The 56,328-nt window shown below is 68.3% G+C and carries 55 protein-coding genes and 1 tRNA gene (1 of these 56 only partly in view); 28 read left to right on the forward strand and 28 right to left on the reverse strand.

Annotation, left to right across the window (positions count from 1 at the left end; all coding sequences use genetic code 11):
- Positions 1-170: 170 nt before the first annotated feature.
- The 3 genes from CHB84_RS14265 to CHB84_RS14275 are packed head-to-tail and all read right to left on the reverse strand — an operon-like array spanning position 171 to position 2,808.
- Positions 171-1,436, reverse strand: a complete 1,266-nt coding sequence (locus tag CHB84_RS14265; protein WP_089302107.1) for an RNA polymerase sigma factor — start codon at positions 1,434-1,436, stop codon at positions 171-173.
- On the reverse strand, positions 1,427-1,756 hold the full coding sequence (locus CHB84_RS14270) for a YciI family protein (RefSeq protein ID WP_342743969.1): 330 nt from the start codon (positions 1,754-1,756) through the stop codon (positions 1,427-1,429). The genes CHB84_RS14265 and CHB84_RS14270 overlap by 10 nt, the downstream gene beginning before the upstream one ends.
- Positions 1,757-1,800: 44 nt before the next feature.
- Positions 1,801-2,808, reverse strand: a complete 1,008-nt coding sequence (locus CHB84_RS14275) for a glycosyltransferase family 2 protein (protein ID WP_089302108.1) — start codon at positions 2,806-2,808, stop codon at positions 1,801-1,803.
- A gap of 304 nt (positions 2,809-3,112) precedes the next feature.
- On the opposite strand from CHB84_RS14275, the gene CHB84_RS14280 reads away from it, so the two are divergent.
- From CHB84_RS14280 to CHB84_RS14290, 3 genes are read left to right on the forward strand one after another with little or no spacing between them, the layout of a single operon-like run.
- Positions 3,113-4,441, forward strand: coding sequence for a UDP-glucose dehydrogenase family protein (locus CHB84_RS14280; protein WP_089302109.1), 1,329 nt, complete (start codon positions 3,113-3,115; stop codon positions 4,439-4,441).
- Between the two features lie 51 nt (positions 4,442-4,492).
- A complete protein-coding gene (locus CHB84_RS14285) occupies positions 4,493-4,846 on the forward strand; it encodes a GroES family chaperonin (protein ID WP_089302110.1) in 354 nt (117 codons plus the stop codon).
- A gap of 16 nt (positions 4,847-4,862) precedes the next feature.
- The gene (locus tag CHB84_RS14290) at positions 4,863-7,598 is read left to right on the forward strand and encodes a VanW family protein (protein ID WP_245818746.1); all 2,736 of its coding nucleotides are present in this window, start codon (positions 4,863-4,865) and stop codon (positions 7,596-7,598) included.
- Between the two features lie 62 nt (positions 7,599-7,660).
- Here the strand turns inward: CHB84_RS14290 and CHB84_RS14295 are convergent, their stop codons facing one another.
- From CHB84_RS14295 to CHB84_RS14310, 4 genes are all read right to left on the reverse strand, one after another.
- Positions 7,661-9,514: an acyl-CoA dehydrogenase gene (locus tag CHB84_RS14295; protein ID WP_089302111.1), complete on the reverse strand. Its 1,854-nt coding sequence runs from the start codon at positions 9,512-9,514 to the stop codon at positions 7,661-7,663.
- Positions 9,515-9,796: 282 nt separating this feature from the next.
- Complete coding sequence (locus CHB84_RS14300; protein ID WP_089302112.1) at positions 9,797-10,678, reverse strand: LuxR C-terminal-related transcriptional regulator; 882 nt, start codon at positions 10,676-10,678, stop codon at positions 9,797-9,799.
- Positions 10,679-11,129: 451 nt separating this feature from the next.
- Positions 11,130-11,873, reverse strand: coding sequence for an arginase family protein (locus CHB84_RS14305; protein ID WP_089302113.1), 744 nt, complete (start codon positions 11,871-11,873; stop codon positions 11,130-11,132).
- 63 nt (positions 11,874-11,936) lie between these two features.
- Positions 11,937-12,485 carry a macro domain-containing protein gene (locus CHB84_RS14310; protein WP_217898564.1) on the reverse strand — a complete coding sequence of 183 codons (549 nt, stop codon included), beginning with the start codon at positions 12,483-12,485 and terminating at the stop codon, positions 11,937-11,939.
- Positions 12,486-13,291: 806 nt separating this feature from the next.
- On the opposite strand from CHB84_RS14310, the gene CHB84_RS14315 reads away from it, so the two are divergent.
- The 3 genes from CHB84_RS14315 (at position 13,292) to CHB84_RS14330 (ending at position 16,625) form a co-directional block, all read left to right on the forward strand.
- Positions 13,292-14,173, forward strand: coding sequence for a phosphatase PAP2 family protein (locus CHB84_RS14315; protein ID WP_217898565.1), 882 nt, complete (start codon positions 13,292-13,294; stop codon positions 14,171-14,173).
- A gap of 826 nt (positions 14,174-14,999) precedes the next feature.
- The gene (locus tag CHB84_RS14325; RefSeq protein WP_089302116.1) at positions 15,000-15,593 is read left to right on the forward strand and encodes a dihydrofolate reductase family protein; all 594 of its coding nucleotides are present in this window, start codon (positions 15,000-15,002) and stop codon (positions 15,591-15,593) included.
- A gap of 441 nt (positions 15,594-16,034) precedes the next feature.
- Positions 16,035-16,625 carry a TIGR03086 family metal-binding protein gene (locus tag CHB84_RS14330; protein WP_089302117.1) on the forward strand — a complete coding sequence of 197 codons (591 nt, stop codon included), beginning with the start codon at positions 16,035-16,037 and terminating at the stop codon, positions 16,623-16,625.
- Positions 16,626-17,023: 398 nt separating this feature from the next.
- On the opposite strand, the gene CHB84_RS14335 is transcribed toward CHB84_RS14330, so the two are convergent.
- The 4 genes from CHB84_RS14335 to CHB84_RS14355 all read right to left on the reverse strand — a co-directional run bounded on the left by CHB84_RS14335 (position 17,024) and on the right by CHB84_RS14355 (position 19,799).
- A complete protein-coding gene (locus CHB84_RS14335; protein WP_089302118.1) occupies positions 17,024-17,587 on the reverse strand; it encodes a dihydrofolate reductase family protein in 564 nt (187 codons plus the stop codon).
- Positions 17,588-18,517: 930 nt separating this feature from the next.
- A complete protein-coding gene (locus CHB84_RS14345; protein ID WP_089302120.1) occupies positions 18,518-19,237 on the reverse strand; it encodes a DUF4352 domain-containing protein in 720 nt (239 codons plus the stop codon).
- A gap of 74 nt (positions 19,238-19,311) precedes the next feature.
- A complete protein-coding gene (locus CHB84_RS22955) occupies positions 19,312-19,644 on the reverse strand; it encodes a hypothetical protein (protein WP_176439967.1) in 333 nt (110 codons plus the stop codon).
- Positions 19,645-19,725: 81 nt separating this feature from the next.
- Positions 19,726-19,799, reverse strand: a tRNA-Gly gene (locus CHB84_RS14355).
- A gap of 142 nt (positions 19,800-19,941) precedes the next feature.
- Here CHB84_RS14355 and CHB84_RS14360 point away from each other — a divergent pair.
- Both CHB84_RS14360 and dcd read left to right on the forward strand, forming a co-directional pair.
- On the forward strand, positions 19,942-21,219 hold the full coding sequence (locus CHB84_RS14360) for an oxygenase MpaB family protein (RefSeq protein ID WP_245818747.1): 1,278 nt from the start codon (positions 19,942-19,944) through the stop codon (positions 21,217-21,219).
- A gap of 76 nt (positions 21,220-21,295) precedes the next feature.
- Positions 21,296-21,880, forward strand: a complete 585-nt coding sequence (gene dcd, locus CHB84_RS14365; protein WP_089302121.1) for a dCTP deaminase — start codon at positions 21,296-21,298, stop codon at positions 21,878-21,880.
- Positions 21,881-21,928: 48 nt separating this feature from the next.
- Here dcd and CHB84_RS14370 read toward each other — a convergent pair whose 3' ends face one another.
- Positions 21,929-24,256: a 4Fe-4S dicluster domain-containing protein gene (locus tag CHB84_RS14370; protein ID WP_089302122.1), complete on the reverse strand. Its 2,328-nt coding sequence runs from the start codon at positions 24,254-24,256 to the stop codon at positions 21,929-21,931.
- Positions 24,257-24,438: 182 nt separating this feature from the next.
- Between CHB84_RS14370 and CHB84_RS14375 the strand changes: the two genes are divergently transcribed.
- Together CHB84_RS14375 and CHB84_RS14380 are read left to right on the forward strand one after the other, a co-directional pair.
- Complete coding sequence (locus CHB84_RS14375) at positions 24,439-24,765, forward strand: DMT family transporter (RefSeq protein ID WP_089302123.1); 327 nt, start codon at positions 24,439-24,441, stop codon at positions 24,763-24,765.
- Positions 24,766-25,368, forward strand: a complete 603-nt coding sequence (locus tag CHB84_RS14380; RefSeq protein WP_089302124.1) for a TetR/AcrR family transcriptional regulator — start codon at positions 24,766-24,768, stop codon at positions 25,366-25,368.
- 35 nt (positions 25,369-25,403) lie between these two features.
- On the opposite strand, the gene CHB84_RS14385 is transcribed toward CHB84_RS14380, so the two are convergent.
- On the reverse strand, positions 25,404-26,369 hold the full coding sequence (locus CHB84_RS14385; protein ID WP_089302125.1) for an alpha/beta hydrolase: 966 nt from the start codon (positions 26,367-26,369) through the stop codon (positions 25,404-25,406).
- 182 nt (positions 26,370-26,551) lie between these two features.
- Positions 26,552-27,082, reverse strand: coding sequence for a YbhB/YbcL family Raf kinase inhibitor-like protein (locus tag CHB84_RS14390; protein ID WP_089302126.1), 531 nt, complete (start codon positions 27,080-27,082; stop codon positions 26,552-26,554).
- A 221-nt stretch (positions 27,083-27,303) separates the two neighbouring features.
- Here CHB84_RS14390 and CHB84_RS14395 point away from each other — a divergent pair, with 221 nt between their 5' ends.
- The 5 genes from CHB84_RS14395 (at position 27,304) to CHB84_RS14415 (ending at position 32,448) form a co-directional block, all read left to right on the forward strand.
- On the forward strand, positions 27,304-27,975 hold the full coding sequence (locus CHB84_RS14395; protein ID WP_176439968.1) for a DUF4097 family beta strand repeat-containing protein: 672 nt from the start codon (positions 27,304-27,306) through the stop codon (positions 27,973-27,975).
- Between the two features lie 230 nt (positions 27,976-28,205).
- Positions 28,206-30,077, forward strand: a complete 1,872-nt coding sequence (dnaK, locus tag CHB84_RS14400) for a molecular chaperone DnaK (protein WP_089302128.1) — start codon at positions 28,206-28,208, stop codon at positions 30,075-30,077.
- Positions 30,074-30,793, forward strand: a complete 720-nt coding sequence (grpE, locus tag CHB84_RS14405; RefSeq protein WP_089302129.1) for a nucleotide exchange factor GrpE — start codon at positions 30,074-30,076, stop codon at positions 30,791-30,793. The genes dnaK and grpE overlap by 4 nt, the downstream gene beginning before the upstream one ends.
- A gap of 21 nt (positions 30,794-30,814) precedes the next feature.
- Positions 30,815-32,011 carry a molecular chaperone DnaJ gene (gene dnaJ / locus CHB84_RS14410; protein ID WP_089302130.1) on the forward strand — a complete coding sequence of 399 codons (1,197 nt, stop codon included), beginning with the start codon at positions 30,815-30,817 and terminating at the stop codon, positions 32,009-32,011.
- 5 nt (positions 32,012-32,016) lie between these two features.
- Positions 32,017-32,448 (forward strand): heat shock protein transcriptional repressor HspR, encoded by a 432-nt coding sequence (locus tag CHB84_RS14415; protein ID WP_089302131.1) that lies wholly within the window; start codon positions 32,017-32,019, stop codon positions 32,446-32,448.
- Between the two features lie 36 nt (positions 32,449-32,484).
- Here the strand turns inward: CHB84_RS14415 and CHB84_RS14420 are convergent, their stop codons facing one another.
- From CHB84_RS14420 to CHB84_RS14445, 6 genes are all read right to left on the reverse strand, one after another.
- The gene (locus CHB84_RS14420) at positions 32,485-33,228 is read right to left on the reverse strand and encodes an ESX secretion-associated protein EspG (protein WP_089302132.1); all 744 of its coding nucleotides are present in this window, start codon (positions 33,226-33,228) and stop codon (positions 32,485-32,487) included.
- A gap of 27 nt (positions 33,229-33,255) precedes the next feature.
- Entirely contained in the window at positions 33,256-34,638 is a 1,383-nt protein-coding gene (locus CHB84_RS22960; RefSeq protein WP_089302133.1) for a WXG100 family type VII secretion target, read from the reverse strand.
- Positions 34,638-35,264 (reverse strand): DUF3558 domain-containing protein, encoded by a 627-nt coding sequence (locus tag CHB84_RS14430; RefSeq protein WP_176439969.1) that lies wholly within the window; start codon positions 35,262-35,264, stop codon positions 34,638-34,640. The genes CHB84_RS22960 and CHB84_RS14430 overlap by 1 nt, the downstream gene beginning before the upstream one ends.
- A 17-nt stretch (positions 35,265-35,281) precedes the next feature.
- Entirely contained in the window at positions 35,282-35,791 is a 510-nt protein-coding gene (locus tag CHB84_RS14435) for a hypothetical protein (protein WP_089302135.1), read from the reverse strand.
- A 488-nt stretch (positions 35,792-36,279) separates the two neighbouring features.
- Positions 36,280-36,906 (reverse strand): DUF3558 domain-containing protein, encoded by a 627-nt coding sequence (locus tag CHB84_RS14440; RefSeq protein ID WP_176439970.1) that lies wholly within the window; start codon positions 36,904-36,906, stop codon positions 36,280-36,282.
- Between the two features lie 164 nt (positions 36,907-37,070).
- Positions 37,071-38,171 (reverse strand): globin domain-containing protein, encoded by a 1,101-nt coding sequence (locus tag CHB84_RS14445; protein ID WP_245818764.1) that lies wholly within the window; start codon positions 38,169-38,171, stop codon positions 37,071-37,073.
- Between the two features lie 412 nt (positions 38,172-38,583).
- Between CHB84_RS14445 and CHB84_RS14450 the strand changes: the two genes are divergently transcribed.
- Positions 38,584-39,522 carry a pyridoxamine 5'-phosphate oxidase family protein gene (locus CHB84_RS14450; protein ID WP_245818748.1) on the forward strand — a complete coding sequence of 313 codons (939 nt, stop codon included), beginning with the start codon at positions 38,584-38,586 and terminating at the stop codon, positions 39,520-39,522.
- On the opposite strand, the gene CHB84_RS14455 is transcribed toward CHB84_RS14450, so the two are convergent.
- Both CHB84_RS14455 and CHB84_RS23930 read right to left on the reverse strand, forming a co-directional pair.
- On the reverse strand, positions 39,498-40,598 hold the full coding sequence (locus tag CHB84_RS14455) for a globin domain-containing protein (RefSeq protein WP_089302238.1): 1,101 nt from the start codon (positions 40,596-40,598) through the stop codon (positions 39,498-39,500). The two genes, CHB84_RS14450 and CHB84_RS14455, sit on opposite strands and share 25 nt — an antisense overlap.
- 340 nt (positions 40,599-40,938) lie before the next feature.
- On the reverse strand, positions 40,939-41,472 hold the full coding sequence (locus CHB84_RS23930; RefSeq protein WP_342743970.1) for an alanine:cation symporter family protein: 534 nt from the start codon (positions 41,470-41,472) through the stop codon (positions 40,939-40,941).
- Between the two features lie 323 nt (positions 41,473-41,795).
- Here CHB84_RS23930 and clpB point away from each other — a divergent pair, with 323 nt between their 5' ends.
- The 5 genes from clpB to CHB84_RS14485 all read left to right on the forward strand — a co-directional run bounded on the left by clpB (position 41,796) and on the right by CHB84_RS14485 (position 47,578).
- On the forward strand, positions 41,796-44,393 hold the full coding sequence (gene clpB, locus CHB84_RS14465; protein WP_089302139.1) for an ATP-dependent chaperone ClpB: 2,598 nt from the start codon (positions 41,796-41,798) through the stop codon (positions 44,391-44,393).
- A gap of 137 nt (positions 44,394-44,530) precedes the next feature.
- A complete protein-coding gene (locus tag CHB84_RS14470; RefSeq protein ID WP_245818750.1) occupies positions 44,531-45,262 on the forward strand; it encodes a type III secretion system chaperone family protein in 732 nt (243 codons plus the stop codon).
- Positions 45,263-45,307: 45 nt separating this feature from the next.
- Positions 45,308-46,078 carry an SDR family NAD(P)-dependent oxidoreductase gene (locus CHB84_RS14475; RefSeq protein WP_089302140.1) on the forward strand — a complete coding sequence of 257 codons (771 nt, stop codon included), beginning with the start codon at positions 45,308-45,310 and terminating at the stop codon, positions 46,076-46,078.
- A 232-nt stretch (positions 46,079-46,310) separates the two neighbouring features.
- Positions 46,311-46,886: an orotate phosphoribosyltransferase gene (gene pyrE / locus CHB84_RS14480; protein WP_089302141.1), complete on the forward strand. Its 576-nt coding sequence runs from the start codon at positions 46,311-46,313 to the stop codon at positions 46,884-46,886.
- A 23-nt stretch (positions 46,887-46,909) separates the two neighbouring features.
- Positions 46,910-47,578, forward strand: a complete 669-nt coding sequence (locus CHB84_RS14485; RefSeq protein ID WP_089302142.1) for a TrmH family RNA methyltransferase — start codon at positions 46,910-46,912, stop codon at positions 47,576-47,578.
- 9 nt (positions 47,579-47,587) lie between these two features.
- Here the strand turns inward: CHB84_RS14485 and CHB84_RS23575 are convergent, their stop codons facing one another.
- Entirely contained in the window at positions 47,588-47,770 is a 183-nt protein-coding gene (locus CHB84_RS23575; RefSeq protein ID WP_245818752.1) for a hypothetical protein, read from the reverse strand.
- Here CHB84_RS23575 and CHB84_RS24040 point away from each other — a divergent pair.
- From CHB84_RS24040 to CHB84_RS14500, 3 genes are read left to right on the forward strand one after another with little or no spacing between them, the layout of a single operon-like run.
- Entirely contained in the window at positions 47,747-47,890 is a 144-nt protein-coding gene (locus tag CHB84_RS24040; RefSeq protein WP_425432306.1) for a hypothetical protein, read from the forward strand. The genes CHB84_RS23575 and CHB84_RS24040 overlap by 24 nt on opposite strands.
- Positions 47,857-48,054, forward strand: coding sequence for an ATP-binding protein (locus CHB84_RS14495; RefSeq protein ID WP_141134698.1), 198 nt, complete (start codon positions 47,857-47,859; stop codon positions 48,052-48,054). Before CHB84_RS24040 ends, CHB84_RS14495 begins: the two co-directional genes overlap by 34 nt.
- A gap of 14 nt (positions 48,055-48,068) precedes the next feature.
- Positions 48,069-48,755, forward strand: a complete 687-nt coding sequence (locus CHB84_RS14500; protein WP_245818753.1) for a response regulator — start codon at positions 48,069-48,071, stop codon at positions 48,753-48,755.
- Between the two features lie 16 nt (positions 48,756-48,771).
- Here the strand turns inward: CHB84_RS14500 and CHB84_RS14505 are convergent, their stop codons facing one another.
- Positions 48,772-48,972 (reverse strand): hypothetical protein, encoded by a 201-nt coding sequence (locus CHB84_RS14505; RefSeq protein ID WP_089302146.1) that lies wholly within the window; start codon positions 48,970-48,972, stop codon positions 48,772-48,774.
- Between the two features lie 123 nt (positions 48,973-49,095).
- On the opposite strand from CHB84_RS14505, the gene CHB84_RS14510 reads away from it, so the two are divergent.
- Together CHB84_RS14510 and CHB84_RS14515 are read left to right on the forward strand one after the other, a co-directional pair.
- Positions 49,096-49,944 carry a helix-turn-helix domain-containing protein gene (locus CHB84_RS14510; RefSeq protein WP_089302147.1) on the forward strand — a complete coding sequence of 283 codons (849 nt, stop codon included), beginning with the start codon at positions 49,096-49,098 and terminating at the stop codon, positions 49,942-49,944.
- A 15-nt stretch (positions 49,945-49,959) separates the two neighbouring features.
- Positions 49,960-50,208, forward strand: a complete 249-nt coding sequence (locus tag CHB84_RS14515; protein WP_089302148.1) for a DUF397 domain-containing protein — start codon at positions 49,960-49,962, stop codon at positions 50,206-50,208.
- A gap of 23 nt (positions 50,209-50,231) precedes the next feature.
- On the opposite strand, the gene CHB84_RS14520 is transcribed toward CHB84_RS14515, so the two are convergent.
- Both CHB84_RS14520 and CHB84_RS14525 read right to left on the reverse strand, forming a co-directional pair.
- Positions 50,232-52,376 (reverse strand): molybdopterin-dependent oxidoreductase, encoded by a 2,145-nt coding sequence (locus CHB84_RS14520; RefSeq protein WP_089302149.1) that lies wholly within the window; start codon positions 52,374-52,376, stop codon positions 50,232-50,234.
- Between the two features lie 61 nt (positions 52,377-52,437).
- A complete protein-coding gene (locus CHB84_RS14525; RefSeq protein ID WP_245818754.1) occupies positions 52,438-53,127 on the reverse strand; it encodes a DedA family protein in 690 nt (229 codons plus the stop codon).
- A gap of 243 nt (positions 53,128-53,370) precedes the next feature.
- Here CHB84_RS14525 and CHB84_RS14530 point away from each other — a divergent pair, with 243 nt between their 5' ends.
- Complete coding sequence (locus CHB84_RS14530; protein WP_141134699.1) at positions 53,371-53,622, forward strand: hypothetical protein; 252 nt, start codon at positions 53,371-53,373, stop codon at positions 53,620-53,622.
- 8 nt (positions 53,623-53,630) lie between these two features.
- Here CHB84_RS14530 and CHB84_RS14535 read toward each other — a convergent pair whose 3' ends face one another.
- Together CHB84_RS14535 and CHB84_RS14540 are read right to left on the reverse strand one after the other, a co-directional pair.
- Complete coding sequence (locus tag CHB84_RS14535) at positions 53,631-55,253, reverse strand: MDR family MFS transporter (RefSeq protein WP_425432304.1); 1,623 nt, start codon at positions 55,251-55,253, stop codon at positions 53,631-53,633.
- Complete coding sequence (locus tag CHB84_RS14540; RefSeq protein WP_217898566.1) at positions 55,250-55,783, reverse strand: MarR family winged helix-turn-helix transcriptional regulator; 534 nt, start codon at positions 55,781-55,783, stop codon at positions 55,250-55,252. The genes CHB84_RS14535 and CHB84_RS14540 overlap by 4 nt, the downstream gene beginning before the upstream one ends.
- A gap of 218 nt (positions 55,784-56,001) precedes the next feature.
- Here CHB84_RS14540 and CHB84_RS14545 point away from each other — a divergent pair, with 218 nt between their 5' ends.
- Positions 56,002-56,328, forward strand: the beginning of a protein-coding gene (locus tag CHB84_RS14545) for a DUF368 domain-containing protein (protein ID WP_089302152.1). 600 nt of this gene lie beyond the right edge of the window; only the first 327 of its 927 coding nucleotides appear in the window; its start codon is at positions 56,002-56,004; the stop codon falls past the right edge of the window.

Raw genomic sequence — 56,328 nt, forward strand, 5'->3', positions numbered from 1 at the left:
GCGGAGATGGGCAAGCGCGGGCACGAGGCGGCCCTGGCCGAGTACTCCTGGCCACACCACGCCCGCCACTTCGTCGCGAACCTGGAACAATGGGCAGGCGCTACACGCTGACCCGGTACCGCAGGTGAGTCGCGTCTCCGGCCGAGTGGCCGATGCACCGCACACTGCGCTCAGGGGCCGGCCAGCGTCGCACGCCGGCCCCGGAGGAAGGCGCGCTCCGCCGCGTTGTCCGTGCGGGTGATCGCTGCCTCGTACGCTCGCGCTGCATCGGCGTCCCGCCCCAGGCGGCGCAGCAGATCGGCGCGGGTCGCGTGCAGCAGGTAGTACCGATCGAGACCGAGGTCGTCGACGAGGGCGAGTCCCGCTTCCGGCCCTTCGAGCTCTGCCACCGCGACCGCGCGGTGCAGCGCCACCACCGGGCTCGGCGCGAGTTCCAGCAACTGGTCGTACAACTGGACGATCTGCCGCCAGTCCGCGCTCGCGGTGCTTGCCGCGTCGCTGTGTACGGCGTTGATCGCCGCCTGGATCTGGCACGGGCCTGGCCGATCGCGCCGCAGGCACGCGCGCACGAGGGCCTGGCCTTCGGCGATCAGCTCGCGGTCCCAGCTCTCGCGGTCCTGCTCGGCAAGGGGGACGAGAGAGCCGTCACCCGTTGTGCGCGCGGTCCGGCGCGACTCGGTCAGCAGCATGAGCGCCAGCAGCCCCATGACTTCCGGCTCGTCCGGTATCAGCCCGGAGAGGATGCGGCCGAGGCGGATCGCCTCCGAGCTGAGGTCCTCGCGGACGAGCGACTCGCCGGAGCCGGCCGTGTAACCCTCGTTGAAGATGAGGTAGACGACGGCCAGCACCGCCTCGAGCCGTTCCGGGAGGTCGGCCTCGTCCGGCATCCGGTACGGGATCCCCGCGTCGCGGATCTTGCGCTTCGCGCGGACCAGGCGCTGCGCCATTGTCCGCTCGGGGGCCAGGAACGCTCGCGCTATATCCACAGTGGACAGTCCACCCAGCAACCGGAGCGTCAGCGCCACCCGGGCGTCGCGCGACAGCGCGGGGTGGCAACACGTGAAGATCAGGCGAAGGCGGTCGTCGCGCACGGCACCCTCCCGGTCTTCGTGCCCGGTGCCGATACCGTCGGCGTGCGCGGGTGAGCCGAGCAGCGCGGCCTGCGCATGCCGGTCCTGCCGGGACGACTCCCTGCGGCGCCGGTCGATCGCGCGGTTGCGGGCTGTGGTGATGATCCATCCCGCCGGGCTCGGGGGTAGCCCGGTGGACGGCCATCGCCGCACCGCCATGGCGAACGCGTCCTGGACCGCCTCCTCGGCGACGTCGATGTCACCGCAGACGCGCACCAGGACGGTCACCGCCCGGCCGTACTCCTCGCGGAATACGCGTTCGATCTCCGGGGTGGACGGGCCAGCCAGGTCCGGGATCACCCACATGTCCCGTCTGCCAGCGGCCTGACCTCGATGGGAAGGGTGGTCGCCTGAGCGAGCTTGCGGCCCCATTCGAGCGCGGCGTCGAGATCGGGCGCCGTGATGACCGTGAACCGGCCGATGTGCTCCTTGCCTTCGAGGTACGGACCGTCCGTGGTGCGTGCCTCGGTGTCCGTGGCCCGCACGACGGTGGCCGTGTCGGGTGGGTGCAGGCCGCCGCCGAAGACCCACGCTCCGCCCTCGCGCTGGATCGACATCGCGAGGCAGGGATCGAGGAAAAGTTTGTGGGAGCCGAAGGTGACCTTGGTTCCATAGAAGGAGCCCAACGTGACATTGGGCTCCCACACCGTCCCGCGAGCAGGCGGCGGGGCTACCCCAGCCGGCGAGGGCTGAAGATGAACCCGGCGCCCCATGCGGTGTGCATCACCGCGTACACCAGCGGCAGCAGGGCACGGGTGCCGGGGCTCTCGCCGCGCCCGGTGACCACCGAACCGGCGACGATCAGCACGGCGTACCCCCCGGGCAACGCGAACGCCGGAACGAAACCCGCCGCTCCTGTCACCAGGCCGCCTGCGATACCGGCCAGCGCCAGCGGCGGCGCGAGGTAGCGCAGGCTGAGCGTCTTGGCGTGCCGCCGCACCACGGCACGGCGCCACTGCCCGGTACGGAAGAACTGTTTGGCCAAGCCACGGATGTCACCCCGGGGGCGGTACGAGACGCGCATATCGGGGGTGAACCACACGGTGCCGCCGGACCGGCGGATGCGGAGGTTGAGCTCCCAGTCCTGGGCGCGTGCCAGGTCCTCGTCGAAGCCGCCGACCCGGTCGAGCGCGGAGCGGCGGAACGACCCGAGGTAGACGGTCTCGGCAGGCCCGGGGGTGCCGCCGAGGTGGAAGCGTGCGCCCCCCACGCCCAGCCAGCTGTTCATGGCGCAGGCAACCGCCTTCTCGACGGGCGTCGTGCCCTCCGCGGCCATGATCCCGCCGACGTTGTCCGCCCCCGTCTCCTCCAGGACCCTGGCGGCCGTACTGAGGTAGCCCGACGGCAGCACCGCGTGACCGTCCACCCGGACGACGATGTCGTACGAGGTTTCCTTCAGCGCACGGTTGAGCCCGCGTGGCGTGGTGCCTTCCGGGTTACGCACCGTGCGTACGCGCGGGTCGGCTGCGGTGAGCTCCGCGGTGATCCGGTCGGTGCCGTCCGAGGACGGCCCGAGCGCCACGATCACTTCGACCGGGCCCGGGTAGTCCTGCTCGAGCACCGCGGTGACCGCAGCCTTGAGGTGACGTTCCTCGTTCAGCACGGGCATGATCACCGAGATGCCGGGTAGCCCAGCGTCGGGTTGCGGGCTCGGTGACGGCGCCGGAGTAGCTTCCATAGTGTAATGAAGTTTACCCATCGCTGAGGCGTACTGTGATCGCGCGAGCCGTAGCGTGTGTCGCAAACCACCGGAACGGTATCCTGCGATCGACTTCCGCGCGCAGCGCGCTCGCTGTCCGTGGATAGTATTCCCGCGGGGCGGCCCGTCGGCGGGCGGTGTCGCGCACAGGGGCGGCTCTCGGTTACCGACCGCATGGGGGCTGGCACGATGACGGCGGTCCGGTCGGTGTGCACAACCCGGCCGCGATACTGGCGCAGAGGTCGTCGGCGACGCTGCTTTGCCGATCTCGAGGGAGAAGAACGTGACACACCGCATCACCGTTATCGGAACCGGGTACCTCGGCACGACCCACGCGGTCTGCATGGCCGAGCTGGGCTTCGAGGTTCTCGGCCTGGACGTCGACGCGGACAAGATCGCCTCGCTGAACGAGGGGCGCGTCCCGTTCTACGAACCCGACCTCGAGCCGCTGCTGCGCAAGCACGTTGACGAGGGAAGGTTGCGCCTGACGACCTCCTACGTCGAGGCCGCTGAGTTCGGCGACGTGCACTTCATCTGCGTGGGCACGCCACAACGCAAGGGCGAGTTCGCCGCGGACGTCTCGTACGTGGAGGACGTGATCGAGGGGCTCGCCCCGCACCTGCGCCGCGCCTGCCTCATCGTCGGTAAGTCCACGGTGCCGGTCGGCACCGCCGCCGTACTCGCCGACCGTGTCGCCGAGCTGGCCCCCGCAGGCTCCGAGGCAGAGCTGTCCTGGAACCCGGAGTTCCTGCGTGAAGGTTTCGCGGTGGAGGACACGCTCAAACCCGACCGGCTGGTGATCGGGGTGGCCTCGGAGCGCGCGGAGGGCATCCTGCGGGAGGTCTACGCCGAGCAGATCGCCGCAGGGACCCCCTTCCTCGTGACCAACTTCGCCACGGCCGAGCTCGCCAAGGTCGCGGCGAACGCCTTCCTGGCCACCAAGATCTCGTTCATCAACGCGATGGCCGAGCTGTGCGAGCACGCCGGGGGCGACGTGACGATGCTCGCCGACGCCATCGGCTACGACGACCGGATCGGCAGGAAGTTCCTCAACTCCGGGATCGGTTTCGGAGGTGGGTGCCTGCCCAAGGACATCCGCGCGTTCATGGCCCGCGCGGGCGAGCTGGGAGCCGATCAGGCGCTGACCTTCCTGCGGGAGGTCGACGCGATCAATATCCGCAGGCGCACCCGTACCGTCGACCTCGCGAGAGAGTGCTGCGACGGGACGTTCGTCGGCAAGCGGGTAGCCGTGCTGGGAGCTGCGTTCAAGCCCAACTCGGACGACGTTCGCGACTCGCCCGCACTCAACGTCGCCGGGCTGATCCAGCTGCAGGGGGCGCAGGTTCGGGTGTACGACCCGAAGGCGATGGAGAACGCCAGCCGGTACTTCCCGACGCTGGACTACGCGGACTCGATCGTCGACGCGTGCGCCGGTGCGGACGTGGTCCTGCACCTCACCGAGTGGCGCGAGTTCCGCGACACCGACCCGGCCAAACTGGGTGATGTCGTCGCTCAGCGTTACATCGTCGACGGGCGCAACGCGCTCGACATGTCGCGGTGGGAGGCCGCGGGTTGGACGTACCGCGGGTTGGGGCGCGCCGTAACGCCCTGAGGCGTTGCCGTTCTCCGACCACTACCATGCAGCGCAACGCATACAAGTAGCATGTCGGGCGTGTCAGACTCCCACCTCGCTCCCAGCGGTGATTCGAAGCTCGAGATCCAGCTGCTGCACGACCGGCTGCTCGTGCACGTCCCGGCCGATGAGGGAGAGCGTCGCAGCAGCGGGGGAATCGTCATACCGGCCACCGCGCAGGTGGCGCGTCGCCTCGAATGGGGTGATGTCCTCGGTGTGGGGAACAATGTCCGAAACGTTAAGGTGAACGACCGGGTGCTCTTCAACCCCGAGGACCAACTCGAGGTCGAGATTCACGGTAAGGCCTACCTGGTCATGCGTGAGCGCGATGTACACGCGATCGCCAGCGAACGTACGGAGCACGGCACTGGCTTGTACTTGTAGCGCGGGAGGGTAATCGGTGCCGGAGGAACACGAGTGGCCGACTGCGGACTCGGACGGGGACGAGCCAGGCGACCAGCAACCAGCTACCGAGCACGGCTCGGTGCCGGACGCCGCTGCCGGCGGCGCGGCTGACGACGCGGAGCGGGACGCGGGTCGGGACCACGAGCCGGACGGTGATCCGGCCGAGCCGGCCGCGGCCGAGGACCCCACGACCCCGGGGACCCCGTTGCCGGAGCTGGAGGATGCCCGGTCGGGCGAAGCCGGGCCGGAAGAAGCCGGGCCGGGTGAAACCCGGGCCGAGGAAGACCAGCCGGTGAGCGCGGAACCGGGCAGCGCCGCACCGGACACCGCTGCCTCGGATGACGACGTTCCTGACGATGCCGGCCCGGACGGCGCTGAGCCTGCGGGTCCCGAGCCGGAGCATGCCCAGCCCGAGAGCGCCCAGCCCGAGAGCGCCCAGCCCGAGAGCGCCCAGCCCGATGGTACGGATACGGCAGTCACGTGGCCGGCCGAGCCGGAGCCGGATGCCGCCGGCACCGCCGACTCCGCCGACACTACTGACGCTGCCGCACCGGACGAGCAGGACACGGCGGGTCATTGGCCGGTTGAGGACTCCGAACCGGCGACGGTCCGGTCCGAGCCCGTCACCGGTGGGAAGCAGGAGCCGGACAGCACCGAAGCCACCGAAGCCACCACGATCGGTGCGGTACCGGTCACGGGAGCTGTCGACGAGTCGACGACGATGGCGATGCCGGTCGCGGCCCCGGAAGTCACCCAGGCGATGCCCGCGGTCAGCGAGCGGGAGGAACCGGCCAGGGCCGCCGACCAGGAAGTCACGACCACGTTCGACGCGGTCACCGACGGGAGCACCGATGCCCTCACCCCGGTCATCGCCCCGGTAGCCGTCGACCCGGTCCGCATCGGCCACCACGAGACCGGTCGCAACGCCACGGATGCCACCGATGACACGGCCGGGTTCGCATCCATGGGTGCCGCGGGCGGTGGCGGAGACGACGGTTCGGCGGGTGGCAGGCGCCGCTGGCTGCGTCGGCCGTTGCTCGTCGCGGGGAGCGTGCTCGGCGTTCTCGCGCTCGTCTACGGCGCCGACTTGCTGCTCTCGGCCGGGGATGTGCCGCGTGGCGTTACCGTCGCGGGCGTCTCGGTCGGCGGGATGAGCGAGGAGGCAGCCGAGAGCAAGCTGCAGGACGAGTTACGCCCGCGGACGTCCGAACCGGTCGCGATCACTGCGGGCGAGATGGAAGCGGAGCTGGATCCCCAGGCTGCCGGGCTCAGCGTGAACTGGCAGGGCACGCTGGAGCAGGTCGGGCGGCAGCCGTTGAACCCGATCACGAGGGTGACCTCGTTCTTCACCACCCGTGAGATCGGTGTCGTCGGCAACGCCGACGAGGAGCGGTTGGTCCCGGCGCTGGATGAGCTCGCCGCGGAGGAGCTGCACCGTGAGAAGGAAGAGGGCGGCATCGAGTTCGAACCCGTCCCGGGTAGCGATGGTGACGTCGAGGCGGTTGCGGTCGATCCGATGCCGGGGCAGGAGCTCACCAGTATCGAGGGCGCGGCGGAGACCGTGCGTACGTCCTGGCTGGATCGGGACGGCGTCGAGCTGGAGGTCGATGTCGAACCGGCCGCGGTGGACGCGGCGGCTGTCCAGGAGATACTGCGGTCGGTGGCCGAACCGGCGGTGTCCGGCCCGGTCACGTTCCGGGGCGAGGGCGACGATGCCCGGCTGAGCCCGGCGGAGATCGGTGAGGTATTGAACTTCACCCCGGGTGACGACGGCTCGCTGGAGGCGGAGGCCGACGACGAGGCCCTCGAGGAGGCGCTGCAGCCGAAGCTGGCCGACACCGAGGATGAGGGCCGCGACGCGGAGATCGTTTTCTCGGGCGGGGAACCCACCGTGGAGCCCTCCGAAGAAGGGCGGGTCATCGACTGGAGGCCCACCCTCGAGCCGTTCATGGATGTCCTCGTGCGCACCGAGGATCGCGAGATCGATGTGACCTACACCGACGACAAGCCGGAGGTCACCACCGAGGAGGCGGAGGCACTCGGCATCGACGAGGTGATCGGTGAGTTCACCACCGAGGATTTCGCGCAGGACTCGGGGGTCAACATCCGGCGGGTGGCACAGCAGGTCGACGGGGCCATCGTCAAGCCGGGTGAGACGTTCAGCCTCAACCAGCACACCGGACCGCGCACCGAAGCGCAGGGGTATGTCGACGCGGGCATCATCGAGAACGGTGTGCCCGGCCGCGCGGTCGGTGGCGGCATCTCGCAGTTCGCCACGACGCTGTACAACGCGGCGTACTTCGCGGGCCTGCGGGATGCCGGGCACTCGCCGCACAGCTACTACATCAGCCGCTACCCGGTGGCGCGGGAGGCCACCGTGTTCCAGGCTGCCGGTGGTGGCGGCATCGACCTGGCGTTCACCAACGACGCGGAGACCGGTGTGGCCATCCAGACCAACTGGACGCCGAGCAGCATCACGGTGCGCATCTGGGGGACGAAGCGGTACGACGTCGACTCGGTGACCAGCGACCGCACCGACGTGGTGGAGCCGTCTGAGCGTCGCATCGACGACCCGGACTGCGAGCCGTCCGCCGGTATCGCGGGCTTCACGGCAACCAACACGCGGATCTTGCGCGACCCCGACACGGGGGAGGTCGTGCGTCGCGAGTCGGACACCGTCACGTACAACCCGAAGCCCAAGATCGTCTGCACGGACGGCGAGGACGATTAGGAACGCTGAATGACGCTTTCAGTCCGCAAGATGGACTGAAAGCGTCATTCAGCACGGGTAACTCAGAACGCCGCTTCGTCGAGGTTCATCAGCGTGTTGTCGGCCGACTCCACGATCTTGCGGCGGGAGGACAGCTCGGGCAGCACGGTCTTGGCGAAGAACGACGCGGCCGCGATCTTGCCCTCGTAGAAGGGCTTGTCCTTCTCGCTCGCGCCGTTGTCCAGCGCGGCGAGGGCGATCTCGGCCTGGCGCTGCAGCTGCCAGCCGACGAGCAGGTCCGTGGTGGACAGCAACAGGCGCACCGAGTGCTGGCCGATCTTGTAGACGTTCTCCTGCTCCTCCTGCGATGCGGTCAGCTCGCCGATCATGGCCCCGACCATGCCCTGCACATCGTCCAGGGCCTGCTTGAGAAGCGCACGCTCCTCCTTGAGGCGGCCGTTACCGGACTCTGAGTCGATGAACTGCGTGATCTCGCCCGCCACGTGGGTCAGCGCCTGTCCCTTGTCGCGGACGATCTTGCGGAAGAAGAAGTCCAGTGACTGGATGGCGGTGGTGCCCTCGTAGAGGGTGTCGATCTTGCCGTCCCTGATGTACTGCTCGATGGGGTACTCCTGCAGGAAGCCGGACCCACCGAGTGTCTGCAGCGCCTCGGTGCCCAGCAGAGTCCAGCTGCGCTCCGAGCCGCCACCCTTGACGATCGGCAGGAGCAGGTCGTTGACCCGCTCGGCGAGGTCGACATCCTCGCCCGACGCCTTCCCGAGCATGATCCTGTCCTGGTAGGACGCCGTGTACAGGTACAGCGCCCGCATGCCCTCGGAGTAGGACTTCAGCGTCATCAGCGCGCGCCGGACGTCCGGGTGGTGCGTGATGGTCACCCGCGGGGCGGTCTTGTCGACCATCTGCGTCATGTCCGCACCCTGCACACGCTCCTTGGCGAACTCGAGCGCGTTGAGGTAAGCGGTGGACAGGGTCGAGATGGCCTTGGTGCCGACCATCATCCTGGCGTGCTCGATCACGTCGAACATCTGCGCGATGCCGTCGATCTTGTCGCCGACCAGCCAGCCCTTGGCGGGTGTGCCGTGCTGGCCGAAGGTCAGCTCACAGGTGGTCGAGGCCTTGATGCCCATCTTGTGCTCGACGCCGGTGACGTAGACGCCGTTGCGTTCACCGGTGAGCTCCCCGGTCTCGGCATCGAAGTGGTGCGCGGGGACAAAGAACAGCCCGAGGCCCTTCGTGCCGGGCTTGGGCTCGATGTCCGGCCCCTCCGGGCGGGCGAGCACCAGGTGGAAGATGTTCTCCGTCATGTCGTCCTGCGCGGCACCGGTGATGAACCGCTTGACGCCCTCGATGTGCCACGAGCCGTCGTCCTGCTTGACGGCCTTCGCGCGACCCGCACCCACGTCGGAACCCGCGTCCGGCTCGGTGAGCACCATGGTGGAGCCCCAGTTGCGCTCGATGGCGATCTCGGCCCAGCGTTTCTGCTCCTCGTTGCCGTTCTCGTGCAGGATCCTGGCGAACGTCTTGCCTGCCATGTAGAAGAACAGCGCGGGATTGGCGCCGAGGTAGAGCTCGGAGACCGACCAGGCCACTGTGGGCGGGATCCCGAAGCCACCCAGCTCGACCGGCAGGCTCATGCGGTCCCACCCGGCCTCGACGGTGGCGCGCAGTGCCCGCTTCATGGACTCGGGCATCGTGACGTCGGCTTTCTCGGGGTGGAACTCCGGCGGGTTGCGGTCCCCGTCGACGAAGGCGTCGGCCACGACGCCGGCAACGAGATTGTTGACTTCGTTCAGCACCGTCCGCGTGACGTCCTGATCCGCTTCGGCGAACGGACCGGTGCCGAGGTGCTCCTGGATGCGCAGGACCTCGAAGAGGTTGAACTCCAGATCGCGGATGTTGCTCTTGTAGTGGCCCATGTCTGGTCGCTCCGTATAGTTCGTGGCTAGGCGACGAGGTGGTTGCTTGGCACGAGGCAGTCTCGTTGACCGGGTCCTTCCGTCCGGCGCCCGTTACGCACCGTGCTTCCGCGCTGACCGGTGCTACTGGTCAGTAACATAACTGTATTACTGGCGAGTAATGCGCCGCAAGAGCGCACAAGGCGCTGTGACGAATGCGTCGTCCAGGGCATCGTCGGCTCCCCGTATCGTGGCTGTCCGGTCACAGCGCGTGCGGGATCGCCTCGGATCGTGCAGTCGGGTTCATGATGCCGGGTGCGCGGGCGTCGGTGCTCGCACGCCGGAGACGGCCAGTGCGGGGCGGGACGGGCTGCCCCGGGTGCCGTCTGTGTCCGCGGTGCCGTCCGCGCTGCCCGCTTGGGACGGGAGCTCGGCCTCGGGGCTGTTCAGCGAGAGCAGCCCGTTCCGGAAGGCGATGGTGACCGAATGGGTGCGGTCCCGTGCGGACAGCTTGCGCAGGATGCTCTTGACGTGCGTCCGCACGGTCTCCACGGACAGGAACAGCACCTTCGCGATGGCCGCGTTCTCCAGCCCCTCCGCGATCAGTTGCAGGACCTGGAGTTCCCTCCGGGACAGCCGGAGCAGGTTGGGGTCCGGTGTGTGCGCCGAGCCGTTCGACTGCTCGTCGAGATGGTCGTCGGTCCGGCTCTGGGTGACGAGGTTGGCCAGTGACGGGTCGAGGTAACGGCGGGCGTGCGTCGCGTGCCGGATGGCATCGAGTACCCGCTGCGGCTCGGCGCATCGTGGGGTGGCGCCGTGTGCCCCTGCCGCCATCACCGCGGCCAGGTAGCTGGACGTGCGGTCGGACTCCCGGATGAGCACGACCACGCGTGCCGATGAGCTGGTCTTGGCCAGCAAGTGGGAGAGGTGGCAGCCTCCGTCCAGGCCCGAGTCGACGAGGACGATATCCGGGTTGACCTGCTCGGTCATGTGGATCGCACCCTGCTGGCTCGCGGCGTGCCCGGCGAACCTCATCCACGGGGTCCTGTCGACGAGGGCGCTGATCCCGTCGCGGAAGAGCGGAACGGTGTCGACCAGACCGAGGGCCAGCGGTCGTTGCCGCTGTGCGCCTCCGACGCGGTCCGGGTGCTGCGCGTTTCCGCGCGATTCGAAACTACGAGTCATGACCAACTCCCTCTCCGCGAACTCCCTGGCTCAGCTGAGACGAACGACCCCCTGCGCATATGTCGGCACAATGTGGTGATCTAGGTCGCACGAGTGCCTCCGATCAACGAGGCGTGTGCCGGGTCGGATCGACCGGCGCGGTCAGCTGGCCAGGCATACCCCTACCTGCGGCGTATTGCACATCACGTGAGTACGGAATGGGGAATTGCGGCACAGTTACCACTCAATAGGGTTAGGATACGCTGCAAGGTGCATTCATAAATGTGTGATTTATATCACACATGAACGTGAAGAATCAGAAACATTTTCCGAGAATCCATCCGGTGTCTCGCGAGAGCGACGCGTACCTGGGCGGGCGCGTCCTGGCTCTGGGCCCGGTGACCACGCGGGGCTACGAGCAGCGCGCCCGGTACATCGCGGGGTCGGCCGGGATCGTGCCGGTTCGAACGGCTCAGCCGAACAGCGAGGGGCACAGCCGGGCCACCCGCTCCGCGGAACCACGCTGCGGGTGCCAGGTGCATGCCAGCCCGACGGCGACCACGCGGTCGCTGGCCAGGACCTCGGCCAGCGCGGCATCGACCACCGAGGCGGAGGGGCCGCCATCGGTGGGTAGGATCAGGTCCGGGACATCCTCCTTGCGCAGCACGTCGAGGTCGACATGGAGATAGATCGGCCCGTCGGGCAGTGTCGAGGAGGTCAGCTCCGCAACGGAGCGCTGCTGCACGGGTGAGGTCTCCAGGAACTCCCGCTCCGGCGGGTCGAGATCGCGCCCGTCCACCAGTACTGTCCGGTGCTGCTCGATCGGGTGCAGGCCCAGCGTGTCACTGATCAGTTCCGGGCGGTACCCGAGGAGTACGCGCAGCGGAATACCCCCGAGGTAGCCGGAGTGGGAGGTCTCCAGCGTCTGCAGATCGCCGTGCGCGTCGAACCAGACGATCGAGGGAGTGGTGCCGGCACGTTGCAGGCCGGCCACCGTGCCCAGCGAGGTCGTGCAGTCGCTGGACAGCACCATCGGGATCGTCCCGTGCCGCGCGGTCGCGGCCACGTCCTCGGCTACGGCGTCGTAGAGCTGTGCCATCCGTTCCCACGGGGTCCCGTCCCCGAGAGCCTGCTCGATCGTGGTGCTGGCATCGACAGGGACGTCGAGACCGGGCAGGTGCTCATCGAGGTGGTAAGGAACGAGCAGCGGTCGCATGCGGAAACGGTACTGGCAGGCATGTGGGGCAGGCACGCGATTTTTTGCGCGCGCTGGTGCTCCCTACGATCCGGCGCCGGTGAGCCGGTCCAGTGCCCTCCGGTGGGTGTCGAGTGCCGCCTTGTCCCGCAGCACGAACCGGATCCGTCGCACGGAGCTCAGCGCGGGGGCGGCGTCCAGGACCGTGCCGAGCGCGACTTCGGCGGCCTCGTCCATCGGGTAGCCGAACGCACCTGTGGACAGTGCGGGAAAGGCCACGGCCGTGAGCCGGTAGTGCTCGGCGCGGTCGAGTGCCTGCCGGTAGCAGGACGCCAGGAGGCCCGCGGCGGGCTCGTCGGCGCCGTAGACCGGTCCGAGGCAGTGGATGACGTGGCTGTTCGGCAACTCGTGTGCGCCGGTGAGCACGGCCTCACCCGGACGGATGGGAGCCAGCGGGCGGCACTCCGCAGCGAGGCCGGGTCCGGCGGCGCGGTGGATCGCCCCCGCGACACCTCCGCCGGAGGCGAGCTGGGCGTTCGCCGCATTGACCACGGCATCGAACTCGTGCTGCCGGGTGATGTCTCCCTCGACGACGTCGAGGGAGACGTCTGCGATGCGATGCTCGATGCTCATGGCGTTTCCTTGGGCGTACGGGAGCTCGTGGGTGCCCTTCCGCACGTGTCCCGGGACCGGACGAGTGCGTCGTAACGCGTCGTAGCATATGTGCCGGCTCGGCGGACGGTCGAGTGTGTCCGCAACCCCTGGCCGGGTGTTTCAGCATCCTCCCGGAACGTTGTCCGTCGCAGGAGTCAGGAATCGAACGGTATGGTGTGTGAGATCACGTCGGATTCGTGACGGTTACATTGCGGATCGATCCACGCACTCGGAGTGCGTGTGAACCCCTGCGGAATCATTTCGACGGCGGGGCGAAAAGGTCCCGGACCGCTGGTCGCGCGATTGCGCGGGCCTGGCGCGAGATACGGGTCACTTCCGATCTGTCCCTTGCAGTACGGCGTCGGGGTGGTGCCGGCCGCTTGCTATGCTGGGACTCCAAGCACAACGAGGTAGCGATCCAGACGCCCGAGCACGTGGGTGTCGTCGGGGGCGAGTCAACCAGCGACCGGCGGGGGGAGCTCGGCCGGGGCACGCTTGTGGAGGTGCGCCACACGGCTGTGCCGCTGTGAGCGGTGGTCTCGTTGTGACGATCGCGCGAAGTCCCGATCGTCGAGTCGCATGAGCGTCGACCCCGACCGGCCAGAGAGCGCGGTGAGTTGATGACCCGGACACCGGCGGTTGACCCGCCCCCGCAGCAGGCGTTGCGGTCGGCTGATCGCCCGACACGCTTCGATGATCCGGCTCGCATTCGGCCGCGGCGGGGATTCGAGAATCGTAGCGGTGGCGGGTCTCCACCGGAGAACGCGTGGCCGAGTGCACGGGAGATGATCCGGAAGCTGTCGTTGGACAGCGTCACGATCGTCCTGATGGTGGCGCTGCTCACGGTGACGGCTCTCGCGGCCGGACCGCTGCATTTTCTCGACAACTACCTCAATGAGGTGCCGCACCCGCTGACGCGACTCGGGACAGCCTGGTACTTCCTCAAGTTCGTGCCGAACGAGGTCGGGTCGCGGTTCATCGCGATACCGCTGCTGGGTATCGTGACATTGATCTTCGCGTACCGGCACCGTTCCTGGCGCCCGATCATCGTGAGTTCGGTCGGTGTGTTGGGGATGAGTGGTCTGATCTGGGGTTTCAAGTTCCTGTTCGCGCGGAATCAACCGCGCGAGTACGACCCGGCGTTCTTCTCCGACTACGGCGGCCTCGCCTTCCCGTCGGGGCATGCGGGCAATGTCGTCCTGTTCTACGGGCTGGTTCTTTTCCTGGTTACTCGCTACGAGCCGGTCAGGCAGCATGTCGTCCGGCGAGTGGTGCACCTCATCATCGCCATGGCGATCGTGCAGACAGCGGTGTCGGTGTATCTCCAGTTCCACTGGTTCACCGACCTCGTCGCTGGACTGATCGCCGGCGGGCTCTGGCTGCGTATCGCCATCCGCACGGACCAGCTCATTCCGGAGGGTCGTACCCGCCACTGGTGGCCGTGGCGTGAAGGCGACTTCGTGGATCGCTACATACGCCCCGTATTGTCGGGGCCTCCCTCGAACGGTGCTCTCCCGCCGGTTGTGGAAGGTGCACCTCGCCCCTGGACCGTCCTCGGGAGCGAGGCGGAGCCGGGCCGGATGCCGCAGGATCGAGCTGGTGAGAACGCTACGAGTCCGCCGCGTGGCGGACACTTCGTCGAGGCCTCTCGGCCCGGACAGACGTAACCCGAGCGTGTGAAACGCGCGTTCGTCCGGAGGCGAACGGTGACGGTCGCGCGTGCCCGGGAACGCGCCGTCGGTACACGCTGAATGACCGCCAACCACGCCATGCCGATGATCTCGTCGTCGCGCACCATGACGACGCACCGGTGCGTGACGGCGTTCTCTCGCGCCCACGACGCGAAGCCGTCCATGAACTCCTCGCGCGTGACCGCCGGCGGTCCGTTGTTCTCGAGGACCCAGTTCCACCGGAGCTGGGCGACGGTGCCCAACTCGTCCTCCGTGGCGGGACGAATCGCGATTCCGTTCATCTCCCCGTCCTCACGCTGCCCGGACGGCCGCTTCTCTGCGGTAGCACACCGGCGTACGTGGTGGCGTGCGTAGCGTGCCCGCAACTCGACGCCTGGTTCCATTCCGCGTGCCGCCAGGCTTCAACATAGCGGTTCCGTCCAGGCCCGTGGGCGACGGCGCTCTACCCGGCTCCGCAGGCACCGTCCAGGGTCGTGCCGAAGAGCTGAGCCGAGGTCGCGCCTGGAATGTGGACCTTGTCGGCATGGGCTGGTGAGCACGTAGTCGACGATCCGGAGGGGATGCCACGGCGCACAGCGGTGCGGGTGGGAAGTCCGATCTTCAGATGGGGGCGGAGTTGCTTCGAAGGGGTAACCGGGTCGGGTCCGGTGGATCGAACCGGCGCGGCGTACGCCAGGCGGCCCGGTTCCGGTGCACCCCGGAGTTCTCGGTGCGGCGGCCGTGCGCGGCGATGATTTTTCCGTGCGAACCGGGTCTTACTTGCTGACCGGCCCGTCCGGGTCGCCCGACGAAAGGAGCAACGATGCAGATCATCCTCAGTGACTTCATGAGCCTGGACGGTGTCGTGCAGGCGCCCGGCGAGCGCGAGGAGGACACCGACGGTGGCTTCACCCACGGCGGCTGGTCGATGCCGTACTTCGAGCCGGAGACCATGGGCTCGGCGGTCGGCGAGGTCATGGGGCGAACGGAGGCGCTGTTGTTCGGCAGGCGAACCTGGCAGACGATGGCGGCTGCCTGGCCCGACCGTGCCGGTGACGAGTTCGCCGACCGCATGAACGAGATTCCCAAGTACGTGGCATCCCGCACGCTCACCCAGGACGACCTCACGTGGTCGGGCTCGACCCTGCTGCCCGCGGACGACGCGATCGGTGCGGTGCGCGAGCTGCGTGCCAAGGACGGCAAGGGGCTGCAGGTCATGGGAAGCGCCTCGCTCGCAGCGCAGCTGATCGAGCACGATCTCGTCGACGAGTACCGGCTGATGATCGAGCCGATACTGCTCGGTGGCGGCAAGCGCGTGTTCCCCGACGGCGGTCAGGCCCGCCCGCTCGAGCTGGCCTCGACCACGACGACCGGGACCGGGGTCCTGATCTGCACGTACCGGCCGGCGGATCGCTGACCCGAGTCCGCCTTCGGCAGGGTTCGGGTCGCGGCGGGCTTCACGCGGCGGCGGGCCCGTCCCCGCCGGTGATCGGTTGCTGTTGGGCGCGCCGCGTGGGGTCACCGACCATCCGCGGGCGTCTCGCTCATCGTCCGTGCCTGCGGCCAGCAGGAGCGTGCCCGGATCGGGGTGGGCGCGCGTTGCGCGGAGGGCTGAGCTGATCGGCGACCGCGCGGGGTCTGCTCGTAGGGAGCGGCACGTTCGTCGCACGCGCCTGGGCTCGGACGTGACAGACGCGGCAGCCAAAGTCTGGTGTGGACATCGTGCGAACCGGGGCTTGTGTGAGGATCGCCGCCGTTTACCGTGCCGTGTTACGGGTTCTTCTGTCGCTTCTGGTGCCCGCGGCGCTGTGCACCGGTACTCTTCGGGCACGTTGCCAGCGATCCGGGGAGGGAACCCATGACAACCGCTGCCGCCGATGACCTCGCTGCGACGCACAGTGCCGTGGGCGACCTGATCGCGGATATCCGGCAGGACCAGTGGAGTGCCCGCACCCCCTGCCCGGAGTGGCAGGTCTGCGACCTGGTCAACCATCTGGTTATTGGGAGCCGCCTGTTCGCCGGCATCGTTCGCGGTGAGGCGGCCGCCGCGCCTGGCGCGTTGGACCCGAAGACCGGCGACATGCTCGGCGAAGACGCCGCCTCCACGTACGCTGAGGCCGCCGAGGACCTGCTTGCCGCGTTCCGGGAGCCGGGCGTGCTCGAGGCGACGTTCGACGTCCCCGCTGGGGCAGTTCCCGGCATCGTCGCAGTACACCTGCGCGTCGTCGAGGAACTCGTGCACGGCTGGGACCTCGCCCGGGCAACCGGTCAACAACTCCGATTCCCCGATGAGATCGTCGAGCGTGCACTGGAGTTCACCCGCGGCAAGCTCGCTGACGTGCCGCCGGACAGGTCCCCGTTCGCGCCGCCACAGCCAGTCCCCGACCACGCCACGTCCATTGACAGGCTTGCCGCCATCCTTGGCCGCCGCGTCACCCCACGGTTCTGAACTCCAGCCGTTCTTCCCCTCCCCTTGCGTCCTTCTTGCTGCCGCCGGTGTGGCCTGCGGTGATGACTCGGACGCTGGTGGTGCGACCGCATCCGTGCCGGTCAGTTCGTGGCACATTGATAGCACGCGCTGGTGCTCGGATGTGCTGAACGAAACCCCCAGGTCGCGTGTGGACATCGTGTGACCTGGGAGTTTGGTGTTGGATCGGATGACGGGAATCGAACCCACCCCTGGCCACCCGCGGTACACCCGCTCTGCCCCAGGTCAGGGCGGATTTTCGCGTTCAGGGGCGATCATGGCAATGTCTGAGGCAGTCCGTCGTCGACTGGTAGGGAGACGCGTTGCAGTGGGACGAGTAGACGCTGGAGCCGCTCGACGCTCAGGACCGTCGGCGGAACTCAGCGCCTGGTCTCATACCTCGTCAGGACCACGCCGTCGGGAAACGTCCGGGTCTCCACCAGTTTCAGGTTCACCCAATCGTCCAGGGCCGTAAAGAACGGCGTGCCGCCGCCCACCAGGACCGGATGGGTGACGGTCGCGTACTCGTCGATCAGCCCGGCCCGCATGGCTGCCGCGGCGAATGTGGCGCCGCCGATGTCCATGGGGCCGCCGTCCTCGGCCTTGAGCCGGGTGATCTCGGTGACCGCGTCGCCGGTGACCAGGCGGGTGTTCCAGTCGACCGTACTGGTCGTCGACGAGAACACCGCCTTCGGCATGTCCCGCCAGCGGCGGGCGAACTCGATCTCCGCCGGTGTGGCGCCAGGCTGTTGATCGGCGGTCGGCCAGTAGGAGCTCATCGTCTCCCACAGTCTGCGTCCGTACAGCGCCAGACCCGTCGCGTCCACCCGGTCGGACCACCACTGGAACAGCTCGTCGCTCGGTACGCTCCAGCCGAGGTCCTCGTCGGGCGTGGCAATGTAGCCGTCCAGGCTCATGTTCATGCCGAAGGTAAGTTTGCGCATGGCGTGTCAGCCTCCCGTGGGTCGGTATTCGGTGTACAGACCGGCACGGCGCGGGAAAGTCATCGGTCGGGCCGCGCTGAGGGCCGACCGATCAAGCGTCGGCTGGCTGCAGCGTTGTAGCGCTCGGAAGTGAGACCGGCAGGTTCGCCGGCGGCGGGTCGAACGCGTCCTGCTTGACCGCCGATAGCCGAGGTTGGTTGCCCGTGGATTGCTCGAAATTCTGCACGATGGCCTATCCGTGATTCGCTGTGCCGTAGACCGCGTCCAACATCTCCGGTGGAGGCTGGTTTTCATAGCCTGCTCTCCCCTGCATGACCATAAGGAGCCCGGACACCTGGACCGCTGCGCTGCCGTCTCCACTCCACAGAAGCTGTCCGCCGAGCAACGCGACATAGAAGTTGGCCAGGTCGGCTGGGGCGACGAAGTCCAGCGAAATACTCGCGAAACGCACATCTGGTGAACCGGGTGACGCCGCCATGCGGGCATCGCTGGTCGGCTCTGGGCGCTGGGGGCGAGCGTCGCAAGAACGATGACGGCGGCGAGTCCGACGACGAGGGTCCCGCGGGCGTACCGACTCCGGTGGGTTAGTGGCCCATGCGTGGCCCGGCGCTAACGCTCACCGTGATAGACGAAACCCCCCAGGTCTGGTGTGGACACCGTGTGACCTGGGGGTTTGGTGTTGGAGCGGATGCCGGGAATCGAACCCGCGTTCTCGGCTTGGGAGCCAGCCGGGTGGGTCTGGAAAGTGGTGCTGACCTGCGGCGGAGGGTGTGGGCGGGATGCCATTGTTGACAGAGGTTGACCGGGGGCATGTTGTTGGGATGTTGCTGCAGTGTGGCGGGCTTCGGCAATCGGCGGCGCACGTTGCCACGTGCAGGCAAGAGCCCGGATCGTGGGGCCCTGGAGTGGTTCATCGATGGTGTTGGCCGGTTAGGGCACAGTGACGGTCCATTCCGCCCCGGCCATGTCGACGAGTCCGATCTTGCTCACGGTTGCGGCTTCGGGCACTGCGAAGGCGATCTGGACGTCGGTGGTCTCGCCGGGTTCGAGGGTGGCGAGCATAGTTGTGGAGTCGGCCAGTTGGTTTGTGCCCTGGGTGCTGGCAGGATACTGCTCGCCGTTGGCGTAGACGGTTTGCGCGGTCTTATCGAAGACTGCGTCGCTGCCGCCGGGGTTGGTTACTTCGTAGCTCACGATCCGGTAGGTGCCTGAATCTGGGCCAGATGGCCCCCGCATGTCGTCGGGGGCGGGGCTGACGTCGGTGGCGGTGACCTCCACATTGTCCAGCGTGACCGTGTCCCCGAGTTGGGTCGCTTCGGCGGCCGGGTCGGTGCCAGCGTCGCCCGTGGCAGAATCGCTCGTGCCCATCAGGATCGCGCTCAGCAGCGTCAGCACACCCAGCGCCGCCCCGATAACGGCCACGTCGCGGCGGCCCGTCGAGCGCTGCTGGCGCGCACGCCTCCAGCCGAGCCCGCCGCAGACGATCGCTGCCAACGCCAGCAGAACCGTCAGCACCGTAGACGCCTCGACCAGGGCTGCGATAAGACCGAGCAGCCCGAGCACCACACTGGCAACACCCCAGGTTCGGAACCTGATAAGAGTAGAGCGCGCGCGGCGTCGCCCTCCGGTGGCGTGGGTCTCGTTCGACATGTGGGCACGATAACGCTGCGACACTACTCGGTGCACACCGTCGGCGCCGGCGGGAGCCGGCCGCCGGCGGCGCGTCAGCGCCGCCCCTTGATCAGCGCGTCAAGTGGACCAAGATCGTCGCTAGTGTCGGACTCGCGGGCCTGCACTTTCATGACCTGCGGCACGCGGGCAACATCGGGGCGTCGAAAGCCCGTATGTTGCCCCAAGATCTGATGGCACGCATAGGCAATGACGACATGCGGGCGGCGTTGATCTACCAGCGGGCGACCAGTGACGCCGATCAGCTGATCGCTGAACGTCTGTCCGAGCTTGTCGATCAGCATCGCGGTCGGTCTGGTGAGGACGGAGACAACGCCGATCGTGGCTAGTTGTTGGCCGTGCCGGTCGAGATACGATGTTGTTGGCATGTTGCTGTACCGGGTCGAGCACAGCAGAAGGGCCGCTTCCCACGATCGGGAAGCGGCCCTTCTGAGCTGCTATAACGCTCTTGGAGCGGATGACGGGAATCGAACCCGCGTTCTCAGCTTGGGAAGCTGATGTTCTACCATTGAACTACATCCGCCTGCGGCCCCATAGCATACATAAGGCGCTCGTGGCGTTCTCAACCCCCTCCCCCGTCGAGATCACCTGCTTGACCTCGCAACCAAAAGTGACAACACTTGTTGTCGAGTCCGTCTCGCCAGCGCGGAGGGTGGGTGTGTGCCGTGAGTTCCGAAGTTGACACCACCGAGGTAAGCACCGAACGCCTGCCGGATCCGGAGCTGTTCACCCGTGGCCCCCTTCGCCTGGCCAGGTCGTTGTGGAGCACGGGCGATGTGCGTGCCGAGCCTGCGCAGCTACGCCGCCTGCGGATGTACGCCGAGTCCGGGGACCCACAGGCGGACGCGGTCGTCCAGCTCATGGAGGAGCTGCCCGCCGGTCGCGGGCGTGAGCTGTTCGAGCAGGCCCTCACCGGGGGCATCGACTCGGTCAGCGATGCCCCGGAACCGCTGGTCGCCTTCTTCACCGATGTCGAGGCGCCCCCGTACTGGGTCGATCCCGACCGGCTGGAGCGCGGTGCCCGTGCCATCACCCGGACAGGGCTGCTGGGGATGTTCCCGCTTGCTGACATGTCGCTGATGGGCGGGTACCTGGCTTCCCGGGCGGCGAAGACGCTGGTCAGTACTGGCGACCTGGAGTACATGGCGCCGAAGCGGCTCATCGAGACGGCCACCTGGTGGTTGGACGTGACCACGCCGGGCGCGATGCGTCACGGCGAGAAGGGCTACTGCTCGGCCTTGCGTGTCCGGCTGGTGCACGCGCACGTGCGAGCAGCCATGAACCGGCGTGACGACTGGGACTACGAGTCGTGGGACCTGCCGGTCAACCAGGTACAGACGGTCGGCACGCTGCTGCTGTTCTCCCAGGTCTTCGTGTTGGGTACGCAGATGCTCGGCATCCGTTACGCGCAGAGCGAGCGCGACGACATCCTGCACCTGTGGCGCTACATCGGCTGGCTGATGGGTGTCGACGAGGGCCTGCTGCCCGCAGGGGAGGACGACGCGTGGCGGATGCTGTGGCTGCTCGCCTCGACCGAGTTCATCCCCGACGAGGACTCCCGGCGCCTGGCGAACGCGCTTCTACGGTCGCACGGCGGTATCGGGGAGCGCTTCGGGCCGCTGGGTGGCCTCGTCTCGAGCGCGTCCATCGGGCTGCATGCCGCGATCAGCCGGATGCTGCTCGGCGATGCCAACGCCGACTTCCTCGACCTGCCCAACCAGCGGCTTGCCAAGACGGCGGTACTGGGACTCGCTGCGGCGAACTTCGCGACCGAGACCGTGCGCTCGTTCGTTCCCGGTGCCACGATGGCGCAGGAGAAGCTGGGTGCGTTCGCGCGGGGCGCGTACGCACGCCAGCTGGGTCGGCTCGTGCCTCTCGACCCGACGTACGCCTCGCACATGCGCTCGAACTCGTCGAACGCGGCGAGAACGCGCCGCAAGTAAGGAGCCGAAGGTGACAGCGGTTCCATAGAAGGAACCGAATGTCACGTTCGGCCCCCACCCGGATTAGAGTGTTGCCGTGCTGCTCAGTGACCGCGACCTCCGCAAAGAAGTCGAAGCGGGACGTCTCGGCCTCGATCCGTTCGACGCCGAGATGGTTCAGCCTGCCAGTATCGACGTGCGACTGGACCGGTACTTCCGGGTGTTCGACAACTCGAAGTACACCCATATCGACCCGGCGCTGCAGCAGGACGAGCTCACCTCGCTGGTCGAGCAGGACGGGGACGACCCGTTCGTGCTGCACCCCGGAGAGTTCGTGCTCGCCTCCACCTACGAGCAGGTGACCCTGCCGGTGGACCTCGCAGGCAGGCTGGAAGGCAAGTCCTCGCTCGGCAGGCTCGGCCTGCTCACCCACTCGACGGCGGGTTTCATCGACCCCGGCTTCTCCGGGCACATCACGCTCGAGCTGTCCAACGTCGCGAACCTGCCCATCACGCTGTGGCCCGGCATGAAGATCGGGCAGCTGTGCCTGTTCCGGCTGTCCAGCTCGGCCGACTTCCCCTACGGCACCGCCCGGGCCGGATCGCGCTACCAGGGACAACGCGGCCCGACCCCGAGCCGCGCCTACCAGAACTTCCACCGCTCGGACACGAGCAGGCGCTGACCGGCCACGGGTCAGCGCCTGCTCGTGTGGCGTAGGAGGGGCCGGCGATCAGGGCTCCTTGTTGGCGTCCTTCTCGCCTTCCGGCTTGTCCTCGTCGGCCTGCGGCGTTCCGGTCGGTGCCTCATCGGTCGGTAGGTCGGCCTTGCCGTCGGACTCGGCCTCCCCTCCGATCTCCGCGGCGCCGCTGGCCACGGTCGCGGGCTCCTTGTCGCCTCGCTTGACGGAGGACAGCAGCAGCTGCGCCACGTCGAGGACCTCGACGTTGTCGGCCTGGCCCTCGTTCTCCCGCTGGGTGACCCCGTCGCCGAGCATCACACGGCAGAACGGGCAGCCGGTAGCGATCTTCGACGGTGCGGTGCCGAGCGCCTCGTCGACACGCTCCACGTTGATGCGCTTGCCGATACGCTCTTCCATCCACATCCGCGCACCACCGGCACCGCAGCACATCGAGCGCTCGGCGTGCCGCGGCATCTCGCGGAACTGCGCGCCGGAGGCCTCCACCAGGTCGCGGGGCGGTTCGTAGACCTGGTTGTGCCTGCCGAGGAAACACGGGTCGTGGTAGGTCACGCCCTCGGAGACCGGAGCCACCGGGGTGAGGCGCTTCTCCCGCACCAGCCGGTTGAGCAGCTGCGTGTGGTGCACAACCTCGTACTGCCCGCCCAGCTCCGGGTACTCGTTGGCCAGCGTGTTGAAGCAGTGCGCGCAGGTCACCACGATCTTGCGCTGCAGAGGCTCCACGTCCTCGAAGACCGAGTTGAGGACCTCGACGTTCTGCTGGGCCAGCATCTGGAACACGAACTCGTTGCCGGCTCGGCGCGCCGGGTCGCCGGTGCAGGTCTCCTCCGCGCCAAGCACCTGGTACTTCACGCCGGCCATGTGCAGCAGCTCAGCCACGGCCTTGGTGGTCTTCTTCGCGCGGTCCTCGAACGCGCCGGCACAGCCGACCCAGAACAGGTACTCCGTGTCGCCCCACTCGCCCGCGAAGACCGGGACCTCGAAGTCGAGCTCCTTCGTCCAGTCCAGCCGGTCCTTGGCGTTCTGGCCCCACGGGTTGCCCTTGTTCTCCAGGTTCTTGAACATCCCGCCGAGCTCGCTCGGGAAGTTCGACTCGATCATCACCTGGTAGCGGCGCATGTCCACGATGTGGTCCACGTGCTCGATGTCCACAGGGCACTGCTCGACGCAGGCACCGCAGTTCGTGCACGACCACAGCACCTCGGGGTCGATGACCCCCATCTCCTCGGGGCCGCCCACCAGCGGCCGCTCGGCCTCGGCGAGTGCGAGCGCGTCGATGTCCTTGTGCGGGTCGTCCCCGCTGAGCCCGATCTCCTCGCCGGTCATGTCCTTCTTGCCGCCTGCCATCAGGTACGGCGCCTTGGCGTACGCGTGGTCACGCAGCTGCGTGATCATCATCTTCGGCGACAGCGGCTTGCCGGTGTTCCACGCCGGGCACTGATCCTGGCACCGGCCGCACTCGGTGCAGGTGGTGAAGTCCAGCCAGCCCTTCCAGCTGAAGTCCTCGACCTGCCCGGCGCCGAAGACGTCCTGTTCCGGGTCGGCCTCCTCGAAGTCGATCGGCTTGTCCCCGCTGAGCATCGGCTTGAGCTTGCCGAGCGCCACACTGCTGTCGTCCTCGCGCTTGAAGTAGATGTTGAAGAAGGCGCTGAACCGGTGCCAGGCCACGCCCATGGTGAGGAACCGCGAGACCACGATCAGCCAGATCATGCCGCTCATCAGCTTCACGAACGCCGCGACCGAGACCATCACGGGGCTCGACGGCATGATCTCGGCCAGCGGCTGGGTCAGGAAGCTGCTCCACAGCGGCTGGTCCTTGATGCCGGAGGAGAACTGGAAGGTCCGCACCCCGATGAAGCCGAGACCCTCGATGATCACGACGGCCTCGACGAAGTAGGCCTGCCAGAAGTTGGAGCCCGCGAACCGCGACTGGCGGTCGGCGCGACGGGGGTGGTTGAGCTGGCGGATGATCGCCAGCGCGAGCCCGCCTGCGACCGTGCCGATGCCGAGCACCTCGACGACGAGGCCCCACACGGACCAGCCCCCGATCAGCGGCCAGTGGAACTCGGGGTCGAAGACTTCGCCGTAGGCTTCGAACAGCACGATCGCGCCCAGGATGAAGCCCCACATCACGAGCCAGTGCCATGGCCCGACGTGGCGGAGCTTGTTCATCCGCGTGTGCGCGGCGAACTCCTTGAGCATGTTCAGCAGCCGCGGGACGAACGGGCCGTTGCGGCTGGAGTCGGGCTGGCCGAGGCGGATCGTGCGGACGATACGGGTGACCGCGGTGATGAACATCGCCCAGGCGACGATGCTCACCGCTACGGCGATCCCGCCGAGCGTGAGCTCTACAGCACCCATGGAGCGGCGCCTTTCGTTCGGGCTGTCGGGGAGTTGGCTTTGCAGGGAGCGTAACGCTTCCTACCGATGAGTAGCGGATGAGTGGACCCTAAGTCCCACCGATGTGGCATACGACTCGCTGTTTAACTGGACGATCGTACAGGTAGTATTGCGGGGCATAGTGACCTGACCGAGGAGATCACATGGCCGCTTACGTGCTACTCGCCGCCGCGATCGTGTTCGAGGTGATCGGCACGACGGCGCTGAAGCTGTCCGACGGTTTCTCGCGGTTGTGGCCGTCGGTGGCGGTCGTGTTGGGGTACGGCGCGGCGTTCGGCACCCTGGGATACGTGCTCAAGCTCGGCGTCCCCATGGGAGTCGCGTACGCGACCTGGGCTGCGGCCGGCGTCGCGCTCATCGCGCTCGTCGGCGTGGTGTTCTTCCAGGAACAGGTGACCGCGACGATGATGGTCGGGCTGCTCCTCGTCATCGGCGGGGTGGTGTTGCTCGAGCTCGGAGGTGCGCACTGAATGGCGCGTCAGGGTCAGGTCGACGGCCGCAAGGCACGGGGTGAACGGCGGCGCAAGGAGATCATCGACGCCACACTCCGGGTGATCGAGCGCGAAGGGGTCGCTGGTGTCACCCACCGCACGGTCGCGCGGGAGGCCGGTATCCCGACGGCGTCGACGACCTACCACTACGCCACCCTCGACGACCTGCTGATCGCCACGCTCATGGCCTGCGCGCGGGACATGGCCACCGAGGTGTACTGGATGATCGACAGAGCGCGCTCGCGCGAGGGGCTGCGGCGGTCCGCTGACTCCTCGCTCGGCGGCCCGAGCGCTGCCGAGGAGGTGTCCCAGTTGCTCGCCGAAGCGCTCGGGCCGCGGCGGGGACGCACGATGGCCGAGTACGAGCTCTACCTGCTCGCCGCGCGCAAACCCGAATTACGTCCCGCCGCGCGCCGCTGGCTCGACGTGCTCACCTCGATGGTGCGGCACGACGACGAGGTGGCGTTCCGCGTGTTCCTCGCCGGTATCGACGGGTTGCTCATCCAGGGCCTGATCGACGACGAGCCGCCGACCGCCGAGGAGCTGCGGCCGGTGGTGGAGTACCTGCTCAAACCGCACTGACCGTGCGCGCGTCGGGGACGGGCCAGGCACGCGGATCACATCTCGGGCGTGCCGTGCCTGCGCAGGAAGTGCCCGGCGTAACGGTTGGCCTCGCGCGCCTCCGGCAGGTCGGCCCATGCCTGGAACACGTGGATCTGCTCCGGCCAGATCTGGAGCTCGCACGGTACGCCCTCCGCGCGCAGCGAGGCCGCCATGCGGTGCGCGTCGTCGCGGAGGCATTCGGAGTCGCTCACCTGGATCAGGGTCGGCGGCCATGCCGTCTTGTCGGCGTCGAGCACGTTGACCCGGGGCTCGTCGGGGCTTGTCTCCCCCAGGTAGGCCTCGCAGGACAGCCGGGTCGCCGCGGGTGCAAGGAACGGGTCCCGGACGGTCGAGTCCATCTCCTCCAGCCGTGCGCAGCTGAGATCGAACAGCGGGGAGTACAGCGCCACCGCTGCCGGCAGCGGCAGCTCCGCGCGGGTGAGGTCGGCGAGCAGGCATGCGGCGAGGTGCCCGCCTGCGGAATCGCCTGCCACGCGGATCCGCCCGGGGTCGATCCCCTGGTCGAGCAACTCCCGGTAGGCGGTGAGGCAGTCATCGGCCGCGGCGGGGAACGGGTCCTCCGGCGCGCGGCGGTAGTGCGGCAGGAACACCGGCATCTCGGTGTTGCGGGAGATCTGGTGTGCCAGCACCCGGTGAGACCGGTGAGACCCGAAGACGAAACCGCCACCGTGCAGGTGCAGGACGACTCCGTTGGAGGCGTGCGCCTGTCGTGCGCGCAGCCAGGTGCCGCGCACCGAGCCGTGCCTGGCAGGCCATGTGGTGGCCGAGCGGCTCAACCGCACGAGCCCGGACGCGTCGGTGATCGTACGGAGCGCGTGCAGCCGCACACCGCGAGGTACCCAGCCTTCGACGAGCGGCCGGACCCGGCTCCGGTAGAAGTTCGTGAGCTGCACGCTGCGCTCGCTCGGCGCGTCGGGTACGTGCACCTGGACGTTTTCCTCGTCCATCGGTGTGACCACGTCGGCACCTCCTTCCACTCATGGACCCGTGTTGCCCGGCGCTGCACAGGGACCTTCGATTGTGCGTCGGCGGTCGCGGCAAGGCCAGGGGGCGGGCAGTGGTATCCGACGGTGGAGCTTGCCGCGCGATCGGGGTCGGCCGGCGACACCGGCCGACCCCGCGCGGATGGCCCGACGAGCAGTTACTGCTCGTGAATACCGGTGATCAGCGCACGACCGATGGCGTGGCTGAACAGGTTGAAGCCGAGGAACGCGGGCGTGCCGTCGGAGAAGCCGAGCGACTCCACGTCCACGGCGTGGACGGCGAACATGTAACGATGCGGGCCGTGCCCGGGAGGCGGGGCGGCGCCGATGTACCGGCGAGCGCCCGCGTCGTTGGGCAGCGTGAGCGATCCGGACGGCAGGCCGCTGCCGCTGTCGTCGCCCGCTCCGGACGGTAGCTCGGTGACCGACGTCGGGATGTCGAACACGGCCCAGTGCCAGAACCCGCTGGCGGTGGGGGCGTCGGGGTCGAAGCAGGTGACGGTGAAGCTCTTGGTCCCCGCGGGGAAACCGGACCAGCTCAGCTGCGGCGAGACGTCCTGGCCGCCCGCGCCCATGATCCCGGACACCTGCGCGTTGGCGAGCGCGCCTCCGTCCGTGACGTCGGTGCTGGTGACGGTGAACGTGGGTACCTGCGGCAAGAAATCGTAGGGGTTGGGTGGCTGCGGCATCGTTCCTCCTGGTTCTGCTACGGCGTTCAGAGGATTCCCCCGGCGTGAGCCTAGTAGGGCGTGCGTCCTGCTCGATCGGGCGAGGCCGGCGAGCGGCCGGGGATTACCGTTGCGTCCGACCTCGGGGAACTCTCAGGGACGAGGCCGGGATGTCCCTGATGTACCCGCAGCGCCCGGCTCGCTATGTTTGGTTCGGTTCCGGGCGGCGAAGGGGGTACGGCATGGCCAGAGCGGGGATGGCGCTCGCCGGGGTGGCGCTGATCGGGGTCGGCGTGCTACTCGCTTCCGCGCGGCTGTCGCCGTCATCGGAGCTCTACGCCGCGGAGCCGGATGAGCGCGTGGACTCGGTGGAGCTCGCCACCCGGTCCGGGGATGTGCGGGTACGCGTCGGGTCCGGCGACTCCGTTCGGGTCGAGCAGCGGGTGTCGTACTGGTGGGGCGCCCCTGGCCCGGGCTACGAGGTCCGGGACGGCACTCTCCTGCTGGAGGACTGCGGGCGGTTCTGCGGCGCGGACTACGACGTGGTGGTGCCGGACGGCGTCACGGTCACCGGCGCGGTCCGCTCCGGTGATGTGGAGCTGACCGGGGTGGCAGGCATCGAGCTGCGGGCACGTTCGGGTGCTGTCACCGGGCGCGACGTGACCGGGCCGGTGCGGGTGACGTCGCGCTCCGGCGACATCGACCTCGACCTGGCCGAGCCTGCCGACGTGGCGGCCGAGGCGCGCAGTGGCGATGTCACCCTGTCCGTCCCGGACGCGCGCTACCGGGTGGACGGCTCGTCCCGGAGCGGCGAGCGGCGCATCGAGATCCCCACCGAACCCGATGCCGAGCACGACCTGACCCTCGACACCCGCAGCGGCACCGTGACGGTGCGCCCAGCCACCGCGCCGTGAGGGAGCCGAAGGTGACCCTGGGTTCTTAGAAGGAGCCCAGGGTCACCTTCGGCTCCCCGGCTGCGCCGGCGAATCGGGAACATTTATCGCTGCGCAAGCGTTACCCTGGCAGAAAGGTTGAGTGCTGAAGGCTCAACTCCAGTTTGACTGCGCTACGATGAAGCTACTAGGACTTGAGTACGGCATGCTCAACCCGAGCATGCAACCGTAATGCCAGGAGGGATAAACACATGGCGCGAGTGGTCGGCATCGACCTCGGCACGACCAACTCGGTCGTTTCCGTCCTTGAGGGCGGTGAGCCGACGGTCATCGCGAACTCGGAAGGGGCGAGGACGACCCCCTCGGTCGTGGCCTTCGCCAAGAACGGCGAGGTCCTGACGGGCCAGCCTGCCAAGAACCAGGCGGTCACCAACTCGGACAGGACCATCAGGTCAGTCAAACGCCACATGGGCACTGACTGGAAGGTCGAGGTCGATGGGAAGAACTACACCCCGCAGGAGATCAGCGCGCGCGTGCTGATGAAGCTCAAGCGGGATGCGGAGTCCTACCTCGGCGAGGAAGTCACCGACGCGGTGATCACCGTTCCCGCGTACTTCGAGGACGCCCAGCGTCAGGCCACCAAGGAGGCCGGGCAGATCGCGGGCCTGAACGTCCTGCGGATCGTCAACGAGCCCACCTCGGCTGCGCTGGCCTACGGGCTGGACAAGGGCGAGAAGGAGCAGACCATCCTGGTCTTCGACCTCGGTGGCGGCACCTTCGACGTGTCCCTGCTCGAGCTCGGCGAGGGCGTGGTCGAGGTTCGTGCGACCAGCGGTGACAACCACCTCGGTGGCGACGACTGGGACGAGCGGATCGTCGACTGGCTGGTGGACAAGTTCAAGGCCTCGAACGGCATCGACCTGAAGAAGGACCCGATGGCGCTGCAGCGGATCAAGGAAGCCGCTGAGAAGGCCAAGATCGAACTGACCAGCTCCTCGACGACGAACATCAACCTGCCTTACATCACGGTCGACTCGGACAAGAACCCGCTGTTCATGGACGAGACGCTGTCCAGGGCCGAGTTCGAGAAGATCACCTCCGACCTGCTGGACCGCACCAAGGCACCGTTCAACAACGTCATCAAGGACGCGGGTATCTCCGTCGGTGACATCGACCACGTGGTGCTGGTCGGCGGCTCGACCCGGATGCCTGCCGTCGTGGACCTGGTCAAGGAGCTGACCGGCGGCAAGGAGCCGAACAAGGGCGTGAACCCGGACGAGGTCGTCGCCGTCGGTGCCGGGTTGCAGGCCGGTGTGCTCAAGGGTGAGGTCAAGGACGTCCTGCTGCTGGATGTCACCCCCTTGTCCCTGGGTATCGAGACAAAGGGCGGGGTGTTCACCAAGCTCATCGAGCGCAACACCACGATCCCGACGAAGCGCAGCGAGATCTTCTCCACGGCCGACGACAACCAGCCGTCCGTGCAGATCCAGGTCTTCCAGGGTGAGCGGGAGATCGCCGCGCACAACAAGAAGCTCGGCAGCTTCGAGCTGACCGGTATCCCGCCCGCCCCGCGCGGCGTGCCGCAGATCGAGGTGACCTTCGACATCGATGCCAACGGCATCGTGCACGTCACGGCAAAGGACCTCGGCACCGGTAAGGAACAGAGCATCAAGATCACCGGTGGTTCCGCGCTCCCGCAGGAAGACATCGACGAGATGATCAAGGAGGCGGAGCAGCACGCCGAGGAGGACCGCAAGCGCCGGGAGGCCGCGGAGACCCGCAACCAGGCCGAGACCCTCGTCTACCAGACCGAGAAGTTCCTCAACGAGAACGACGAGCAGCTTCCCGACGAGGTCAAGACGAAGGTCAAGGGCGCGATCGACGAGGCCAACGAGGCTCTCAAGGGCGAGGACACCGAGGCGATCAGCGCGGCCATCGAGAAGCTCACGAACGAGTCGCAGGCGATGGGCTCCTCGCTCTACTCGGACGCGAACGCGGCCGCTGCCGGCGCTGCCGGTGCGGCGGGTGCCGATGCCGGCGCGACCGACGCCGGTTCGGATGCCCAGTCCGGCAACGAGGACGTCGTTGACGCAGAGATTGTCGATGAGGACGACAAGAAGTGACAGCGAACGATCAAGAGTTCCAGGACAAGCCGGAGGAGCCGGTCGTGGTGCGGGATCGCCGCAAGGTTGACCCGGAAACCGGTGAACTGCGCGCTCAGGAGGCCGAGACCGACCTCGCTCAGGAGGTCGCCGCCGATGCGGCGGGCGAGGGCCTTGCCGGGCCCAGCGGGGTGGCCACCTCGGGTGCGGAGCAGGACGCGGCGGCCGATGTGGAGAGGCAGCTCGCCGAGCGGACCGCCGATCTGCAGCGGTTGCAGGCGGAGTACGCCAACTACCGCAAGCGGGTCGACCGGGACCGGGAGGCCGTGATCGCCTCGACCAAGGCCTCGCTGGTCGGCGAGCTGCTCCCGCTGATCGACGACATCGAGCGGGCAGAGTCGCATGGTGACCTGACGGGCGCGTTCAAGGCCGTCGCGGACAAGTTGCTGGCGACCCTGCAGCAGGCGGGACTGGAAGCCTTCGGCCAGGAGGGCGAGCCGTTCGACCCGAGCGTGCACGAGGCCGTGCAGCACTCCACCTCGCCGGATGTGCAGGGCCCGACGGTTTCGGCGGTGCTGCGCCGCGGCTACCGGATGGGCGACAGAGTGGTGCGCGCGGCGATGGTGGCGGTGACCGACAGCGAGTCGGTCACTCCTGAGCCGCCTGCCGACGTCGCCGGCGACGGCGACGTTACGGAGCAGGTGAGTACGCCCAGCGGTGAGCAGGAACAGAGCTGACGCGAAAGGAGGAGACGTCCGGTGAGTGCTCGGGAGTGGGTCGGTAAGGACTTCTACCGTGAGCTGGGCGTCTCCTCCGACGCGTCGCAGGACGAGATCAAGAAGGCGTACCGCAAGCTCGCGCGGGAGAACCACCCGGACGCGAACCCGGGAGACGCCGAGGCTGAACGGAAGTTCAAGGCGGTCTCCGAGGCGTACGGCGTGCTGTCGGATCCGGAGAAGCGCAAGGAGTACGACGAGGCGCGCAGCCTGTTCGGGTCCGGCCGCGGCACCGGCGGTGGGTTCGGCTTCCCGGGCGGTGGTGGCAACGGCGGTTTCGACTTCGGTGACCTGTTCACCGGCGGGACGCGCGGCCAGGCCGGAGGCCCGGCAGGCGGGTTCGGCGGTCTCGGCGACATCCTCGGCGGGCTGTTCAACCGGCGCGGTGGCGGTCCGACCACGGCGGGGCCGTCGATGTCGCAGCGCGGCTCCGATGTGGAGACCGACGTTCGGATCGACTTCGCAGAGGCGGTCAAGGGTGCGACTGTGCCGCTGCGCCTGTCCAGCCCGGCGACCTGCGGTACGTGCGCGGGCAGTGGTTCGCGGCCGGGGACGTCCGCGCGCACCTGCGCAACCTGCGGCGGTGCCGGGCTGATCAGCACGAGCCAGGGTGCGTTCGCGTTCTCCGAGCCGTGCAGGGACTGCCGGGGCCGCGGCGCGATCGTCGAGTCGCCGTGCACGGAATGCGCAGGCGCGGGCACCAGCACCCGGACGCGCACGCTGACCGTGCGCATTCCGCCAGGGGTGTCGGACGGTCAGCGGATCCGGCTCGCCGGGCAGGGTGAGCCCGGGCGCGGTGGGGCGCTGTCCGGTGACCTGTACGTGCGGGTCCATGTCACGCCGCACCCGGTGTTCGGCCGGTCCGGGAACAACCTGACCATCACGGTGCCGGTGGACTTCTCCGAGCTGGTGCTCGGCGGGACCCTGTCGGTTCCGACGCTGGACGGCAAGGTATCGGTGAAGATCCCGGCGGGGGCCAGCAGCGGCAAGGTGCTGCGGGTGCGTGGCAAGGGGATCGCCAAGCGGGACGGCACGGTCGGCGACCTGCTGGTCACGTTGCAGGTGAACGTGCCGACCTCGCTGAGCGAGACGGCGCGGTCCGCGTTGCGCACCTACGCCGAGGAAATGGCCGACCATGATCCCCGGCCGGAGATCACGAAGATGCTCAAGGATCGGTGAGGGCGATGGCTTTCGGTGACCTGCCGCGCGGCGCGGATGAGCACACCCCGGTTTTCGTGATCTCGGTGGCCGCCGAGCTGTCGGGGCTGCACGCGCAGACCCTGCGCACCTACGACCGGATGGGTCTGGTGTCGCCTGGCCGGACGTCGGGCGGCGGCAGGCGCTACTCGATGCGCGACATCGCCATGCTCCGCGAGGTGCAGCGCCTCTCCCAGGAGAACGGCGTGAACCTCGCGGGGGTCAAGCGCATCATCGAGCTGGAGAACGAGGTCGAGGCGCTGCGCGGCCGGGTGGCCGAGCTGACGGAGGAGCTATCCGCGGCCTACGCCGCCGCGGAGCAGGCCGCGGCGGCGGTGCACGCGTCCTACCGAAGGGATCTCGTGCCGTTCCGCAAGCAGGACGCGCTCGTGGTGTGGCGCCCGCAGAACCGTCGTTAGCGGGTAAGCGACTCTGTGCCCGCGCGAGACGGGGCGTTACCCGCGCAGGGCCTCTTCCAGTGTGGACAGTTTCTCGGCGATGGCCATGGTGTCGCACCCCGTGAGGGTGCACCATGCACTGTCGTCTGGGGTGAGCAGCAACCTGCCCGATTCCGTGTCGATCCAGCACGGCATGGGCGCCGTGGTCGCGCGCCGCTTGTTCATGCCGTCCCGGATGGCGGCGTAGAGCTGGCCCGCGTACTGCCGCTCCGTGTCCAGCCACCGCTGCATGCGTTTGGTGTCGCTGGCCGATGGGCCGGACGGTAGTGACTTGCCTGCCTGTAGCGCCTCCAGCTCGGCCACCGAGCAGGTGATCGACTTCAACTGGGCGGCGGGAGTGTCCGGCAGGGCGACGGCCAGCCGCACCCCGAGTTGCTCGTGCGGGATCGGCTCGAGCTGGATCGTGGTGCCGTCCTTCGTGATCAGCAGTGCGTCCCGGCCGGTCATGGCGGTGCGTGCGGTCCACTCACCGCCCTCTGCGGCGGTGTAGAAGGTGTAGTACTCCACGGCGGGGCGTTGCACGAGGACCAGCGTGTCGTAGAACTCCTCGCTGATCCGGTTTCCCGAGGTGAGTCCCTGCTCGCGGAGCTCGCGCAGCACCCGCACATCACGCTCGGCGGCAAGCTCCGGCGGGTACCAGAGCTCGCCGCCGAGCAGCGTGGTGTGGGGTTCGCCGAGGTTCTCCTTGTCCAGCAGCGTGGTGTAGGTCTCCAGGCTGATGGTCACCGGCTGCCTGATCACTGGTGTCGCTCCCCCTGCGCCTGCCGTCTACTCGCCGATGACCCCGTCGATGATGACCTGCCCGGTGACCGGGTCGTACTCCTTCTCGCCGTGCTCGTCGCGCATCACGGGAAGGCCGCTGTCGAGCTGTTCGTCCTGGACGTACTTGCGCTCGTGCTCCTCGTCGCCGCCGCCCTGGCCGCCACGGCCACCACCGGCGCCCATCATGCCGCCACCCATCGGGCGGGCACCGGCGGCGCCGCCTGCGTGGCCACCGCCTGCCGCGGCGCTACCGCCGGAACCGGTCGGGCCGAACTGGCCCTGCCCCGTCATCGAGCCAGGACCACCCATACCGCCGGCAGCGCCACTCCTTGCGGCCCCGCCTGCGCCTCCCGCAGCACCGGCACCACCTGCGGCAGCGCCGCCGCTGGCCATGCCACCGGCCACCATGCCACCGGCACCGGCCATGCCGGCGCCACCGGAACCGGAGCCGGTCGGACCGAAGTCACCGCTCGCCGAGTTGCCCGAACCGATCCCCGAGGCGCCCGTGTCACTCGGCGGGATGACCGTGCCATCCGGACGTACGAGGCTGCCGTCGGGGCGGCGGATGGTCCCGTCGGGGTAGCGGATACTGCCGTCCGGCAGGCGCACCCCACCGGAACCAGGACCCGAGCCGTTGCTTCCGCCGTACCCGGTGCCTCCACCTCCGGAGCCTGACCCGGCGCCACCGACGCCTACCGTGCCGCCACCAGTGCCGGCACCCGGCACCGTGGGTGCCGTGCCACCGCCGCCGGTCGTGCCCGCCGGGGTGACACCGGCGGTCCCGCCGGTCGCCGTCGGGGTAGTGCTATCGGAAGGGCCGATGGGGCCCGAGATTCCCGAACCGGGACCCGATCCGGAACCGCCGCCACCGAGTTTCGGGATCTCGATCTCGTCGAACCGGCTTTTCAGCGACGACTGGTTCTGCTGGGTCGTTGCCTCGTACTCCCTGTACTTGGCGATGTTGTGGCGTTCCTTCTCGGCGCGCTCCGCGTCGAGCTCCTCTTGGGACGCTTTGAATGGGGTGTAGTTGCCGATCAGCCCCGCTTCCTTGCGCTCCGGGACCGGAATCATCTCGTCCCGGGTCTTTTCGAACGCCGATGATTGGCTCCCCATGCTGCGCGCTGCCGGTTCCAGGTTGTTCGACGCCGTGCCGGCTGCCTCGAACAACTGGTTGATGACCCCTTTGACGTTCTCGGCGGTGGCGCCCTTCCAGGAGTCATCCACCGACATCTCCAGCGCAGCCAGCTCAGTGATCAGGTCTTCATGCTCTTGACGCAACTTCGTGGAAGCATCCTGACCCTCGGCCAGGGTCTTGGGTACGCGCTCTCCCTGGTGCATGGCGTCATAAATGCCTGCGCCCGAGTAGCACTGCAAGAGTTCGTCACTCATCACGTATCTCCCCGAAGTGTTTCAATTCCCAGTTCGGCCAGCTGGTAGGCGGCGTCGCAGGGCGCGTCATGGTGCTCGCTGCGCTCCTCGTTGGAGAAGGTCACCTGGACATCGAGGCCGGCATCATCTCGCAAACCGGTGTATATGCCACATTCCCCCTTGTCTCGCCGGTCATGTTCGGCGGCGATGACGACTGGGTGGCCGTGGATGTCATCGGCTTCCTCGAAGAGTTCGATGAGGTCGTCCTGATGAACCGAATAGACGTGGCTGATTCCCCCTCGTTCTCCCTGCGCCAACGTCACGGTGAAAGTGCCAGCGCGTACTCCCTCCAAGATGTATGAGCAGACCGCTCCCGCGCTGGCATCGAGTTCTTCTTCGCTGGTGTCGACGGGGAATCCGGCTGCAGCGAGCTCGTTGTCGGGGTGAACGGAGCAAGGATCGCGCTCGAACGCCCTCAGATCCGTGATCGGGTCTTTCACTGCGGGTGCTCCGCTGTGCGGAAGGTCGGAGTCGGGTTCGTTCGTGGTGCTGGTGTCGGGGTTATCGTTGTCGGTCGGGTTGGGTTCGCCGACTGTGCTGTCTCCGCATCCGGTTACCAGCAACGCCGTCAGCGCTCCGAACGCCATGATCGCGCGAGCGTGCATCAGGCGTCGGCCTTTCCGAGGTTGTCGGCGACGTCCTGTTCGTGGGCGAGGTAGTTCTTCTTGGCCGACTCGAGCTCACGTATGAATTCGTTGTAGGCTTTCACGACCTTATCGTGGTAGGTCAGGTAGTCGGCTGACATCTCGTCTGCTGCCGCTTTGTACTGTGCGCTGACTTGTTCCTTACCGCTATCGATGTCGCGAATACTGACGGCCCGTTCTCTAACGATGTCTAACTGATCGGCGATCCGTCCGACGCGTTCGATGATTTTGTCGATGCCTTCTTCGGTGAACTCGATGTCGCCGATTTGTCCGGATATTCGTGCCCGTTCCTGGGCCTCTTGCATGTAGTTGAATGCCTTGTAGGCACCGCCGATGAACGGTAGGCGCTCGGCATCGTCCATATCGATCGTGCCCTGCTGGCTGTCGGACTCGGTTGTGTCCTCCGGCGTGGAAGGTTCCCCGTCTTCCGTGTAGCCATCCGGCTTCGGCACTGGCCCGATCTGGGGCATGTCGTTCCCTCCTCAGATAACCCCGCTGGGCAGCCCCCATAATCCTGCCTGAGCTGCGTGACGCGCACCGACGTTTACGCTAGCAACGCCGTCTGGGGCCTGCAATCGGTTCTGCCCAGCTCACACTCCTTGACCACCGTTGTTATGGGCGTTCCGGCACGTCGTGTTCAGCGGCCTGGCCCAGCGTGTTGGGTTGTTCGGCTCCATGTCGTCCTGAGCGGCGTTGCGGAAGATCACCTACTCGCCACCTCATCACCTTGCTAGTTGGTTCAGCAGGCTCGCCACATCTATGACGTGCTCGCCCGCTTGCCCGTTCCAGCAGGCGTTGACCGACGTCTCCAGCGCGGACAGCTCAGGGGCGACTTCGTGGCTGGCTTCAGAACTGGTTCGGCGCGTGCTCACCGGTGCGCGAGGACTCGGGCCCCCGGCCACTCGCGTGTCAATTCGTCGATTTGCTTGCCGTCACCAGCGAGGAGCTGTCCCAGTCATCACGCGCCTCCGGTGATCGTGTCAACAGCGATGGTCGCCAGCTCGTACACGGCCTCGCAGGGGGCTTCCTTGAGCGGGTTGTCGCGAGAAGCCGAGAGCGGAATGTAGAGTGCGGTTTCGTCGCGTATCCCGACGTAGACGTCACATTCGCCCCTGTCGGTTCGGTTGTCGCGTTTACCGGCTACTACTGCAGGGTAGCCATCGATCGGATCTTGCTTGGTAAAGTATTCGAGATCGCTGTTTGCTTCTAAGCGGTAGATGTGACTGAGTCCTTCACCATCGTCAGTGCCAAGTGACGCGCCTAGAACGCCGTGTCCTGCTTTCTCGAAGCGCCAGGTGCACATGGGTCCCTCAAGGCGGTCCATGTCAGACTCAGCACTGCTCTTGTCAATGGCGAATCCGGCATCGTCGAGTTTGTCGTCAGGAAGGATTGTGCAGGGGTCCGCCTCGTACTCCCTGGTGTCGACGACGGGTTCCTCCACAGCGGGTGCTCCGCTGTGCGGCAGCCCGATCTCGTGCTCCTGCTCGTTACCGGCGTCGCCCTGACCGGCGGGGTCAGCGGTGCCGCTCGTGCTGTCCGAGCAGCCGGTCACCAGCAGCAGGACGGCGACCACACCGGTCGTCACGAAACTCCGCACCATTGCGCCCCCTGTTTCCTGCCCAGCTTCCCCGTGGCACCGGCGAGCCGTCAGCGATCAAGCCGGCACCGAGCGAGGCGCCCCGCCACCGACCCGATCTCGTGCCGTCGGGATACGCCGTACCGTACAGCCCGAGCGCTCGCCCGGCCGCCTCAGTCCGTCGGGAAGGAGTCGTAGTAGATCTGGTCGAAGGTGGTTCCGGTGACCAGCATCCGCGACACCGTTGCGCGAATCATCTCCGGTGACCCCGAGATCAGTACGTCGTATCCGTGCCACGCCCCGTGGGAGGTGACGACGTCGGGCAGGGTTCCCTCGGCCCCGCCTGGTTCCGAACCGTCCTCGGTCACCGGGGTGACGGTCAGCCACGGGTATCGTTCCGCGAGCTGACGCAGCTCGTCCAGCTGGTACAGGTCGTCATGACTCGCCCCACCGAAGAACAGCTCGACGTTGGGCGGTTGGCTGCGCTGCTCGAGCTCACCGAGCACGGCCCGCATCGGGGCCAGCCCGGTACCTCCCGCGACCATGACCAGGTCGCGGCTGCCCGTGTGGTCGAGCCACAGCGACCCCATGGGCGCGCCGATCCGCCATCGGTCCCCGATCCTCGTGTGGTGGACCAGCGCCCTGCTCACCCAGCCTTCGGGGACGCTCCGCACGTGGAACTCGATCGTGCCGTCCGCACTGGGCGGGTTCGCAGGCGAGAGATAGCGCCACATGCGCTGCCGCTGCGGCGTCTCCACGCTGACGTACTGCCCCGGCCGGTACGGGACGGGCTCGTCGGGCTGCACCCGCAGTACCGCGACCTTGCTGCTGAGCTTGCGGTGTTCGACGACCGTGCCTGCCCACCAGGCGGGACCGGAGTCCGCGGCCGCGCCTTCCTGCATCACTCCCGCCACGATGGCGTAGGCATCCGCCCACGCGCGCTCGACCTCCTCGGTCCACTCGTCACCCAGGTAGCGCTTGAGCGCGGCGAGCAGCGCGGTCCCGACGGCCTCGAAGTGCCGTTCGACCACGTCGAACTTGCGGTGGTCCCTGCCGAGCTGCCGGAGGTACGGTTCGAGCTCCTGGCGGTTGTCGATCATCTGCACGATGCGCACCAGCGCGCCGAAGAACCGGCTGCGCTGGACTTCCATGTTCACCGGGAACAGGTCGCGGGTCTCGGGTGCGATGGTGAACAGCACTGCGTAGAAGTACCGCGCGACCTCGTCGGAGCGGGGCTCCACCACGGCGAAGCTGTCCCGGATGAGCTGGACCACGCGCTCAGCACGCTGTTGCTGAGCGCTGTGCTGCCCTTCGTGCTCGTCCGGATCGTCGATTGCGGCGTTCAGTGTCATCGGTGCGCGGGCTCTCCAAGTTCACCAGTTGCTGCGGCCTGCACACCTCGGCGCTGACCGCGACATTCCCATAGGAGATGTCGTCAACCGAGCGTAACTTGTTTCTCGCCGGCTTTGGGGAGTCGATCGTTGCGCCAACCGGGGTCATTCTGCTGCGTAGCAGGCTCCTCGCGCACGGTAGGCAGGCGTTGGGCGTAACGGAGTAATTTTCGTCTCGTGGGGTCTTGCTGATGACGAGACTCGTGGCACAGTGGGACGCCTGCCCAGTACTCCGTGCCGGGGCCCGGCGCGGCGAGTAACCGCAGGACGATCCCTAGAACCGGTGGGAAACCTCGTGGACATCAAGCATTCGCGCCGACTGGCACGCATGGCGTCGATGGACCTGACGCCACCGGACCCCAGTGATTCTCCGCACACCCAGCGACACGAGCCCCCTCAGGCATCCGGCGGGACGCCTCCCGCGGACCCGCAGCAGGCCGCGTCAACTACCGCCTCCGCACCGCAGCAGGCCGCACCGCCACCCGCGCCGTCGGCGCCGTCACCCGCACCGGCACAGCCACCGGTCGACCCGCCGGTCGCCGGTGAGCTCACGGACGGCTACCAGGCCGCACTGTTCGACCCCGCCCCTGCGAACCCCGGTTCGGAAGGTGAGCACCAGCTGCAGCAGACCTGCGGCACCACGACCCGGGCGGAGCGGTTCTACAACGACCAGATGCTCGACCATCTCAACGAGGAGATGCAGGAGTTCGTCGGCCGGATGGACATGGCGTTCGTGGCCACCGCCGACGCGAACGGGGAGGCGGACTGCTCGCTGCGCGCCGGCCCTCCGGGGTTCCTCCTGGTGTTGAACGACAAGTGCGTCGCCTATCCCGAGTACCGGGGCAACGGGGTGATGGCCAGCCTCGGCAACATCATCGAGAACCCGCACGTGGGGATCATGCTGATCGACTTCGTGCGCGATCAGATCGGTCTGCACATCAACGGCCGTGCGCGGATCGTCGAGGACGGCAAGATGCGGGAGGAGTTCGCCGGGATCCCGGAGGAGACCGTGCGCGGACGGATCCCGGAGCGCTGGGTCGTCGTGGAGATCGCAGAGGCCTACATCCACTGCCGCAAGCACATCCCGCGGTTGAAGCCGGCCGAGCGCCACCGCGCCTGGGGCACCGACGACAGCAAGCGCAAGGGCGGTGACTATTTCGGTGTCCGTCAGCAGCGCCGGGAGGCCGCTGCGCAGTGCGGGGAGCCCGGTCAGTTGAGGGTGAACGGGTCGTAGGCGATCTGGTCGAGCGTGGTTCCTGCCACGAGCATGCGCGAGATGGTCGCCTTGATCATCTGCGGTGATCCGGATACGAGCACGTCGTGTCCCGGCCATGCCCCGTGCCTGGTGACGGCTTCGGCCAGGGTCCCTCGCTCGGCTCCGGGAAGTGAGCCGTCCTCGACCGTGGGCACGATGCCCAGCCACGGGTTCGTTGCGGCGAGCGCGCGCAGGTCGTCCAGGTCGTAGAGGTCCTCGGCGGTACGCCCGCCGTAGAACAGGTGCACGTTGGGGTTCTTGCCCCACTGGGACAGCTCGTCGACGAGCGCGCGCAGCGGCGCGAGGCCGGTGCCCCCCGCGATCATCAACACGTCCCTGCCGGAGTCGCGGTCCACGCTGAGCCTGCCCAGCGGTGGACCGAACCGCCAGACGTCGCCGAGCTGGGTATGGCTGACGATGGCCCTGCTGACCCAGCCGCCTTCCACGGCGTGCACGTGGAACTCGATCACGCCGTCCTTCCGCGGCGCGTTCGCCGGGGACAGATATCGCCACAGCCGCGGCCGCTGCGGGACTTCGACGCTCATGTACTGCCCGGCGCGGTAGTTGATCGGTGTTTCCGGCTGCACCCGGACCAGGGCCAGGTCCCAGGTCAGGCGGCGGTGGTCGATCACGGTTCCGGTCAGCGACGCGGGGCTCGGGTCGGCGTCGGCCGCTTCCTGCATCGACCGGGCCACCACGGTGTAGGCCTCGGCCCAGGCGTGCTCGACCTGCTCGGTCCAGCGCGAGCCGAGATGGTGTCGCAGGGCGCCCAGCATCGCGGTGCCGATGGCTTCGTAATGCCGGGAGCGCACATGGTGCTTGCGGTAGTCGCGGCCGAGCTGGTTGAGATACGGCACGAGGTCGTCCGGGCGGTCGACCATCTGCGCCACGTGTGCGATGCCGCGCACCAGCTTGCCACGGTGCGCCTCGATGTTGATGGGGAACATCTCCCGGATGTCCGGGCTGATCCGGAACAGCAAGTCGTAGAAGGTCGCGGAGAGCTCGGCCACGTCCGGTTCGACCTCGGCCCATGTCTCTTTGATCAACCGGACCATCGCGGCGACCGCGGGCGGGGCCTCCCTGGACGCACGCGTCCGCGGTACCGGGCTGACCGCCGGCGACATGTGCTCTGGGTACGAATCCACGGGGTCCACTTCGTTGCGCTGGGAGTCATGCGCGGCCGGCCGGGCCGCGACCTGCGGGCAGCGGGGCGCGGGTACCGGGCGAGCACGAGTACGCCATACCAGACTGCACCATACTTCTGCTGGGAACCCGCCGTCGGCATGTGGCTGGCGAGCGCGACCGGCCCCGCCCGTGCCGTACACGAGCGGGGCCGGCCCGGATGTGTGGCCTCTGGCATCGCGCCGCGCGACACCAGGGATGCCGGGGTGGTTGTTACTGCACCGTCTCGATCTCTCGGGAGCGCACCCCGGACCGGAACTCGGCCAGCTCGCGCTTGACAACGGGCGCCGGGATGTAGAGCCCGATGATGTTGAACAGCGCGAGGAGGAACAGCACCGCGTCGACGAAGTCCAGCACGCTGCCGAAGGTGAGCACCGAGCCGATCACGACGAAGGCGCAGAACACGATGCGGTGGACGTCCTCGCTGAAGTTGCTCTTTTTGAAACCGCGGAACCGGATGAACCCGAAGTCGGGGGTGAAGACGAAGCCCGCGAGTACGAGCCGGGCGGCGATCCAGGGGACGGTCACCCCGAACACGGAGATCTCGTAGAAGACGGCGGTGCTGAGCCAGTTGGCGATCGGGTCGAAGGTGTTGTTGATGACTTGTTCGATACGGGCGAGGAACTCGGTCTCGGCCCCACCGTCCTGTTGGGCGAGGAAGGGGCCTGCCGTGTCGGCTGGCTGGTGGCCGACGCGTTGAGTGACGTTGTGGACATGGTGGCGTAGTGCACAACAAGATCCGGTCACACACATGAGTGAGTTTCGTGGCGTATCGCCGGTGGTCGTGTGACGAATGAGTACGCAGGGTGAGGCGGCGTGGCGGCGGTTGCGGTTTCAGGGTGTTCCGAACCGTGCATATCGGGTCGCCTGCGGTACGGGGACGATCGCGGGGCAACCCGGGAAGGGCTCGGTGTTCACTGGTGAAACGTCACAATCTTGAGTGGAACTAACTCAAGTTTTCTTACGTTGGCCTGTCAGAGGTGATGGTGGCGCGGCGACCCGCGACGCCAGTAGGCAGTATGAGATGGAACACACCACGCAGAGTGTGCCCTGAGGCTTTGAGGAGAGGGATGGACGCATTCAACCCGACGACGAAGACACAGCAGGCGATCTCGTCGGCCGTGCAGGCCGCGACCGTTGCCGGAAACCCCGACGTGGGGCCCGCGCACCTGCTCGGCGCTCTGCTCGCGCAAAGCGAGGGGATCGCTCAGCCGCTGCTCACCGCCGTCGGAGCCGACCCCAGCCAGGTGCGGTCCGAGCTGGAACCCATCACGCAGGGTCTGCCGTCGGCCACGGGGTCGGCGGTGTCGACGCCGCAGTTCGACTCGGAGGCGGTGAAGTCGCTGACCCACGCCCAGCAGCTGGCCACCGAGCTCGGCGACGACTACGTCTCGGCCGAACACCTCCTTGTGGGGCTGGCCTCCGAGGGTGGCAAGGTCGCCGACCTGCTGCGCAGGCACAACGCGACCCCCGAGGCGCTGCGTGAGGCGTTCACCAAGGTGCGGGGCTCGGCGAGGGTCACGAGCCCGGACCCGGAAGGCACCTACCAGGCGCTGGAGAAGTACGGGCTCGACCTCACCGACCGGGCACGGTCCGGCGACCTGGACCCGGTCATCGGCCGCGACAGCGAGATCCGCCGCGTGGTGCAGGTGCTGTCCCGGCGAACCAAGAACAACCCCGTGCTCATCGGCGACCCCGGCGTGGGCAAGACCGCGATCGTCGAGGGTCTCGCGCAGCGCATCGTCGCGGGAGATGTGCCGGAGTCACTGCGCAACAAGCGGGTCGTGGCGCTGGACCTCGGTGCGATGGTCGCAGGCGCCAAGTACCGCGGCGAGTTCGAGGAGCGGCTCAAGGCCGTACTCAAGGAGATCACCGAGTCCGAGGGTGAGGTGATCACCTTCATCGACGAGCTGCACACCATCGTCGGTGCCGGCGCGGGTGGCGAGGGCGCCATGGACGCGGGCAACATGATCAAGCCGATGCTGGCCCGCGGCGAGCTGCGCATGGTCGGTGCCACCACGCTGGACGAGTACCGCAAGCACATCGAGACCGATGCCGCTCTGGAGCGGCGCTTCCAGCAGGTCATGGTGAACGAGCCGTCCGCGCCCGACACCATCGGCATCCTGCGGGGGCTCAAGGAGCGCTACGAGGTCCACCACGGCGTGCGGATCACCGATGCCGCGCTGGTGGCGGCCGCGACCCTGTCGGACCGCTACATCACCGCGCGGTTCCTGCCGGACAAGGCGATCGACCTGGTCGACGAGGCTGCGTCCCGGCTGCGTATGGAGATCGACTCGCGCCCGGTGGAGATCGACGAGGTCGAGCGCGCCGTCCGGCGCCTCGAGGTCGAGGAGATGGCGCTGTCCAAGGAGGACGATGCGGCCTCGCGGGAACGGCTCGCCAACCTGCGCGAGGAGCTGGCCTCGCAGCGGGAGAAGCTCTCGGCGCTGACCGCGCGCTGGCAGAACGAGAAGGGGTTCATCGACCGGATCCGCGACCTCAAGGAGCAGCTCGAGCAGCTGCGCGGGGAGGCGGACCGCGCCGAGCGCGACGGCAACCTCGGCCGCGTGGCCGAGCTGCGCTACGGCCGGATCCCCTCACTGGAGAAGGAGCTGGAGGCGGCCACGGCCGACAACTCCGCGATGCAGGATGAGGTGATGCTCAAGGAGGAGGTCGGGCCGGACGACGTCGCCGACGTGGTCAGCGCGTGGACAGGGATCCCGGCAGGCAAGCTCCTCGAGGGCGAGACCGGCAAGCTGCTGCGCATGGAAAGCGAGCTCGGCGCGCGCGTGGTCGGCCAGGACGAGGCGGTACGCGCGGTGTCGGACGCGGTGCGCAGGGCGCGGGCCGGGGTGTCCGATCCGGACAGGCCCGCGGGCTCGTTCCTGTTCCTCGGCCCCACCGGTGTCGGCAAGACGGAGCTGGCCAAGGCGCTCGCCGAGTTCCTGTTCGACGACGAGCGCGCGATGCTGCGCATCGACATGAGCGAGTACAGCGAGAAGCACTCGGTGGCCAGGCTCGTCGGTGCCCCGCCCGGGTACGTCGGTTACGACCAGGGTGGCCAGCTGACCGAGTCGGTGCGCAGGCGACCGTACTCGGTGGTGCTGCTCGACGAGGTGGAGAAGGCGCACTCGGACGTGTTCGACGTGCTGTTGCAGGTGCTGGACGACGGCAGGCTCACCGACGGCCAGGGCCGCACGGTGGACTTCCGCAACACGATCCTCGTGCTGACCTCGAACCTCGGCTCGCAGGCCATCGCCGATGCCGAGCTGGACGAGTGGCAGCGGCGGGACGCCGTGCTCGGCGTGGTCCGCCAGCACTTCAAGCCGGAGTTCATCAACCGGCTGGACGATATGGTCGTGTTCGGCTCGCTCGACACCGAGCAGCTGACGTCGATCGTGGAGATCCAGGTGCGGCGGCTGGCCGATCGCCTCGCCCAGCGCAGGCTGACCCTGGACGTCACCGATGCCGCGAAGGAGTGGCTCGCCGTCGGCGGGTTCGACCCGGTCTACGGTGCTCGCCCGCTGCGCAGGCTGGTGCAGTCCGCGATCGGCGACGAGCTGGCCCGCAAGCTGCTTGCCGGGGAGATCAGCGACGGCGACACTGTGCGGGTCGACGTGCCGGACACCGACAACGCCACCAAGCTCAGCGTGACCCGCGCGGCCTGACGGGCCGTGCGGAGGTCCGTGCCGAGGGATCCTTCGGTGCACGTGATGTACCGAAGGCATCCCTCGGCTCGCTCCGACTTCCCGCGACACGCAGCGGCGATCGAGGTACCGGCCCTTCGCGCGTTAGGCTGTACCGCGTGGGTATACCGGCGTGGATCTGGTTCGTGATCGCTTTCGTGGCGCTCGTGTCCGGTCTGGCATTGCTCGCGACGGACCGTGCGCGCGAGGGACAGCGCAACCGGGAGCGGTTGCGCTGGGCAGACCTGCGCGGCTGGCAGTTCGCCGAGGAAGACCCGAGGATGGTCAGCCACTGGACCGAAGGCGCCATGGGGTACTTCGGTGCGGACGCGGCGGTGAACGTCGTCGCCGGCACCACCTTCACCAGCGAGGGCAGGCGATCGGTCTACATCTTCGACATCGAGACCGACCGGCAGATCCCCGCCGTGGTGGTCGCCGTGCGCTGCGGCAAGGCGTTCCCGGTGCTGCTCGAGCTGTGGCTGGCCAGCGTGCCGTTCCAGCGGGCGAACATGCCGGAGCTGCTCGGTCCCGCCGGGCAGCGCTACGCGTTCACCGACGATGTGGAGGCGGCGCGTAGCACCATCACCCAGGACCTTGTCGATGCCGCGGACGAGCTCGGCGGTGACGTCAGCGTGCTGTGGATCGAGCACGACTGGGTGCTCGCCGCCGTGTCCGCGAATGCGGGCCCCTCGCGCCTGGAGCGGCTGCTGCGCGATGTCGGCGAGATCGCCGACATCATCGACCCGGCCGAGGAGGAGGACGGGCCGGACGGCAGGCACGTCTGGCAGAACCCTCCGGACGGGGTGCGGCCAGTGGACACCATGCACGAGCGCCCGCACGGGGACCTCTGAGGACGTATCCGGGCGCACCTACCGGCGCTAGGAAGGCGGCTGGCGATGGCCACAGCACTGATCACGGGCGCGACTGCGGGGATCGGAGCGGCGCTCGCTCGCCGGCTCGCCGATCGGGGCTACGATGTCGTGCTCGTCGCGCGGGACGCGGAGCGGCTGCGCGCGATGGCGTCGGAGCTGGGCGGGCGCGGGATCACCGCAGAGGTGCTGCCTGCCGACCTGGCCGACGCCGAGCAGCGCGGGAAGGTCGAGCGGCACCTGGCGGACCACCCGGTCGACGTGCTGGTCAACAACGCGGGGCTCGGGCTCAACGAACGGTTCGACGAGGTCGACCCGGGCCGGCTCGAGGCCCAGCTCGACCTGAACGTGACGAGCGTGCTGCGGCTGACGAGGGCGGCGGTGCCCGGCATGGTCAGCCGCGGTGGAGGTGCCGTGGTGAACGTGTCCAGCGTGGCCGGGTTCTTCCCCGCCTCGGGGCCCGCCTACGCGGCGACGAAGGCGTGGGTGACGACGTTCTCCGAGGGCATGGCCGCGTCGCTGGCCGGCACCGGGGTCCGGATGCTCGCGCTGTGCCCCGGCTTCACCCGCACCGAGTTCCACCAGCGCTCCGGCGACGACGTCTCGCGCATCCCGGGGTGGCTGTGGCTGGATGCCGACCGGGTAGCGCGGGAGTGCCTCGCCGACCTGGACCGCGGCAGGACCGTCTCGGTTCCGGGCAAGCGCTGGAAGGCCATCGTCGGCGCAGGTCGTCTCGTCCCGGCCCCGGTACGCCGGTTCGCCCAGAACAAGCTCGCCGCAGGCCGCACCCGCACCTGAGCCGGGCAGGACCCGGCAGGTCCGGTGTGGAGGGTGGAGCCCAATGTCACGTTTGGCTCCTTCTATGGAACCGGGGTCACCTTCGGCTCCTTTGCCACGCGCGTCGGGTGGCGGGATGCCTGGCTGCCGCCCACACCAGTACGGCTGATGCCTATGGAACCGATGTGACATCGGTTCCATAGAAGGAGCCCGATGTCACCTTCGGCTCCACAACCTGGGACGCTAGGGGACCGTGGACCCCGTTACCGATGTTCCCGCCGTCGATCACGCCGCGAGGACCGAGCTGGCGCGGCTGGTCACCGAGCTGGCCGTTGTGCACGGCACCGTGACGCTGTCCTCCGGCCAGCAGGCCGACTACTACGTGGACATGCGCAGGGCCACGCTGCATCACGCGGCCGCGCCGCTGATCGGCACGCTGCTGCGCCAGCTTACCGCCGACTGGTCGTACGTCGCCGTCGGCGGCCTGACCCTTGGCGCCGACCCGGTCGCCTGCGCGATGTTGCACTCCGCGGCCGCCGACGGGATGGTGCTCGACGCGTTCGTGGTGCGCAAGTCCGAGAAGCAGCACGGGATGCAGCGGCGTATCGAGGGCATCGAGGTGTCCGGGCAGCGGGTCCTTGCCGTGGAGGACACCTCCACAACCGGCGGCAGCGTGCTCACAGCGGTGGACACACTGACCGAGGCCGGAGCGACCGTCGTCGGCGTCGCCACGGTGGTCGACCGCGACACCGGCGCCCGCGAAGCGGTCGAGGAGCGTGGACTGACCTACCGCAGCCTCCTCGGGCGCGCCGACCTCGGGCTGGCCTGACCCGACGCGAAGGCGTGGCAGGGATGGACGTGACAGCGGACGATCCAACCGGCGAGCCGGGACCGACCGAGTGGGCCACGCACGACGATGTCGGCGTGGGCCCGTGGGAGGGCCCGTGGCCGAGCGGGGAGCACTATGACCCCGAGCTACTCGAGCACGGAGACCGCCGCAACGTCGTCGACGCCTACCGGTACTGGCGGCGGGAGTCGATCGTGGCGGACCTGGACCGCACGCGCCACCCGTTCCATGTGGCGATCGAGAACTTCCAGCACGACCACAACATCGGCACCGTGGTGCGCACCGCCAACTCGTTCGCGGCCGCCGCGGTGCACATCGTCGGCAAGCGGCGCTGGAACCGGCGCGCCGCCATGGTCACCGATCGCTACCAGCACCTCTACCACCATCCCGATGTCGCCACGCTGGTGGAGTTCGCAGAGCAGCGGGGTCTGACGATCGTGACCGTGGACAACACCCCCGGCGCGCACCGGCTGGAGAGCGTCACGCTGCCGCGCGAGTGCATGCTGCTGTTCGGGCAGGAGGGTCCCGGCCTGTCCGAGGAGGCACGGCAGGCGGCGATGCCGGTGTCGATCGCACAGTTCGGGTCCACCCGCTCGATCAACGCGGGGGTCGCTGCGGGCATCGTCATGCATGCCTGGATCCAGCAACACGCCGACCCGAGCACCGCCTGGTGACCGCACGCCTCACTGCCAGCGGAAGAACCGGGCCGCAGCCGCGATAGCCAGCACCGGGACACCCGCGAGGACACCCAGGTGCAGCGCTTCGGGCGCCTGCCCGATCCACGCCGTGCTGAGCGCCGCGACCTGCACGACGCCGTAGGTCACCAGCTCACGGCGCTGTCGCTGGAGTCGGAGGTCGCCGCGCACCACGCGGCCCCTCCTGCCGGTGACCACGTCGAGCGGGCACGCGGACTGGCCAAGGAGCTGCTCGCCGAGGTGCGGAGCGCGGTCGGGTGCATCTGGATGTGGACGAGCGCCTGGAGCTGACCGAGGAGCACGCCTCCGCACACGACGACGGCCCAGGGACGCCGCTACTTCGGCTGGGCAACGGGCTCACCGGCCTGCGTGAGCGGGTGGAGCAGCTGGGTGGCGCGGTCTCGTTCGACTCCCGCTCAGGTTTCCGGGTCGACGCGGAGGTTCCGGCACCGTGATCCGTGTGTGCGTTGTGGACGATCAGACCCTTGTACGCCAGGGCATTCGCAGCCTGCTCGATCTGGCGCCGGAGGTGGACGTCGCTGCGGAGGCGGGTGACGGCGACGAGGCCCTGGATGTGATCGGACGCGAGCTACCCGACGTGGTGCTGCTGGACCTGCGCATGCCGGGCCGGGACGGGATCGCCACGCTCACCGAACTGCGCGAGCGCGGTATCGATGTGCCGACCCTGGTGCTGACCACCTTCGACGACGACGAGCTCGTGCTCGGGGCGTTGCGTGCCGGCGCCCGCGGGTACCTGCTCAAGGATGTCACGCTGGAGGCGCTGGTCAGCGCGATACGCACGCTCGCCGAAGGCGACACGCTGGTCGAGCCGACGATGACGTACCGCCTCGCCCGCTCCGTGCCGGACCTGCCGTCGGCGGAGGAGTTCGACGAGCACCCCGCACCCCACCCGCTGACCGGTCGGGAGCGCGAGATCCTGCGGCTGCTCGCGGCGGGCTACGCCAACCGGGAGATCGCCTCCGCGCTGCACCTGACGGAGGGAACGGTGAAGAACCACGTGTCCAGCCTGCTGATGAAGCTGGAGGTGCGGGACCGCACCCGCGCGGTGCTGCGGGCGCTGCACCAGGGACTGCTGTCGGAGGCGGACGGCACGGCCTCCGGCGGACCCGCCGGAGGCTTCCCCGGTGAGCGGTGACCGCCGCGCGGTGTGGTCACCGCCGCCTGCCGCGCACCAGCTCGGCGTCCCTGGCGCTCTCGCAGCAGTTGACCAGCGCGTAAAAGAACTGGTCGAGGTGGTCCATTGTGCTCGGCCACTCGGTGATGGGTTCCTCGTCGGCGCTCTCGAGCGGCGTGACGGCGACGGTGAGCGTCCAGTCGGCGAACGCGCCGTTGATGGTCAGTGTCTTCTCCACAGCACGGATCCCCTTTCATGTCGGTGAGCTCCGCTAATCTCGCCGTGCTCCGGTCGTGCAAGCAACTGTCCGATCGGGTGACGGGGCTTTTTTGCCGGGGTGGCAACCGCGGAGGGTGTGCGCATGACTGGAGGGGCACGTTCGTCGATCCGGCAGCGCAGGGTCTCGTCGGAGCTGCGCAGGCTACGCGAGGCACAGGGGATGACCTGCGAGGACGTCGCCACGGCTCTGGGCTGCTCGATCAGCAAGATCAGCCGTATGGAGACCGGGGTTCGCGGCCTCAATGTGGACGATGTCGCCGCGGTGTTGGGAGTGCTGCATGTTCCGGCGAGACACCGGGAGGAGCTGCTCACCCTGGTGCGCAACGGCGCGCAGCGCAACTTGGTGCACATCGGTGGCAAACTGCCGGACCCACTGAAGGATCTGATCCGTGCGGAGAACGAGGCGGTGGCGTTGTACAACTACGAGTCGCTGCTCGTGCCGGGACTGTTGCAGACGGGCGACTACGCCCGCACGGTGATCCGCACCGGCAACCCCATGCTGTCCGAAGACGAGGTGGACCAGCGTGTGACCGCACGGATGTCCCGGCAGGCCCTGCTCTCCCGCTACCGGGGGCCGACACTCTCGGCGATCGTGGACGAGATGGCACTGCGCCGCCCGGTCGGCGGTGTGGGGGTGATGCACGGTCAGCTGCAGCACCTGCTCGGGATGATCGAGCGGCCGAAGGTCGAGCTGCGTGTCGTTCCGTTCGCGACCGAGGAACACCCGGGTCTCGGTGGCCCGCTGATGATCCTGGATTTCGACGACCAGCCACCCCTGGTGGGATTCGAAGCACGTTCCATCAGCGGTCTTCTCGAAGAGGAACCGGCCGTCCATCGCGTTAAGCTGGCGTGGCGCGAGCTACGTACTTCGGCGCTGTCCCCAGAGGAGTCGGCCCGGCTCGTTGCCGAGATCGCAGGCGAGTTGACCTAGTGCGAGGAACGGACCATGAACGCTCCGGACTTTCCCTGCGCCACATGGCGTAGGAGCAGCTACAGTGACGGCCACGGGAACTGCGTCGAGGTGGCCTTCCCCTGGCGCACCAGCAGCTATAGCGACTCCGACTACAATTGCGTCGAGGTCGCGGTGACCGAGCGGGTCACGGCGGTGCGCGACTCCAAGGACCCGCACGGCGGCGTCCTCACGCTCACTCCCGCCGCCTGGCGCACCTTCTGCGCCGCCCACTGGCCGAGCTGAGCGGCACGCTCGGCCTGGTCAGGTCATCCCGCCGGGGCCACCTCGATCGGGATGCCGTTGAGCACGGCCGTGCCGGACAGCGCGTCGAGTAGCTGCTCGTCGGTGAGGATGTTGGAGTTCACCCCGGCGTGCTCGGCTGCCACAAAGGTGCGCACGCCGTCCACGTCGTGACCCCAGCCGTGCGGGATGCTGACCACCCCGGGGGAGAGCTCTGTGGCGACCTCGACACGGACGTCGATCTTGCCCGCGCGGGAACTGACCGTGGCCAGCCCGCCGTCCCGCAGACCCAGCCTGCCCGCGTCGTCCGGGTGCACCTGCGCCGTGCACCGGTTGCTACCCCGCACCAGCGGTTCCAGGTTGTGCATCCACGAGTTGTTCGAGCTCAGGTGCCGCCTGCCGATCAGCACCATCTCCCCGTTGCGCGGCCGGGTCAGCGCGGCGGCCAGCCGGGGCACATCGCTGGTGATCTCCTCCGGCGCGAGCTCGATGCGGCCCGAGGCCGTGTTCAGCACCCCGGGGACGCGGGGCCGCAGCGGGCCGAGATCGACCCCGTGCGGGGCGGTTTCCAGGTCGGCCAGCGTCAGCTCGTACGGGCCCGACCGCAGCATGATGTCCAGCATCCGTTCCGGCCCCGTCCGGTCGACGACAGCGGACGGGTCCACGCCCTTGCGCTTGGCCGTGTCGCCTGCCACGAACTCGTCCAGCGCGTCCACATCGGCGTCCGGGCCCTGCCCGGTGACGATGCCGGTCAGCCGCAGCATGGTGCGCCACTCCTGCGGCAGGTCCGACTCGAGCGCGGCAGGCGTCCAGTTCGCCACGTTGCGCACCGCGAGCTGGTACAGCGCGATGTCGTAGTGCGGGCGCTCCAGCGGCGTCGGCCCCGGCAGGATCACGTCGGCGTGCCGGGAGGTCTCGTTGACGTAGATGTCCAGCGACACCATGAAGTCCAGCTCCCCGAGCGCCTCGGTGAGCTTGCCGGCGTTCGGGCTACTCACGGCAGGGTTGCCGCAGACGGTCAGCAGGGCGCGCACCTGTCCCTCGCCCGGGGTGCGGATCTCGTCGGCCAGCGTGGCCACCGGAGCCTCGCCGAACACCTCCGGCAGGCCGCGCACCCGGGTGTGCCAGCGGCCGTGCCGGAACGGGCGGCTGCTCGCCGGGGGCGCGGCCGCCGGCTGCGGGAACATCGCCCCGCCAGGGCGGTCCAGGTTGCCGGTGAGCACGTTGACCACGTCCACCAGCCAGCTGGTCAGGGTCCCGAACGACTGGGTGGTGGTGCCGATCCTGCCGTAGACGGCTGCGCTCTCGGCGCGGGCGAGCTCGACGGCCATCCTTCGGATGTCCCCGGCGGCGATGCCGGTCGGCCCGGCGACCGCCTCCGGGGTGAACGGCTGGGCCAGCTCGCGCACCTCCGCTTGCCCGTTGACGTGCTCGGCGAGTTCCCCCGGCTCGGCGAGCCCTTCGGCGAACAGCACGTTGACCATCGCGAACAGCAGCAGCGCGTCGGTTCCCGGCCGGATGGCGTGGTGCTCGTCGGCGATCTCGGTGGTGCGGGTGTGCCGCGGATCGACCACGACGAGCTTGCCGCCCCGCTCGCCGAGCGCGCGGAGCCGCTTGCGGATGTTCGGTGCCGTCATCAGGCTACCGTTGGACACCAGCGGGTTCGCGCCGAGCACGAGCAGGTGCTGGGTACGGTCCACATCGGGCACCGGGATGCTGAACGGGTGGCCGAAAAGGTAACCGGAGGAGAAGTGCTTCGGGATCTGGTCCACCGTGCCTGCCGTGTAGAAGTTCTTCGTCCCGATCGCCCTGTACAGCGCAGGCCCGTACAGGGCCGTGGACAGGTTGTGCACGGCGGGGTTCCCGGCGTACACGGCCACCGAGTCCGGTCCGTGCTCGGCGAGGATCGGGCGTAGCCGCGCGTCGATCTCGGCGAACGCCTCATCCCAGGTGGCCTCGACGAGGGAACCGCCGCGGCGGACCAGGGGCGTGCGCAGCCGGTCCGGGTCGTGGTGCAGCGCTGGCAGGGACGCGCCCTTCGGGCACACGTAGCCGTGCGAGAACACATCCTCGGGATCGCCCCGCGCCTCGGTGACCCGGTCGCCCTCGACCGTGACCCGCAATCCGCAGGTCGCTTCGCACAAGGGGCAGGTGACGGTGGCGGATGGCATGGCTCACCTCGGGGCTCGGCGGCAGGGTGAAACCAGGGTATGTGGCCCTACTGACAATCCGTCAAGAATGCTGCCGGCTTACCTGCTCGGGACCGGGCATGGGGTCGATCGGTTTGCGCATCTCGGCGACGTAGCGCCAGACGCCGTAGACGGTGCTCGCGAGGACCAGCCCGATCAGGCCCCACACGACCGCTGTTTCCAGCCACTGGGGAACCAGGGTCAGCAACCCGGCCGCGTAGAAGCCCGCGAAGAGCACCACCGGCACCCACAGGATCGCCCCGAGCGTGCTGCCCCAGGCGTACCGCCTGCGATCCATCCCCGCCGCGCCCGCGATGAGCGGCGTGAGCGTGCCTGCCCACGGGATCCACCGGGCCGCGACGACCGCGAGGACCCCATGCCTGTTCAGGAACGTCCGTGCACGGTCCACCTTCTCCCTGCTCAGCAGCGTCCCGCCCTTCCTGGCAGCCACGACGGTCCCCGCCTTGTGGCCGATCACGTAGCCGGTGAGGTTGCCCGCGATGGCGGCGATGGTGGCCGCGATCGCCATCAGCCATACCTGCAGGTCGGCGTTCTGCTGGGCGAGCATGATCCCGACAGGGAAGAGCAGGGTTCCACCGGGCAGTACCAGTCCGATGATCAGACCGCACTGGGCGAAGATGAAGCTCAGCACGACCAGCCAGAGCATCACCGGGCCCGCGCCGGTGAGCAGATCGAGACCGACGTCAGCCGCGCCGGCATATTCGGTGACCACCATCAAGAGCCTAACTGGAGTCGCGCGGTGCTCGCTCGCTGTCGGGGTGGGCGAGCGAGCACCTTCCGCATGATGTCTGTTTCGCCGTTGGCGAGTCTGCCGGGACCGATGCGGTGGATACGCCCATGTCGCGGCGCGGTCCCGCGTTCTGTGCCGTGCTGATCAAGGCTTGTATGCACCCCCGGGATCGGAATCTATCACCACCATAGACACCAGGGGTGCCACAGTAGGCTGTGCCGGCCGGTGAGGGAGAAGATCACCCGTAGATGTACGTGGCTCGGCATCGGAGTGGTCGTACCCGCCTCGCTGGGTGCGGCGGTGGCGATCGGACTGCTGGTCGGTATGGCCCCGGCGGCCGAGTCCGGTGCGGTGGCCGTGCCGTACGGGGCGATGGTCCTGCTCTGCGTCGCACTGACCTTCACGTGCCTCGTTGTGCAGCGAACTCTCCTGTGGCGGTTACCCTACTGCCATCCGCGTAGTGCCCATCACGCATGATGCGCGGATCAGCGTCCGTGGGTTGCCTCGGGCCGGCGATCGTCACTACGTCCGCTGTCACTGCTGGCGTCGGCGAGGGGGATCTCCCGCATGAACAGGAGTAGTACGAACGCGGTGACGGCGACGCCTGCGGCGACGTAGAACACCAGGGTCACCGACTCGGAGAAACCCATCAGGAATGGCTGGGCTTGCTCGACCGGCAGGTCCTTGAGGAAGGACGAGTCCCGCATGATGTCTGTTTCGCCGTTGGCGAGTTCGCCGGGGCCGATGCCCAGGCGGGCGGCGGCGTTGTGGATGTTGTGGGTCAGCGTGCTGAACAGGATGGACAGGAACACGGCGACGCCGAGTGTCCCGCCGATCTGGCGGAAGAACGTGGCCGATGCGGTGGATACGCCCATGTCGCGGCGCGGTCCCGCGTTCTGTGCCGTGATGACCAGGGTCTGCATGCATCCCCCGAGACCGAATCCCATCACCGCCATCGCCGTGAGCGGATGCCACAGCTGGCTGTCCCAGGACACCTGCGCGAACAGCAACGACCCGACCGCGATGCAGGCCGTACCGGTCACCGGCAGGATCTTGTAGCGTCCGGTCGCGGCGATCACGCGGCCGGTGATGGTCGTCCCGGTCATGATCCCCAGCATCATCGGCACAGTGAGCAGGCCCGCCTGGGTCGGTGAGTACCCGTGCACGATCTGCAGGTACTGCGGGATCAGCGTCACCGAGCCGAACAACCCGACGCCGATCAGGGTGCTCGCGACGATGGCCACGCTGAACGTGGAGTTGCGGAACAGCCGCATGGGGATCAGCGCGGCATCGCCCATCCGGCGCTCCACCCAGAGGAACAGGGTGATCCCGACGGCTACCGTCGCGTAGCAGGCCAGCGCGGGGATCGAGCCCCACCCCCACTCGCGGCCCTGCTCGGCGACGAGCAGCAGCGGGAACACGCTGCAGGCCAGGAACACCGCACCGCGCCAGTCGATGCGGTGCCGCTGCCGCTCGTGCGGCACGTTGAGCACCTTGAACACGACGAACAACGCCGCGATGCCGATGGGCACGTTGATGCCGAACACCCAGCGCCATCCGGCGATGCCCGCGAGGGTGTCCATACCGGCGAACAGCCCGCCGACGACCGGGCCGAGGACGCTGGCCAACGCGAACATGGCCACGATGTAGCCCTGGTACTTGGCTCGCTTGCGGGGCGCGACGATGTCGCCGATGATCGTGATCGCCAGTGACATCAGGCCGCCACCGCCGAGCCCCTGCAGCGCGCGGAACGCCGCGAGGCTGTACATCGACTGGGCGAGCGTGCAGGCGAGCGACCCCACCAGGAACACCGTGATCGCCGTCAGGAAGAGCGGCTTGCGCCCGTAGATGTCGGAGAGCTTGCCGTAGATGGGCGTGGCGATGGTCGCCGTGATCAGGTAGGCGGTCGTCGCCCACGCCTGCATGCTCAGGCCCTGGAGATCGTCGGCGATGGTGCGGATCGCGGTGGACAGGATGGTGTTGTCCAGCGCCGCGAGGAACATACCCATCAGCAGTCCGGACAGGATGGACAGGATCTGCCTGTGGGTCAGCGGCGAGTACCACTCGTCCTGCGGGGCCGCCTGGGTGCGCGGGGGTGTGGTTGTCACTGGCCGTCGCTCCCGCCGCTCGGGTGCTCATCGGTCCCGACCAGCGGCACGGCGGCGAGGTCATTGTCGAGCAGGTCGGAGTTCAGCCGGCCGAGCAGCGTGATCAGGTGCTCGACGTCCTCCGGAGCCCAGTCGCGCACGGTCGCGGCGAGCCACCTGTTGCGGGCGGCTCGGGCACCCTCGTACACCCGCATCCCTTCCTCGGTGGGCGCGAGCAGGCAGGCGCGGCCGTCATCGGGGTCGGCCTGGCGTTCGAGCAGGCCGTGATCCACCAGCGCGCTGGTTTGCCTGCTGACCGTGGAGATCTCGGTGTGCAGCAGCTCCGCCAGCGCGGAGGTGCGCAGGGGCCCTCCGTGCACCAGGTTGCCGAGAATCGCGAAGGTGCCCTGCTCGATGCCGTGCGGCTGGGCCTTGGCCAGCCGTGCGGTTGCCTTGTTGAGCAGCCGGACGAACCGGATGAGCTCCGTGCCGAGTGCGTCCGCCGAGTCGACGACGTCGCCGGGTGCGGCGTGCTGCGCTGAGGGCGGCATGCGGTGATCAAGCTCCTCGATCGCTTCTTGTGCTCACCAACTAGTTGCTTAGTACAAATATAAGGCCACACCGCGCCGCGGATCCATCGTGTGTGGGCTATGCCGCTTCGCGCCGTGTGCTGAATGACGCTTTCAGTCCAGGAGACGGACTGAAAGCGTCATTCAGCACACCACATGGCCTGAGGGCACCTTCAGCACACGGTTCGTAGGGTGGGTCCATGGCGAAGTCAGCGGGTACCCACCTGGTCAACGCGTTCCGTGGCGGGCTGATCGGCACCGCCGAGGTTGTTCCCGGCATCAGCGGCGGCACCGTGGCCCTGATCGTCGGCATCTACGACCGGTTGATCATCTCGGCGGGCCACGTCGTCGGCGGGCTCAGGCGCGCGGTGACCGACCCGCCGCGTGGCAGGGGGCTCGGTGACGCGGGAGCCGAGTTCCGCAAGGCGGACTGGCCGCTGGTGCTGGCGGCCGTCGCCGGGATGGTGGTGACGATCGTGCTCGCCGCCAAGTTGGTCGCCCCGCTCGTGGAGGACCACCCGCAGCGC

The sequence above is a fragment of the Haloechinothrix alba genome (assembly GCF_900188115.1).
Classification (GTDB): Bacteria; Actinomycetota; Actinomycetes; order Mycobacteriales; family Pseudonocardiaceae; genus Haloechinothrix; species Haloechinothrix alba.

What these genes read in the sequence shown, in the direction of transcription:
- CHB84_RS14390 (WP_089302126.1), bottom strand. Translation starts at nt 27,082, where the DNA reads ATGCCGCAGCCACCCAACCCCTACGATTTCTTGCCGCAGGTACCCACG.
- CHB84_RS22955 (WP_176439967.1), bottom strand. Translation starts at nt 19,644, where the DNA reads ATGCCAACAACATCGTATCTCGACCGGCACGGCCAACAACTAGCCACG.
- CHB84_RS14335 (WP_089302118.1), bottom strand. Translation starts at nt 17,587, where the DNA reads ATGCGCAAACTTACCTTCGGCATGAACATGAGCCTGGACGGCTACATT.
- CHB84_RS14300 (WP_089302112.1), bottom strand. Translation starts at nt 10,678, where the DNA reads ATGACTCGTAGTTTCGAATCGCGCGGAAACGCGCAGCACCCGGACCGC.
- CHB84_RS14540 (WP_217898566.1), bottom strand. Translation starts at nt 55,783, where the DNA reads ATGCCGCCCTCAGCGCAGCACGCCGCACCCGGCGACGTCGTCGACTCG.
- CHB84_RS14310 (WP_217898564.1), bottom strand. Translation starts at nt 12,485, where the DNA reads ATGAGCATCGAGCATCGCATCGCAGACGTCTCCCTCGACGTCGTCGAG.
- CHB84_RS14315 (WP_217898565.1), top strand. Translation starts at nt 13,292, where the DNA reads ATGATCCGGAAGCTGTCGTTGGACAGCGTCACGATCGTCCTGATGGTG.
- CHB84_RS14415 (WP_089302131.1), top strand. Translation starts at nt 32,017, where the DNA reads ATGGCTTTCGGTGACCTGCCGCGCGGCGCGGATGAGCACACCCCGGTT.
- CHB84_RS14345 (WP_089302120.1), bottom strand. Translation starts at nt 19,237, where the DNA reads ATGTCGAACGAGACCCACGCCACCGGAGGGCGACGCCGCGCGCGCTCT.
- CHB84_RS14305 (WP_089302113.1), bottom strand. Translation starts at nt 11,873, where the DNA reads ATGCGACCGCTGCTCGTTCCTTACCACCTCGATGAGCACCTGCCCGGT.
- CHB84_RS14510 (WP_089302147.1), top strand. Translation starts at nt 49,096, where the DNA reads ATGACTGGAGGGGCACGTTCGTCGATCCGGCAGCGCAGGGTCTCGTCG.
- CHB84_RS22960 (WP_089302133.1), bottom strand. Translation starts at nt 34,638, where the DNA reads ATGAGTGACGAACTCTTGCAGTGCTACTCGGGCGCAGGCATTTATGAC.
- CHB84_RS14370 (WP_089302122.1), bottom strand. Translation starts at nt 24,256, where the DNA reads ATGGGTGCTGTAGAGCTCACGCTCGGCGGGATCGCCGTAGCGGTGAGC.
- clpB (WP_089302139.1), top strand. Translation starts at nt 41,796, where the DNA reads ATGGACGCATTCAACCCGACGACGAAGACACAGCAGGCGATCTCGTCG.
- CHB84_RS14435 (WP_089302135.1), bottom strand. Translation starts at nt 35,791, where the DNA reads ATGCCCCAGATCGGGCCAGTGCCGAAGCCGGATGGCTACACGGAAGAC.
- CHB84_RS14325 (WP_089302116.1), top strand. Translation starts at nt 15,000, where the DNA reads ATGCAGATCATCCTCAGTGACTTCATGAGCCTGGACGGTGTCGTGCAG.
- CHB84_RS14455 (WP_089302238.1), bottom strand. Translation starts at nt 40,598, where the DNA reads ATGGTCCGGTTGATCAAAGAGACATGGGCCGAGGTCGAACCGGACGTG.
- CHB84_RS14430 (WP_176439969.1), bottom strand. Translation starts at nt 35,264, where the DNA reads ATGGCGTTCGGAGCGCTGACGGCGTTGCTGGTAACCGGATGCGGAGAC.
- CHB84_RS14285 (WP_089302110.1), top strand. Translation starts at nt 4,493, where the DNA reads ATGTCGGGCGTGTCAGACTCCCACCTCGCTCCCAGCGGTGATTCGAAG.
- CHB84_RS14520 (WP_089302149.1), bottom strand. Translation starts at nt 52,376, where the DNA reads ATGCCATCCGCCACCGTCACCTGCCCCTTGTGCGAAGCGACCTGCGGA.
- dnaK (WP_089302128.1), top strand. Translation starts at nt 28,206, where the DNA reads ATGGCGCGAGTGGTCGGCATCGACCTCGGCACGACCAACTCGGTCGTT.
- CHB84_RS14380 (WP_089302124.1), top strand. Translation starts at nt 24,766, where the DNA reads ATGGCGCGTCAGGGTCAGGTCGACGGCCGCAAGGCACGGGGTGAACGG.
- CHB84_RS14275 (WP_089302108.1), bottom strand. Translation starts at nt 2,808, where the DNA reads ATGGAAGCTACTCCGGCGCCGTCACCGAGCCCGCAACCCGACGCTGGG.
- CHB84_RS14475 (WP_089302140.1), top strand. Translation starts at nt 45,308, where the DNA reads ATGGCCACAGCACTGATCACGGGCGCGACTGCGGGGATCGGAGCGGCG.
- CHB84_RS14330 (WP_089302117.1), top strand. Translation starts at nt 16,035, where the DNA reads ATGACAACCGCTGCCGCCGATGACCTCGCTGCGACGCACAGTGCCGTG.
- CHB84_RS14295 (WP_089302111.1), bottom strand. Translation starts at nt 9,514, where the DNA reads ATGGGCCACTACAAGAGCAACATCCGCGATCTGGAGTTCAACCTCTTC.
- CHB84_RS14265 (WP_089302107.1), bottom strand. Translation starts at nt 1,436, where the DNA reads ATGTGGGTGATCCCGGACCTGGCTGGCCCGTCCACCCCGGAGATCGAA.
- CHB84_RS14515 (WP_089302148.1), top strand. Translation starts at nt 49,960, where the DNA reads ATGAACGCTCCGGACTTTCCCTGCGCCACATGGCGTAGGAGCAGCTAC.
- CHB84_RS14395 (WP_176439968.1), top strand. Translation starts at nt 27,304, where the DNA reads ATGGCCAGAGCGGGGATGGCGCTCGCCGGGGTGGCGCTGATCGGGGTC.
- CHB84_RS14485 (WP_089302142.1), top strand. Translation starts at nt 46,910, where the DNA reads ATGGACGTGACAGCGGACGATCCAACCGGCGAGCCGGGACCGACCGAG.
- CHB84_RS14375 (WP_089302123.1), top strand. Translation starts at nt 24,439, where the DNA reads ATGGCCGCTTACGTGCTACTCGCCGCCGCGATCGTGTTCGAGGTGATC.